Annotated in this window: 36 protein-coding genes, 2 tRNA genes and 1 riboswitch; of the genes, 31 read left to right on the top strand and 7 right to left on the bottom strand. The window is 35.4% G+C overall.

What is annotated here, in order from left to right; translation table 11 throughout:
* The 7 genes from FJ213_04765 to FJ213_04735 form a co-directional block, all read left to right on the top strand.
* On the top strand, window positions 1-982 hold a 982-nt coding region (locus FJ213_04765), incomplete at its 5' end, for a PDZ domain-containing protein (protein ID MBM4175470.1).
* 44 nt (window positions 983-1,026) lie between these two features.
* Entirely contained in the window at window positions 1,027-1,701 is a 675-nt protein-coding gene (locus FJ213_04760; GenBank protein MBM4175469.1) for an MBL fold metallo-hydrolase, read from the top strand.
* 84 nt (window positions 1,702-1,785) lie between these two features.
* Window positions 1,786-3,327: an acyl-CoA carboxylase subunit beta gene (locus FJ213_04755; protein MBM4175468.1), complete on the top strand. Its 1,542-nt coding sequence runs from the start codon at window positions 1,786-1,788 to the stop codon at window positions 3,325-3,327.
* A gap of 123 nt (window positions 3,328-3,450) precedes the next feature.
* Window positions 3,451-5,838, top strand: coding sequence for a LysM peptidoglycan-binding domain-containing protein (locus tag FJ213_04750; GenBank protein ID MBM4175467.1), 2,388 nt, complete (start codon window positions 3,451-3,453; stop codon window positions 5,836-5,838).
* Between the two features lie 8 nt (window positions 5,839-5,846).
* Window positions 5,847-5,940, top strand: a riboswitch (TPP riboswitch).
* 47 nt (window positions 5,941-5,987) lie between these two features.
* Window positions 5,988-8,489 (top strand): TonB-dependent receptor, encoded by a 2,502-nt coding sequence (locus tag FJ213_04745; GenBank protein MBM4175466.1) that lies wholly within the window; start codon window positions 5,988-5,990, stop codon window positions 8,487-8,489.
* A complete protein-coding gene (locus FJ213_04740; protein MBM4175465.1) occupies window positions 8,489-9,148 on the top strand; it encodes a thiamine diphosphokinase in 660 nt (219 codons plus the stop codon). The genes FJ213_04745 and FJ213_04740 overlap by 1 nt, the downstream gene beginning before the upstream one ends.
* 1 nt (window position 9,149) lies before the next feature.
* Entirely contained in the window at window positions 9,150-10,553 is a 1,404-nt protein-coding gene (locus FJ213_04735; GenBank protein ID MBM4175464.1) for a sodium:solute symporter family protein, read from the top strand.
* On the opposite strand, the gene FJ213_04730 is transcribed toward FJ213_04735, so the two are convergent.
* From FJ213_04730 to smpB, 3 genes are read right to left on the bottom strand one after another with little or no spacing between them, the layout of a single operon-like run.
* Window positions 10,519-11,064 (bottom strand): arginine decarboxylase, pyruvoyl-dependent, encoded by a 546-nt coding sequence (locus FJ213_04730; protein MBM4175463.1) that lies wholly within the window; start codon window positions 11,062-11,064, stop codon window positions 10,519-10,521. The genes FJ213_04735 and FJ213_04730 overlap by 35 nt on opposite strands.
* Before the next feature lie 13 nt (window positions 11,065-11,077).
* On the bottom strand, window positions 11,078-12,295 hold the full coding sequence (locus FJ213_04725; GenBank protein ID MBM4175462.1) for a tyrosine--tRNA ligase: 1,218 nt from the start codon (window positions 12,293-12,295) through the stop codon (window positions 11,078-11,080).
* Window positions 12,296-12,297: 2 nt separating this feature from the next.
* Window positions 12,298-12,759: an SsrA-binding protein SmpB gene (gene smpB, locus FJ213_04720; GenBank protein ID MBM4175461.1), complete on the bottom strand. Its 462-nt coding sequence runs from the start codon at window positions 12,757-12,759 to the stop codon at window positions 12,298-12,300.
* Window positions 12,760-12,878: 119 nt separating this feature from the next.
* On the opposite strand from smpB, the gene FJ213_04715 reads away from it, so the two are divergent.
* The 3 genes from FJ213_04715 to FJ213_04705 all read left to right on the top strand — a co-directional run bounded on the left by FJ213_04715 (window position 12,879) and on the right by FJ213_04705 (window position 18,026).
* On the top strand, window positions 12,879-14,906 hold the full coding sequence (locus tag FJ213_04715) for a hypothetical protein (GenBank protein ID MBM4175460.1): 2,028 nt from the start codon (window positions 12,879-12,881) through the stop codon (window positions 14,904-14,906).
* A 124-nt stretch (window positions 14,907-15,030) separates the two neighbouring features.
* Window positions 15,031-17,193 (top strand): extracellular solute-binding protein, encoded by a 2,163-nt coding sequence (locus FJ213_04710; GenBank protein ID MBM4175459.1) that lies wholly within the window; start codon window positions 15,031-15,033, stop codon window positions 17,191-17,193.
* 2 nt (window positions 17,194-17,195) lie between these two features.
* A complete protein-coding gene (locus FJ213_04705) occupies window positions 17,196-18,026 on the top strand; it encodes a sugar ABC transporter permease (protein ID MBM4175458.1) in 831 nt (276 codons plus the stop codon).
* A gap of 113 nt (window positions 18,027-18,139) precedes the next feature.
* On the opposite strand, the gene polA is transcribed toward FJ213_04705, so the two are convergent.
* Both polA and FJ213_04695 read right to left on the bottom strand, forming a co-directional pair.
* Window positions 18,140-20,884 carry a DNA polymerase I gene (polA, locus tag FJ213_04700; GenBank protein ID MBM4175457.1) on the bottom strand — a complete coding sequence of 915 codons (2,745 nt, stop codon included), beginning with the start codon at window positions 20,882-20,884 and terminating at the stop codon, window positions 18,140-18,142.
* A 4-nt stretch (window positions 20,885-20,888) separates the two neighbouring features.
* Window positions 20,889-22,307, bottom strand: coding sequence for an amino acid permease (locus FJ213_04695; protein ID MBM4175456.1), 1,419 nt, complete (start codon window positions 22,305-22,307; stop codon window positions 20,889-20,891).
* Window positions 22,308-22,565: 258 nt separating this feature from the next.
* On the opposite strand from FJ213_04695, the gene alr reads away from it, so the two are divergent.
* From alr to FJ213_04635, 12 genes are all read left to right on the top strand, one after another.
* Window positions 22,566-23,681: an alanine racemase gene (alr, locus tag FJ213_04690; GenBank protein ID MBM4175455.1), complete on the top strand. Its 1,116-nt coding sequence runs from the start codon at window positions 22,566-22,568 to the stop codon at window positions 23,679-23,681.
* A gap of 1 nt (window position 23,682) precedes the next feature.
* Window positions 23,683-24,993: a hypothetical protein gene (locus tag FJ213_04685; protein ID MBM4175454.1), complete on the top strand. Its 1,311-nt coding sequence runs from the start codon at window positions 23,683-23,685 to the stop codon at window positions 24,991-24,993.
* Window positions 24,994-26,061 carry a mannose-1-phosphate guanylyltransferase gene (locus FJ213_04680; GenBank protein MBM4175453.1) on the top strand — a complete coding sequence of 356 codons (1,068 nt, stop codon included), beginning with the start codon at window positions 24,994-24,996 and terminating at the stop codon, window positions 26,059-26,061.
* Window positions 26,058-26,687 (top strand): ribose 5-phosphate isomerase B, encoded by a 630-nt coding sequence (gene rpiB, locus FJ213_04675; protein ID MBM4175452.1) that lies wholly within the window; start codon window positions 26,058-26,060, stop codon window positions 26,685-26,687. The genes FJ213_04680 and rpiB overlap by 4 nt, the downstream gene beginning before the upstream one ends.
* Before the next feature lie 37 nt (window positions 26,688-26,724).
* Window positions 26,725-27,486 carry a dihydroorotate dehydrogenase electron transfer subunit gene (locus tag FJ213_04670; GenBank protein MBM4175451.1) on the top strand — a complete coding sequence of 254 codons (762 nt, stop codon included), beginning with the start codon at window positions 26,725-26,727 and terminating at the stop codon, window positions 27,484-27,486.
* A complete protein-coding gene (locus FJ213_04665; GenBank protein ID MBM4175450.1) occupies window positions 27,483-28,400 on the top strand; it encodes a dihydroorotate dehydrogenase in 918 nt (305 codons plus the stop codon). The genes FJ213_04670 and FJ213_04665 overlap by 4 nt, the downstream gene beginning before the upstream one ends.
* A gap of 6 nt (window positions 28,401-28,406) precedes the next feature.
* Window positions 28,407-29,696, top strand: a complete 1,290-nt coding sequence (locus tag FJ213_04660) for a bifunctional folylpolyglutamate synthase/dihydrofolate synthase (GenBank protein MBM4175449.1) — start codon at window positions 28,407-28,409, stop codon at window positions 29,694-29,696.
* Window positions 29,697-29,892: 196 nt separating this feature from the next.
* A complete protein-coding gene (locus tag FJ213_04655) occupies window positions 29,893-31,140 on the top strand; it encodes a transcription termination factor Rho (GenBank protein ID MBM4175448.1) in 1,248 nt (415 codons plus the stop codon).
* 25 nt (window positions 31,141-31,165) lie between these two features.
* Window positions 31,166-33,427, top strand: coding sequence for a T9SS type A sorting domain-containing protein (locus FJ213_04650; protein ID MBM4175447.1), 2,262 nt, complete (start codon window positions 31,166-31,168; stop codon window positions 33,425-33,427).
* The gene (locus FJ213_04645; protein ID MBM4175446.1) at window positions 33,424-34,584 is read left to right on the top strand and encodes a GWxTD domain-containing protein; all 1,161 of its coding nucleotides are present in this window, start codon (window positions 33,424-33,426) and stop codon (window positions 34,582-34,584) included. Before FJ213_04650 ends, FJ213_04645 begins: the two co-directional genes overlap by 4 nt.
* A 3-nt stretch (window positions 34,585-34,587) precedes the next feature.
* Window positions 34,588-35,532, top strand: a complete 945-nt coding sequence (gene pdxA, locus FJ213_04640) for a 4-hydroxythreonine-4-phosphate dehydrogenase PdxA (GenBank protein MBM4175445.1) — start codon at window positions 34,588-34,590, stop codon at window positions 35,530-35,532.
* On the top strand, window positions 35,529-36,200 hold the full coding sequence (locus FJ213_04635) for an ATP-binding cassette domain-containing protein (protein MBM4175444.1): 672 nt from the start codon (window positions 35,529-35,531) through the stop codon (window positions 36,198-36,200). Before pdxA ends, FJ213_04635 begins: the two co-directional genes overlap by 4 nt.
* Here FJ213_04635 and FJ213_04630 read toward each other — a convergent pair.
* The gene (locus tag FJ213_04630) at window positions 36,187-36,843 is read right to left on the bottom strand and encodes an adenylate kinase (GenBank protein MBM4175443.1); all 657 of its coding nucleotides are present in this window, start codon (window positions 36,841-36,843) and stop codon (window positions 36,187-36,189) included. The two genes, FJ213_04635 and FJ213_04630, sit on opposite strands and share 14 nt — an antisense overlap.
* 207 nt (window positions 36,844-37,050) lie before the next feature.
* Here FJ213_04630 and FJ213_04625 point away from each other — a divergent pair, with 207 nt between their 5' ends.
* From FJ213_04625 to FJ213_04605, 5 genes are read left to right on the top strand one after another with little or no spacing between them, the layout of a single operon-like run.
* Window positions 37,051-38,223 carry an aminopeptidase P family protein gene (locus FJ213_04625; protein MBM4175442.1) on the top strand — a complete coding sequence of 391 codons (1,173 nt, stop codon included), beginning with the start codon at window positions 37,051-37,053 and terminating at the stop codon, window positions 38,221-38,223.
* A gap of 56 nt (window positions 38,224-38,279) precedes the next feature.
* On the top strand, window positions 38,280-39,602 hold the full coding sequence (locus tag FJ213_04620; GenBank protein ID MBM4175441.1) for a peptide MFS transporter: 1,323 nt from the start codon (window positions 38,280-38,282) through the stop codon (window positions 39,600-39,602).
* An 18-nt stretch (window positions 39,603-39,620) separates the two neighbouring features.
* Window positions 39,621-41,225, top strand: coding sequence for a DUF814 domain-containing protein (locus FJ213_04615; GenBank protein MBM4175440.1), 1,605 nt, complete (start codon window positions 39,621-39,623; stop codon window positions 41,223-41,225).
* The gene (locus tag FJ213_04610) at window positions 41,218-41,790 is read left to right on the top strand and encodes a GNAT family N-acetyltransferase (GenBank protein ID MBM4175439.1); all 573 of its coding nucleotides are present in this window, start codon (window positions 41,218-41,220) and stop codon (window positions 41,788-41,790) included. Before FJ213_04615 ends, FJ213_04610 begins: the two co-directional genes overlap by 8 nt.
* 34 nt (window positions 41,791-41,824) lie before the next feature.
* Window positions 41,825-42,721, top strand: a complete 897-nt coding sequence (locus FJ213_04605; GenBank protein MBM4175438.1) for a hypothetical protein — start codon at window positions 41,825-41,827, stop codon at window positions 42,719-42,721.
* Between the two features lie 49 nt (window positions 42,722-42,770).
* Here FJ213_04605 and FJ213_04600 read toward each other — a convergent pair whose 3' ends face one another.
* Complete coding sequence (locus FJ213_04600; protein MBM4175437.1) at window positions 42,771-43,502, bottom strand: cytidylate kinase-like family protein; 732 nt, start codon at window positions 43,500-43,502, stop codon at window positions 42,771-42,773.
* Between the two features lie 399 nt (window positions 43,503-43,901).
* Here FJ213_04600 and FJ213_04595 point away from each other — a divergent pair.
* The 4 genes from FJ213_04595 to FJ213_04580 all read left to right on the top strand — a co-directional run bounded on the left by FJ213_04595 (window position 43,902) and on the right by FJ213_04580 (window position 45,301).
* Window positions 43,902-43,978: transfer RNA gene (locus FJ213_04595), tRNA-Arg, on the top strand.
* Window positions 43,979-44,084: 106 nt separating this feature from the next.
* Window positions 44,085-44,160, top strand: a tRNA-Arg gene (locus FJ213_04590).
* A 92-nt stretch (window positions 44,161-44,252) separates the two neighbouring features.
* Complete coding sequence (locus tag FJ213_04585) at window positions 44,253-44,834, top strand: hypothetical protein (protein MBM4175436.1); 582 nt, start codon at window positions 44,253-44,255, stop codon at window positions 44,832-44,834.
* Between the two features lie 29 nt (window positions 44,835-44,863).
* The gene (locus FJ213_04580; protein MBM4175435.1) at window positions 44,864-45,301 is read left to right on the top strand and encodes a nucleoside deaminase; all 438 of its coding nucleotides are present in this window, start codon (window positions 44,864-44,866) and stop codon (window positions 45,299-45,301) included.
* Window positions 45,302-45,418: the final 117 nt, after the last annotated feature.

The raw sequence follows: 45,418 nt of genomic DNA, 5'->3' as shown, positions 1-45,418 counted from the left end.
AAAAGATAAACTTCAAGTGGGACAATGGGTTTTAGCGATCGGAAATCCGCTTGGTCTAAATTATACTGTAACCGCAGGAATTGTTTCTGCAATGGGGCGAGGGGGATTACAGCTTATTCAAGATAGTTATGGAATTGAAGATTTTATCCAGACAGATGCAGCAATTAATCCTGGCAATTCTGGCGGCGCATTGGTTGATTTAAATGGAGCAGTAATCGGAATCAACTCTGCTATTGCATCCCGAACAGGATACTATCAAGGTTATGGTTTTGCGATACCAATCAATATTGCTAAAACAGTTGCGAAAGACTTAATCGAATTTGGTCGTGTAAAGCGCGGTTACATTGGAGTTCAAATTCGTGCTGTGGATGATGCAGTCGCAAAATCGGTCGGACTCGATAAAACAAGAGGAGTCATAGTTGAAACTCTCGTTGAAGATGGTGCAGCAAAGGACGCAGGCATTGAGATAGGTGATATTATTATTTCGATTGACGGACGTGAGGTGTATCAACCAAACGATCTCCAGGGGTACATTGCCAGTAAACATGCAGGGGATAAAGTCAATTTAAAACTTTGGAGAGATGGAAAAAACATTGACAAATCTATTACACTCAGGCCTCGCAAAGAGGATAAAGATTTAGCTTCAGTCGAGAAGAAAAAAGAAGATAGAAAAGTTGATACTGCACTTGAAACTAAGACTTATAAAGAGATTGGATTAACTGTAAAAAATCTTTCAAGCAATGATTTAAAAAATTATAAAGTCGAAAATGGAGTTTTAATTTCTGCCGTGGATAATTTCGGAAGTGCTTTTGATGCTGGACTCCGAAGCGGACTTGTAATTACTGAAATTAATAAAAAGAAAATCGATTCAGTGAAAGAATTCGATGAGCTTGTATCCGACAAAAAAGGTTCTGCTCTTCTTTTAAGAGTTCGCGATGGACAGGGAAATGCTCGATTCGTTGGACTTGAAATTCCAAAATGATTTTATAAGAACTAACTAATTTATGTCATTAGTGGCAGGCTAATTTGACTGCCACTTTTTTTATTCCAACTTTTTACACTATGCTAAACTTTAAGACTTTCATATTTAATCCATTTCAAGTTAATACTTATGTTATCCATGATACTGAAACTTCCGAAGGAATAATAGTTGATCCTGGAAATAGCCGGAATAAGGAAAATCGTAACTTATCGAGCTTTATCGAGGCTAATGACATTTCTATCACCAAGGTGGTAATCACTCATGGGCACATAGATCACGTTTTCGGTCTAAATTACGCAAGTGAAAATTTTACTACCGATATTTATTTTCCCTCACCTGATTATCCTTTACTTGAACATCTCGAGAAGCAATCTGAAATGGTTGGAATGACGATTAATAAAATTGAAAAACCAAAATTTGATTTGCACACATTTGAGGAATTAATTCTCGGGAATTATAAAATCGACATAAGAAAGGTTCCCGGGCATTCTCCAGGTGGAACGATTTTGGTTTTTCATTCAGAAAGAAAACTATTAACCGGTGATACAATATTTTTCGAAAGTGTCGGTCGTTCAGATTTGTACGGAGGAGATTTCCAAGAATTAAAAAACTCAATCAGCAGCCAAATTCTCTCTCTGCCAGATGATTACGAAATCCTGCCTGGGCATGGACCTCTTACGACTGTCGGACATGAAAAGCAGCACAATCCATTTTTATAATTTAAGCAGATTGATTATTCAAATCCCATTGTCTAATTTGTAAATAACATTGTTAATTGCATCCAAACACCACTGAGGTTTATGATGAAGGACAAAATAGAATTACTTAAACAGAATATCGAAAAAGCTGAACTAGGCGGAGGAACTCATAAAATTGAACAACAGCATAAACGAGGGAAACTTACAGCAAGGGAAAGACTGAACATTTTACTTGATGAAAACTCGTTTAACGAAATCGACAAATTTGTTGTTCATCAGTCAACTGATTTCGGTCTTGAGAAACAAAAATTTTACGGTGATGGTGTAATCACCGGGTTTGGGAAAATTGATGGCAGAGATGTTGCCATTTTCAGTCAGGACTTTACAGTATTTGGCGGCGCCTTATCAGAAATGCATGCGAGAAAGATTTGTAAGATCATGGACATGGCAATGAAACTCGGAATTCCTGTAATTGGATTAAATGATTCGGGTGGTGCGAGGATTCAGGAAGGAGTTTCAAGTCTTGGAGGTTATGCAGATATATTTCTAAGAAACACACTTGCTTCCGGTGTTGTACCACAAATTTCTTGTGTAATGGGTCCATGTGCTGGAGGTGCAGTTTATTCTCCTGCTATAACTGATTTTATTTTTATTGTGAGGAACACATCCTACATGTTTGTTACGGGTCCAAATGTTGTTAAAACTGTCACACATGAGGATGTAACATTTGAGGAACTCGGCGGAGCAGATACGCATGCAACAAAATCTGGAGTGGTTCATTTCACTGCTGAAAACGAAGCGGAGTGTTTACAGTCCGTCCGAAAATTATTTTCGTATATACCTCAGAATTGTGAAGACGATCCAATGCAATTTGAGTACATGGAAAATGAAACTGATCTCCCAGAACTTTTATCGATTGTACCAGAAAATCCAAACAAACCTTATGATATGAAAGAGATCATTACTAAAGTTTTGGACTATAATGATTTTTTTGAGGTTCACGAAGCTTATGCTCAAAATATTATTGTCGGTTTTGGGAGGATTCGGGGAAAATCTGTCGGCATAGTTGCAAATCAGCCTGCAATTCTTGCAGGAGTTCTCGATATCAATTCATCGATAAAAGGAGCTCGATTTGTTCGATTTTGTGATGCCTTTAACATTCCTCTTATTGTTTTTGAAGATGTTCCTGGATTTATGCCTGGCACGGATCAGGAATGGGGAGGAATCATTCGAAATGGAGCCAAACTTTTGTATGCATTCTGTGAAGCAACAGTTCCTAAAATAACCATCATAACTCGGAAAGCTTATGGCGGTGCATATGATGTAATGAATTCAAAGCACATCCGTGGAGATTTTAATTTTGCTTGGCCTTCAGCTGAGATTGCCGTAATGGGGCCGAAAGGTGCTGTGGAAATCATCTTCAAGAAAGAAATTCAAAAAGCAAACGATTCCGAAGCTGAGCTGCAGAAAAAATTGAGCGGCTACATTGAAAAGTTTGCGAATCCCTATATTGCTGCAGAGAAAGGATTCATTGATGAAGTGATATTCCCAAATGAAACAAGAAAAAAACTTATTTCTGCTCTAAACATTTCACGAACAAAAGTCGATAAAAATCCTAGGAAGAAACACGGAAATATTCCTCTTTGACTTTGTGTAATGTATTGTAATCGAATAAATTATTGGAATTATCTAATAATTTTCTTGACTTTATTGAAGTAGTGACTTAAATTCAAACGCCATAAGGATACGTAAAATTATAGAGAGTTGCTAATGAGCAAGTTATTTACTGCTTTTTTAATATTAATAACTTCCACTTCTGTGATATTATTTGCTTCGTGTTCAACGACCAAAGTTGAGAACATTGTTGTTGTTGATACTCCCAAAACAGAGGTGAAGACAGATGGAATTGTTGTCACACTACTTGAACGTGTTCGCCAGCATTATTTAACCGCTTTGAAGCATGAAGAAGAAGGGCAGTTACTTACCGCGCTAAAAGAATATGAAAGCGGAGTAGAACTACTTAATAACATAAGTTTTTATCCAGACATAGATAATATTTCCGATTTTGTTGAATTAGAAAGAAGTGTACTTGAAGATTATCAAAAACTAATAGATAAGATGGATGAACTTCCAACGGAAATCTCACTCTCAAGTTTGAATGAGTGGTTAAGCAGGAAGATAACGTCTTTCGAAAAATCCAAAGTTACCTTACCAGAAAAGATTACAATTGCTGAAGTACCTATTGAAGTTAATTCAAATGTTGAATCTTTCATAACCTTTTTCACAGGCAAAGGGAGAAATCACGTCGAAAAGTGGATAGCACGTTCTGGAAAATACTTCCCAATGATGAGAAAGATTTTTAAGGAAGAAAGTGTTCCTGAAGAATTAATATTTTTGAGTGTAATTGAGAGTGGATTGAATCCAACTGCAGTCTCCTGGGCTAAAGCTGTTGGACTTTGGCAGTTCATTCGTTCAACAGGAAAATTGTACGGACTTGAGGGAAATTTCTGGTATGATGAACGAAGAGATCCTGAAAAATCGACCCGTGCAGCAGCTCGGCATCTTAGAGATTTATATAACTCACTCGGGGACTGGTATCTTGCGTTAGCATCATACAATGCAGGGGAAGGAAGAATTCGTAAAGCGGTTGCCCGAACTGGTTCAAATAATTTTTGGGATATACTAAATAAAATCCCGCGAGAGACAAGAGGTTACGTACCCCAGTATATCGCAATAACTATTATTTTTAGCGATCTCGCTAAATATGGATTCACTAATATTAAGTATGAAGAACCTTACGATTATGAAACTTTCTTAGTGAACGATCCATTTGATCTATCAGTTTTAGCTTCAGCCGCAGGAATTCCTAGCGTAGTTTTAATTGATCTGAATCCTGAACTTATACAACAAAGTACACCGCCAAACCATCCAGGCGGTTATCCATTGAAACTCTTGAAAAACGTAAACGCAAAAGAAAACTTAGCGAAAAACTATTCTCAAATTCCTGAATCAGCAAAAAGGTCATTCGTTGTTCATAAAGTTGGAAGTGGAGAAACCCTTACTTCAATCGCTAATAAATACGGCGTTACTGCTGGAATGATTGCAGATGCGAATAATATCCCAAAGAAGATTCGGCTTAAAAGTAATTCACAATTAAAAATTCCGATCCCATACAGTGCCGAGAACTTAACATTTAATGTTGCCGAGCAAACTTCAGAAAATGCTGATGAACAATCTGAAGACATTGCCGAAGCTGGCGAGGAATCAACAAATGAGCTTGAGGTTAGTTCAAACACTGAAGAAGCAGTTGAAACAAATGAATCTCAAACCTCTTCACTTGCAAGCAAATCGAATTTAACATTTAATACAGAAGGAAAAATCCCAGTAAAATATTATGTAAGAAAGGGAGATTCACTTACAAAAATTGCTGAGACCTACGAATCTCGTATAACTGACATTCGAATTTGGAATGATATTCCATACAATAAACAAATTGCTGTGGGTGATGTTTTAACTATTTATGTTCCATCAGAGAAATATAACTATTTAAGTTCACTTCAAAATTATACACCATCTGAGCAGATTTCTGTAAAAAATGTATCTACAGTAACTCCAACAGTGAATGAATCAAAACAAAAACGATTAACCCACATTGTAAAACGAGGTGAAAATCTTTCGGGAATAGCAAAAAGGTATCGAGTATCGATCAGCGATTTAAAAGATTGGAACAACCTTCGATCTTCAGAAATTAGATATGGTCAGAAGTTAAGAATTTATTCTTCATCATCTCAGAATTATGCTTCAACTGTGAGAACGAAAGATACGCGCGCCGTTACCAATTATCGAGTTCGAAAAGGTGATTCTCTTTACGAAATTGCACAGAGATTCGGTGTGAATGTGGATGATTTAATGGAATGGAATAATCTCTCTAGCAGCAAGATTAATCCTGGTAAAAGACTTACAATAAAAGGTAAAGACTATTCCTATGCGAAGGGAGATAATTCAAGTAAAAAGCGAGCTTATCACACGATTCGAAATGGAGAAACTTTAGAATCTATTGCGAAAAGATACAATTTGAGTATCTCTGAATTAAAAAAATTGAATAAACTCCGAGGCAGCAGAATTGTTGCTGGAAAAAAACTGATTGTTTATAAATAATTAAATCTTAATCCCGTTGGGGGTGCTTGTTGTACAGGCTGAGATCAAACCCCTGAACCTGATCTGGATAATACCAGCGTAGGAAAACGGCAGCCTCTTTTGTTGGTATGCCGTTTTCGGAAACGGAAACAAAAATAAAGGAGGTAAAAATGCAACTCATAAAAATCATTTCTTTCGTTTTCATTTCTTCTGTTTTATCGTTCTCGCAATCGTTAACTGGCAAAATCATCGACTCGAGAACAAATGAACCGCTGCGTTCAGCTAATATTTTAATATTTACTGAAAAAATCGGAACTGCTTCAGATCGCAATGGCGAATTTTCCATCGACATTAGCGTGATTCCTGTGAATCAATTTGAAGTTAGATTTTCTTTTATCGGCTATGAATCGAAAATCTTGAAATTGAATAAATCAAACCTAAAGGATTTTTATTTTATCCGGCTCGATGAGGCAATACTATCGTCACAAACAGTTTTAGTAACATCGACAATAGGGAGAGAAGGGCTTTCACCCATAACGTTTAGTAATATGTCTAAAGAGGAAATAAAAAATCGTTATACAATTCAAGACTTTCCCCAATTCTTATCAGAATTTCCTTCCACGACATCATATTCCGAAAGTGGAAATGGAACCGGCTATAACTACATAAATATTCGCGGATTCGACCAAAGAAGAATTTCAGTAACCATAAACGGCATCCCCCAAAATGATCCTGAAGATCATAACATTTACTGGATAGATTTTCCCGATTTGATTGAAAGCTCTAGTCATATTCAACTTCAGAGAGGTGTCAGCAGTAACTTAATCGGTTCTCCAGCAATAGGTGGTTCGATCAATATCATTACATCAACCTTTTCAAAAGAAAAAGAAATTTTGTATAAAATTGGTTTTGGATCTTACAACACTAAAAAAATAATGGCTTCGTTTTCATCTGGACTCATCAATGATCAATATGCAGTGTATGGGAGGCTTTCGCAGCTTCAATCTGCCGGTTATCGTGAGAATGCATGGATCAATCTCTTTAGTTATTTTTTCAGTACAATCAGGTTTGATGATAATTTTACAAATCAGATTAACATTTTTGGCGGTCCGATTGAAGATGGATTGACTTACACAGGACTTCCAAAATTCGTCATTAAAAATGAAAATGAAAGGAAAAAGAATTATTCTGACTGGGGACAATCTGGAGATTCTTATTCATACATTGTTCCGCGCCGTCGAATTGAAACTGAGAACTTTTCACAGCCGCATATCGAATTACTAAGCGAATATAGATTTGATGAAAATTTGGTTCTCAATAGTGCACTCTTTGGCTATTGGGGAAAGGGATTTTTCGATTATGATGCTTCATGGGGAGATACAAGTTATTTTCGACTAACTCAGGCAAATGGTTTTGGTCCGACCACAAATTTGTCCAATGCTTTAGTTCGAGCTTACGTTGATAATAAACATTTTGGTTGGATTCCACGAATCTCCCTTAACACCGATTTTGGAAATTTCATTTTCGGATTTGAATTTAGAAAACATAATTCTCTTCATTGGGGAAGTGTATGGTTTGCAGAGGGAATTCCAGCAGGTGCAGATCAGAATTGGCGTTATTATGAATATAAAGGTGCAAAAGATATTTTAGGAGGTTTTGTATACTATAAAAAGGATGTGCTGGATCAACTAACATTAACATTGGAAAATCAAATTGTTTACAATCGCACAAAACTTTTTGATGAAAAATTTATCCACACAAATTTTGTCATTAGAAATGTTTTTGTTAATCCAAAAGTCAGCTTGATTTATAATTTATTTGGAAACCTTAGTTTTTACAGTTATTACGCTATCGTTTCAAGAGAACCAAGATTGAAAAACTATTATGATGCAGCAGAATCAAGTGGCGGAGCAACTCCACAATTTTATACTGATGCAGCAGGCAATTATGATTTTTCAAATCCTTTTGTCAGACCAGAAACTTTGAGGAATCTTGAATTCGGTGCTCATTATAATCTCGAACGTCTAAAGATAAACTTGAATTTGTACTTGATGAGCTTTAAAGATGAGATAATAAAAAAGGGACAATTGGATAGATTTGGTCAACCTGTAACCGGAAATGCTGAGAAAACTACACATTTTGGAGCCGAATTTACTCTCGATTATTATCTCTTACGAGATTTATCAATAACCACGAATTTTTCTCTAAGTCAAAATAAAATTAATGAGGGACAAACTTTTATTAAGTATAAAGATCCGGTATCCAAGAAAAAACTGATCAAAGAGATTGACCTTGCAGGTAATAAGATCTCAAATTTCCCGGATGTTATAGCTAACTTTCGGCTTAGCTATAAGACAGATAATATCTTTACAAGCATTTCAGGAAATTATGTTGGGAAGCAATTCACCGATAATTACGATAATAAACTGAATGAGCTATTAGCTCTCTATCCGAATTTTGTCGAGTATAATGATAACATCGTTCCAAGTTATTTTGTTGCAAGTTTTGATCTTAGATATACTTTTCGACAACTTGGTTTTATTAATGAGCTGACTATTTTTGGTCGGATTAACAATTTATTCAACAAATTATATGCAACCTATGGAATCGGGAAAGAATATTTCCCAGCAGCTGAGCGAAATTTGTTCGGAGGGATTGAGATAAGACTGTGATGAAAACTGTAGCAATTCTTTGTAACGGTATTCGTCCAAGAAAATCGATCTTAAATCAATTTGAAAAAAAATATGATTTCGATTTAATTTGTGCGGATGGAGGTGCAAATTCTGCTCGCAAACTCGGATTTCTTCCAAAAACTATAATTGGAGATTTAGATTCAATTAAAGAAGGAGTACTTGTATATTTCAAGCGAAGAAGTGTGACTATCAAGAAACTAACAGGTCAAAACGATACAGATCTAGAAAAAGCTTTAAAGTTCGTTATTGAAAATAAATATAACCAAGTTTTAGTATTTGGATTCTCCGGAAAGAGATTTGATCATACTCTAAGTAATATTTCAAATTCGATGAAATATTCTAAAAAATTGGAAGTGCTGTTAATCGATAATTATTCTGTGCTCCAATTCGTAAGAGGCAAAAAACAATTTGCATCCGTCAGGGGAGAGACTATTTCATTGATCTGTTTCGACCAAAAAACAAAAATCAAAACTTCCAATTTGTTGTTCTCTTTAAATAGTGAATCCCTTCAATTTGGACGAAGAGAAAGTACAAGTAATGTAGCTGCAAATGATAATTTTATTTTAGAAGTAAAAAATGGTGTTTGCTTGATGACGAGAGCATTGAAAAATTTCTTGCAGGTGAGCAACAGGTCTTAAATTGATAAATTTAGCAACGATCGATGTAGTTCTGATTTGCTGTTATGTAATCGTACTTCTATCCATTGGATTCTACAGCACAAAATTCTCAAAACAAACCGAAGCAGACTATTTTTTAGCTGATAGAAGTCTAACTCTCAAATTATTTGTCATGACAACTGTTGCGACTTGGTATGGAGGAATATTGGGAATAGGGGAATTCACATATCGTTATGGGATTAACAGCTGGATTATGCAAGGACTGCCGTACTATGTTTTTACAGTTGCCTTTGCATTTTTCTTTGCCAAAAAAATTCGAAGATCAAATCTTCTCACAATTCCTCAAAAACTTGAACAAACATTTAATCGAAAAGTCTCGATTACCGGAGCAATTCTTATATTTCTAATTGTGTCACCCGCACCTTATGTTTTGATGGTAGGAATTCTTCTAAGTCTATTGGTAAAAATACCGCTTTGGTTGGCGGTAGTGATGGCAATGCTCTTTGCCAGCATTTATCTTTACAACGCTGGATTCCGTTCAGATGTTTACACAGATGTAATGCAGTTTATTTTAATGTTTATTGGATTTGGAATAATTCTTGTGTTTAGTATTCAAGAACTCGGCACACTGGAATACTTACATTCCAAACTTCCAGAGAATTTTTTGATTCCGTTTTCAGACATACCGATAGAGTTTTTCTTAGTCTGGTTTTTAATTGGATTATGGACATTTGCTGATCCAGGTTTTCATCAAAGAAGCTATGCTGCAAAAAATGAAAAAGTAGCAGTGTATGGATTAGTAATTTCAGTTGGATTATGGATTGTATTCGATTTCTTAACCACATCGACTGGATTGTATGCAAAAGCTTTTCTATCAGAAGTTAATAATCCCCTCTTTTCATTTCCATTGTTTGCAGATAAAATTTTACCCCCAATATTTAAAGGATTATTTGTGGTTGCATTATTGTCTACGGTAATTTCAACTTTAAATAGTTTCACATTTTTGAGTTCACAAACGCTTGGCAAGGATATTTTACAACGGATGATAAAAACGAGTGGCAATAACAGCATTCATCTGACAAAAATAAGTATGGTGCTTACTTCAATCGTATCAATTATTCTCGCAGTTTCCATTCCTTCGGTTGTTGATCTGTGGTATTCAATTGGATCTGTTTTTATGCCTTCATTATTGTTCCCGATTATATCATCATATTATCCAAAAATTGCTTTGCCTTCAAAATCTACCTTTATCCAAATGATCACTGTACTCGTGATAACACTTGTTTACTTTATCATTTCAAAAAGTAAATTAATAGATGGATTTGAATTTGAGCCTATGATTTTTGGGATTCTATTTGGGATCCTATTTCAAATCATAGGCTTGATAAAAATTAGGGGAGTAAGATCGCTGCGGCAATCACGGTAGTCCATAAACCGTTTTTATCACCTTCAGCAGATTGGGTAACATTAAAAGTGCGAACAATTTTTCCGGACATTTTATAAAGATCTTCGCGTTCGCTCCAAGCAACCTCAGGATCGAAATCAATTCCAAGCGTGGTAGCCAGCATTGAAGCAGCAAGGTCTTCAGCATATTCACCAGCTTTATTTTCAGTCTCTCCATAAGGATGATGCTCAGACAAATATCCGTACTGACTTTCATCGGCAGGAACCGCAGCACCAATTGATGCGGCTATCAATCTGTTTGGTTCATTAGTTGCATTTCGTGCCATTACGCAAAAAGTGATTGCACCTGGTTCTAAAAACTTCAAACCCTCTGGCGGCGAGATTCGTTTACAACCTGGTGGAAAAATACTTGAGACTGTAACAAGATTAAATTTTTCAATACCAGCATTCCTCAAAGCAAGCTCAAAGGATTGTAAATATTCCTTATGTCTTCCTACGCCTTTGGTGAAAAATAATTTTGTTGGGACAAACAATTCATCATCTCCGTTATTTAATAATTAATTTATAAAATTTTCTTTTTCCAACTTTCAGAATTTCTTCATTCTTTAGGTTAAGAAGAACACTAGGATTAGTTAATTTTTCTCCTCCGACACGAATGCCGCCCTGTTCGATTAAACGGCGAGCGTCGCTATTGGTGGAGGCTGCTCCCACAAATCGCAGCAACTCTATCAAATTCATTGGTTTTGAAGTCGGGATTTTAATTTCACTGATATCTTCCGGTATTTCTTTTTTGATAAAGATTCTATCAAAATTTCCTTCTGCTTCTTTTGCATCAAGTTTTGTGTAATACATTTCAACAAGAGTCCGAGCCAATTTTCTTTTTAAATCTCGTGGATTAACTTCTTTACTTTCAAGCTCTTTCTTGATTTTACTTAATTCTTCTTTTGTAATATCTGTTAGTAACTCAAAATACTGGTAAATAAGTGAATCAGGAATGGACAAAGTTTTGCCATAAATTTCGGAAGGTGTTTCAGATATTCCGATGTAGTTATCAAGTGATTTGCTCATTTTATCAACGCCGTCAGTACCAGGAAGTATCGGGAGCGTGAGAATTACTTGCGGCATTTGGTTGAACTCGCGTTGAATATCACGTCCAACGAGTAAATTAAATTTTTGATCGGTTCCTCCCAACTCAACATCTGATTTAATTGCAACCGAATCCATAGCCTGAGCGAGGGGATAGAGTAATTCATGAATACTAATTGGTTCCCCTCCTTTATATCTCTTTTTAAAATCGTCACGTTCAAGCATTCTTGCAATTGTATACTTTGATGAAAGTCTAATGACATCTTCAAAATTCATTTTTGAGAGCCAATCGGAGTTATAAACAATTTTTGCTTCGCTTCCGTCAATCACTTTTGAAGCTTGTTCAAAATAGGATTTCCCAAATTCACGAGTTTCTTCCAACGACAACGAAGGTCTAGTTTTGCTTTTTCCTGATGGATCGCCGATCATTCCAGTAAAATCACCAACAATCAAAATTGCATTATGACCAAGCTGCTGAAACTGCCGAAGTTTTCTTAAAACTACGGTGTGGCCTAAGTGTAGATCAGGGCGGCTTGGATCACAGCCGAGTTTTATATTAAGCGGCGTACCTGTTTCTAATGATTTTTTTAATTTCTGTTCAAGTTCTTCTATTGGGATGATTTCATCAGTTCCTCTTTTAATCAGGTCGATCTGCTCCTGAACTGATGGGAATTTAATCTTCAATGTACTTTGATTTTCCTTTCAATTTCTCGTTTAGCATCTTTCTCGGCAATTGTAGCCCGTTTATCAAATGACTTCTTTCCGCGTGCTACTGCAACTTCAATTTTTATTTTACCTTTCACAAGGTATACTCTAACAGGGATTAATGTCAATCCTTTTTCTTTGACTTTCGACTTGAGTTTTCTGATTTCACTTTTATTTAGCAGGAGTTTTCTTTTTCTTTTTTCTTCGTGATTGAAAATGTTCCCGTGATCAAACTCGCTTATGTGCATATTAATCAAATAGGGCTCTCCATCAATGAAATCAACGTATGCATCGAGAAAATTTGCTTTAGACTGACGCAGTGACTTTACTTCAGTTCCTTGCAAAACTATTCCAGCCTCTATGGTATTGAGGATGAAGTATTCGTGTAATGCACGCTTATTACTTAAGAGAGTTTTTTCCTCCAATTCGTGACTCATTGCGTGGCTAACTTAAAAATATTGAGAAGTAAAATCAATAAATGAAGTAAATGAATTTTTCCTCCCATCTTGTCACAAAAAACTAAATATTTTTTCATCAAACATTTGTATATTAAAATATGAAACTTGTGCAGTGTTTTATTTTAATATTAGTTTCACTTATCAATGCTCAGCAAACAAATCTTTCCCCAATTCCAACTTCAGGAGGAACAAAGTTTTTTTATAAGCCCGATGCAGTATATAAAACTACAACAGTTTCTGTCGCAGGTTCTTTTAATAATTGGAGTAAATCCGCAAATGAAATGAATTTCGATTCTGCTAGGAATTTATTTACAGCAACTTTAAAACTTAAGCCGGGAATCGAATATCATTACAAATATGTGTTGAACGATTCTATATGGATTACCGATCCAAACGCACCAAATGTTACTGAAGATGAATGGAAAAATGGGATTATAATTCCTTATCAATTCGGTTCACCCTATGTGGTTAATTTCAATCCACCAAATAGTAAACGAGTTACGAAATTAGATGAAATAACCTGCAAATTAGTTGGAGTTGACACTTTGATCAATCCGAACTCCATTTCGGTTTTGATTGATAAAATAGTTTGCAAATATGTTTTTGCTCAAAAGTCAGGTGAATTAAAAATCATTCCATCTTCAAATTTAGAAGAAGGTGAGCATAATGTTTTGATTCAATTTTCCGATTTGAATGGGAATAGAAATGAAGGGTATCTTTCAAAATTCTTTTTAGATAGGTTCAAAGCAAAAATCAAAACACCACGCTTTTATGATAGTGCAGTAATGTATGAAGTCTATATACGTTCATTCCACGATTCAAATCAAGATGGGATTGGTGATTTTAACGGTTTGACTGCCAAATTAAATTATTTCAAAGAACTTGGTGTGAATACGCTCTGGTTAATGCCTTTCAATGAAAGCACGAAAGATCACGGTTATAATACCACTAACTATTTTTCAATTGAAAAAGATTATGGATCATTTAACGATTACTACCGATTTATTTCAGAGTGTAAGAATAATGAAATACGAGTAATAATGGATTTGGTAATCAATCACTCGGATTCTTCTCATAGATTTTTTAGAGATGCTGTAAATAGACCAAAATCAAGATTTTCAAATTGGTATCAATTCACTGACTCAATGAATACCACATGGAATCACTTCGGAATTGAAGCCGATATGCCAAAATTCAATTTCGAGAATGAGGAAATCCAAAAATATTTTATTGAAGTTATAAAGTATTGGATTGATCCGAATTTGGATGGTGATTTTTCTGATGGTGTCGACGGTTTTCGCTTTGATGCTGCAAAAGAAATTCCTCATCAATTTTGGAGCAAAGTTAGAAAGGAAGTTAAAAAGATACGAAACGATGTTTTACTGCTCGGAGAAGTTTGGGATGGCTCAAACTATATAATTCCTTTCTTTGAAGATGAAATGGATATGTGTTTCGATTATCCGTTTTACTATGAAGTGGAGAGAATTCTAAATAAAAAGGCGAAAAGTAAAATTGGAGATTTGATTGAACTTCAAAGAAAAGTCTATCCAGCAAATTTTCAAATGGTCAAGTTTTTGAGCAATCATGATAATCACCGCGCATTATCACTTTTTGTGAATGATACATTAAAATTGTATCAGGCACTTACAATGATTTTTACTTTGCCAGGTACTCCGATGGTTTACTATGGTGATGAAATTGGGATGGAAGGAATAACACCACCGGAAAATGTCAGAAAACCAATGGATTGGAGTTTAATAAATGATTCAGCTAAGAACGAGCTATTCGAATTTTATAAATCCATAATAAAACTTCGCAGACAGCATTCAACACTATCCAGAAGGCATGATGAGAAGGTGAGAAGTTTCAAATCTGTTGAAGCAAATGATGGGGATATCATCTCCTACTTAAGATTCAGTAAAAAAGATAAATACCTAATTTTGATTAATAATTCAGACTCAAAGAAGGAGAAACTTAAATTCGAGAATATAGAACTGTACAAAAAAGCAGTTAAGATTATTTTTTCGAAAGAGAGATTACTTTCAAAACAGCCTCAAGCTGTCATATCATTAAAAAATTTGATACTATTGCCGAGAGATTTTCTCGTAATTAAGTTAAAGGATTAATGGAACACAGATGACTCGGATTGAGCAGAACTTGCCTGACTACCGACAGGTTTTCACAGATTTAATAAGCATTAAGCATCGTGTATCAATTATAATTGCCATTCTCTTTCTTTGTTTGATTGCGATGGGCTGTGGGAAGAAATCCGATCCGAATGAAATTATTATTTGGCATCAGATGAGAGTCGATGAAAGAGAAGTACTTCAGCGGCATCTCGATAATTTTATGAAGTTGAATCATGAAATTAAAGTCACACAACTTTATAAAGAAACTGAGGAACTTCGATCTGGATTTATAATCGCTGCAATCGGTGGTCAAGGTCCTGAATTAGTTTACGGTCCTGAGGATCAAGTCGGTCCATTCGAAATAATGAAAATCATCAAGCCATTAGATGAAATTTTTTCTGAGGAGTACTTAAACAATTTTAACGAAAAAGCAAAAGTCTACAGCAATGGCAAACTTTGGATGCTGGCTGATAAACTTGGGAATCATTTAACTCTCGTCTACAATAAAGCTCTTTTAAAATCTCCACCAGAAACAGATAGGGAACTCATCGAGATTGGAAAAAAATTAACTCTTGATAAAAACAATGATGGAAAGACTGATCAATACGGACTTGTCTGGAACTACACAGAACCATTCTTCTTCATTCCATTCTTAACTGGATATGGCGGCTGGGTATTTGACGATAGTCTTAATCCAACTCTGAATTCGCAAGCGATGATAAGTGGGTTAAAATTTATCGCAGAGCTTAGGGATAAGCATAAAATTATTCCAAATGAAGCTGATTACGAAATCGCAGATGTACTTTTCAAGGAGGGAAGAGCCGCAATGCTGATCAACGGCGATTGGTCTTGGGCAAGTTACGGTAAATCAGGAATCGATTATGGTATTTCCCCATTACCTCTGATTGAGGAAACTGGACTGCGAGCTGCGCCAATGGTGTCAGCAAAAGGATTTTCAATCAACGCAAATGTGAAAGATGATAAGCTATCGATCATTAAAAAGCTTATGGAATTTTTATTGTCTCCCGAGAACCAACTTCAGACAGCAAAACAATTGAATACATTTCCAACACGAAAAGAAGTCTATCAAGATCCTTTCATCTTGAAGGACGAGATTCTTCAAAATTCACAAAAACAAATTGAATTCGGCAAACCAATGCCAATTGTGTCTGAGATGCGTGCAATTTGGGATGCAATGAGACCGAGTTATCAAGCTGTTCTTGGAGGAACAATCGGTCCAGAACAAGCTGCAATTCAGATGCAGAAGGATGCTGTTAAGAAAATTGCTGAACTGAAGGAAGATGTGACATCTGAATCGGCGGAGCAGATCTTTTTCATAATTGCTGGAATTGGGATTTTCATTTTGATTATTCTCTCGCGGAAGACATGCATCTCGTTCATACTGACATTTAAAGAGAATCGGTTTGCTTATTTCTTTTTATTACCCGCTCTTATTGTGATGGGGTTAGTAATCTTTTATCCATTCTTTTATAATGTAGTTTTATCCCTTTCCAATATGAACTTAAGGCATATAAGTGATTGGGGAATAATTGGTTTCGATCAATATGTTAAAGTTTTTTCAGAGCCGGTTTTTTATTCGGTATTTTTAAAGACGATCTTCTGGACTTTTTCAAACGTGTTCTTCCATGTTGTGCTTGGTGTTGCATTAGCACTATTGTTAAATCGTTCACTTCCAGGTAAAGGAATTTTCAGAACTCTATTGATTCTGCCTTGGGCAATTCCACAGTATATTGTTGCTCTGACATGGCGCGGAATGTTTAACTACGAGTATGGCTCAATTAACCTAATCTTTACTAAATATTTAATGCTCCCTGCTGTCGAATGGTTAAAAAGTCCAACAGAAGCTTTTCTTGCAGTTATTCTTACAAATGTTTGGCTTGGATTTCCTTTTATGATGATAATCTCATTGGGCGCTCTGCAGAGCATCCCACAAGAACTTTATGAAGCAGCTGATATTGAAGGTGCAAGGTGGTTTCACAAGCTTAAAAGTATTACAATCCCATTGATTAAGCCTGTGCTAATTCCGGCTATTACACTTGGGATAATATGGACGTTTAATAATTTGAATGTTGTTTGGCTTGTAAGTAATGCAGGTGAACCATCGGATCAAACACATATATTGGTTTCATATGTTTATAAAGCTGCATTTAACCTTTATCGCTATGGTTATGCGGCTGCATTCAGTATGGTTATATTTTTAATTTTATTACTAATGAGCATTTCTCTGATAAAGAAAACGAAAGCAACAGAATCGGTATATTAGAAATGAAAGAAAGTAAACTCGTTAACTTTTTTATCTATTTGTTTTTAATAGTATTCACGATAGGAACGCTCTACCCAGTTTTAAATGTCTTCAGTATTTCGCTGCGTCCTGGAGATAAACTACTTTCGACCTCACTTGAGATTATTCCCGATAATGCTACTTTCAAGTCATATGTTGAACTTTTTACCAATAGAGATTTTCTTCTTTGGATTTGGAATTCAACTTTCATTTCTCTCGTTGTGACAATTACTGGAGTCGTGCTTGCTTCAACGGCCGGATATGCATTATCGAGATTTAATTTTATCGGTAAACAATTGAGCATGACTGGTATCATAATAACGCAAATGTTTCCAGCAACAATGCTTCTTCTTCCAATGTATATCATGCTGATTGAACTCGGACTTTTGAACAGTTATTTTGGAATTATCATCGTTTACACTTCAACCGCTTTGCCATTCTGCGTCTGGCAAATGAAAGGATACTATGATACTATTCCATTCAGTCTTGAAGAAGCCGCACGAATAGACGGATGTACTCGGTTTCAAGCTTTTTATAAAATTATACTTCCGCTTGCGGCTCCTGCATTAGTAATAACCGCACTTTTTTCTTTTATGGCAGCGTGGTCTGAATATATTGTTGCAGCACAAATTCTGCAGGACACAAAACTTTATACGCTTCCGCTGGGACTTAAGTCATTCCAATCCAATCTCACAACAGAGTGGGGATTGTATGCCGCAGCTTCGTTGGTTGTGAGCATTCCAGTCGTAATTTTGTTTGTTGTGCTCAGTAAATGGTTAGTATCTGGATTAACACTTGGCAGTGTGAAAGGGTAGAAATATGTTGGTTTGTAACAATAATAGGAACGCTGATTTTTAAGATCGTTAAGATCTTTTATGATCTTAATAAATCATAATGATCATAAAAATCTATGTTCCAGTAAATAGCATTAATGAGCATCAAGCCAATTATCACCTTCACCGATGTCAACTTTCACTGGAACTTTTAATGAAATTGCATTAACCATTTCTGTTTGGACAAGTTGCCTGACTTTATCTAATTCAGATTTAGAGACTTCAAAAACTAATTCGTCATGAACTTGCATTATCATTTTCGACTTGAGAATTTCTTTATCAAACATCCGGTCGAGATTGTTCATTGCAATTTTGATCATGTCTGCAGCAGTTCCTTGAATCGGCATATTGATAGCAGCACGCTCCTCAAATGAACGAACTGCAAAATTCTTTGAATTGATATTCGGTAAATATCTTTTTCGTTTCATTAATGTTTCGACATAACCTTTCTTCTTCGCAAATTCAATGGTTGAGTCGAGATAGTCCTGCACACCAGGATACTTCTTAAAATATTTATCAATTATTTCTTTTGCTTCGGATTGTGAAATTCCTAATCTCACCTTGAGTCCAAAAGCTCCAATTCCATAAAGGATTCCGAAATTCACTTCCTTTGCTTTTCTGCGCATATCGTGCGCTACATCTTTAAGTTTGCAATTGTAGATCAGCGAAGCTGTATTCGAGTGGATATCAACATCATTCTCGAATGCAGCGATCATATTTTTATCTTCACAGATGTGAGCCATTATTCTTAGTTCGATTTGGGAATAATCTGCACTCATGATTATCCAATTATTATCTGGAGCAGTGAATGCTTTTCGTATTTCTCTTCCAAGCTCTGTCCTAATGGGAATATTTTGCAGGTTTGGGTCTGTGCTCGAAAGTCTCCCGGTTGCAGTAACAGTTTGATTATAGGAAGTATGTATTCTACCAGTTGTTGGATTTATCATTCTTGGAAGTGCTTCGATATATGTGCTTTTCAGTTTACTTAATTGCCTGTAACTTATTAAGTTTTCAATAATTGGGTGTGAATATCTTATCTGTTCAAGCGCTTGAATATCGGTTGAAAAACCTGTTTTTGTTTTTTTGACTGCTTCAAGTTTTAGTTTATTAAATAGAATTTCTTGAAGCTGCTTCGGGGAATTAATGTTGAACTTTTCCTTTGCGTGATTAAAAATTTCAGCTTCATTGATTTCGATCAGATGCTCGATTTGCTTCTTCTGTTCCGAAAGCTCCGAACTTTCTACATGAACACCATTTAACTCCATACGTGTGAGTGTTTTAACAAGTGGGAATTCTATAGTTTCACAAAGATCAGTTAATTCATTTTCTTTCAATTCCGATATTAGCTTCTCATAGAGTCGATATGTAATGTCAGCATCTTCACACGAATAATTTTTCAATTGCTCAAGATCAACATCCCACATCAATTCAGGATTTTTTTTCTCGCCGATTAAAGCCGAAAGTTTGATTGTTGAATAATTTAAATATCTCAATGCTAATTCATCGAGATTATTCGGAGCATTCGAATTTAACGCGTACGAAGCTACCATCGTGTCAAAGAGCGGTCCCGTTATTTCAATTCCATATTTATCAAGTACAGTCATATCATATTTAAGGTTTTGGCCAATCTTGAGAATTTTTTCGTCCTTAAAAATTGGTTTCAATAATTCGAGTAACTTGGACTTTATTGGGAGAGTGCTATGTTTATCAAATTTAATGAGATAGGCTTCATTCACTCGAAGACAAAATGATATAGCAACAAGTCTTGCATCAATCGCGTTTAGATTATCAGTTTCGGTATCAAACGTAAATTCATGCGCATTAATAATTTTTTCTATTAATCTTTTGACCTCTTCTTCAGTTCGAAGGATTTCATACTGTGTATCGGCAGGATTAAATTGCGCGTATGTGCTAAACTGTTCGGAAGGAGATTTCTTTTCATCAAAAAATAAATTTTGCTCCGGAATATCATAAAGCTCGTGAATGCGTTTTTTAAGTGATCGTATTTCAAGTTCAGTTAATATTTGATCCAAAGCTTTCAAGTTTGGCTTCTTCAGACTGAAGTCATCAAGCTTAAATTGGATGGGCGTATGCAAATTTATTGTAACTAATTCCCTCGAAAGATACGCCGAATCTTTCTGCTCCGATAGTTTTTGTTTTACACTGGCTTTTGAGATTGAGGAGATGTTTTTATAAATGTTATCAAGAGAATTGAATTCTTTCAAAAGTGTTAACGCCGTTTTTTCACCAATGCCCTTAACACCTGGAATATTGTCTGAACTATCACCTGTCAAAGCTAAAAAATCTATTATCTGCGATGGGCTTAGTTCCATTTTTTCAAACAATTTAACTTCGTCAATTAATTCAGCTTCGTCTATACTTTTTGCCGGTTTATAGATTATGGTTGAATCGTTAATTAATTGAAAATAATCTTTATCCGGTGTTACTAAATAAAGTTTGAGTTTTTGTTCTTTGAGTGAATGAACCAGCGTTCCGATTATATCATCAGCTTCATATCCAGGGATAGAAAGCATTGAGACATCCATCGCTTCGAGAATTTGCTTGATATAATCAATTTGATAAATCATTTCCTCGGGCATTTCCTGGCGGTTTGCCTTGTACTCTGGAAATTTTTTATGACGGAATGTTTTCTCTTTGAGATCAAAAGCCACAGCCAGATAATCAGGTTTTTCTTTCTCGAGGATCCGCAGCAAAGAGGCAAAGAAACCATAGACAGCACTTGTGTTTTGCCCTTTACTATTTCGTAATGGTCTATTAATGAATGCAAAGTAAGCCTTGTAAGCCATTGCCATCGCATCGATTAAGAATATTTTCTTCATAAAATTATTGGTTTCTTTTTTTGCCTATATACTTCCAATAAATATAAAATGGAACTCCGAGAGATACCAAAATTAAACCCATCATCGCATTGCTTGTATCGGAGATGATTGTATTCCCAACAAATAGCACTGAGAAGATAACAAAGATTGCTGGAAGAACAGGATATCCAATCACTTTGTAAGGACGCGGAGTATCGGGCATTTTTTTTCTTAGTACGAAAACTCCATATGCTCCCAATCCATAAAACATCCATGATGCAAAAATGACATAGTCTGTAATCGTATCAAATGTTCCTGTTAAAGTCAGAATACTAGACCAAATTCCCTGGACGATTAAAGAAACTCCCGGTGTCATAAATTTTGGATGAGACTCACCAAGCTTTTTGAAAAACATATTATCGCGGGCCATTGCAAAATGAACTCTTGCAGTTGCTAATATACTTCCATTGACCGCACCGAAGGTTGAAATCACTATTGCTATGGATATTATTGCACTTCCAATTGGTCCGAAAATTATTTCTGCAACTGTTGCACCGACTAATGGTGATTTAGCGATCTTTTCAACTGGAATCACATAAATGTATGCAAGATTTATAATTACATAGACAATCATCACCGTCAATGTACCGAGAAATAAAGCTCTCGGTACGTTTCGTTTTGGATCTTTGACCTCACCCGCAACGAAAGTAACATTGTTCCATCCGTCGTAGGCCCAGAATGCACCTGCGAGAGCAAGACCAAACATTGCAATCATATTCATATCGCCGCTGTGCTGTGTTGTAAATCCTGAATAAAGATTCGCGACATCTCCGCTCCCAAAACCGAATGCCAATGCTGCGAGGATAAGAATTGAGGCGATCTTCACAAAAGTAATAACTGTCTGAACACCACCGCCGAAGACCACTCCAACATAATTAACACCTGTAAGAAACAAGAGACACAATATGGCAACTGCTTTTGTGCCAAAATCTTGAAGCGGATAAATATTTCCAACGAGTGGAACGTATATTGAAAATTTCTGAATCTCTTCTGAAAATTGCGGATACTTAAAAAAGTAGCCAAGATATTCTGAAAAAACTACGGCTATAGAAGCTTGACTTCCGGTTTGAATTACAGCAAGAATAGACCAACCGTATATAAATGCGATGAAATCGCCGAACATGGTGCGAAAGTATTTATACTGTCCTCCGGTTGCATCGATCATTCCAGCTATTTCTGCATTTGTCAATGCACCAATGAGAGTAAAAATACCGGCAACAATCCATGCAAGAATCATTAATTCTGGAGACATTAATTGTTCTGCCATGCTTGCTGGTTTTCGGAAAACTCCAGAGCCGATCATAGAACCCACAACGAGCATCGTTGCTGCAGTGACTGTTAATCCTCGTATCAATCCTTCATTGGTTCTTTCGTGCTGTTTCATCTCGAACTTTCAATTGTTTCAGAATGGTTTGAAATTATAAAATCAGATAAGAAATTCAAAATTGGAAATGATGAAGAAGTAGTAAATGACCAATACTAATATTCAAATTCCAAGAGCTCATTGGAATATTGAATAATGAATGAATATTGATTGATGGTTTATGAAGAATGAAACTCTGCAATTAACAAATAACGATTAACAATTAACCTCTCTATCAACTCCTTAGAATAACAAAATCAGATTCGTATATTTGTATCGATGAGACCGACGTATGCTGAAATCAACTTGTCGAACCTTAGGCATAACTATCTTTCAATAGCTAAAAAAGTGGGTAAAAATGTTCATGTTATGCCAGTAGTCAAAGCAAATTCCTATGGACATGGTATGATAGAGTGTGTAAAAGCTTTACGAAAATTAAATCCAAAACCTGAATACTTTGGTGTTGCATTGCTCGAAGAAGCGATTGAGTTTCGGAATGTGTTCAAGAGTGAGAAACTATTGGTATTCGGAAAGATCGATCCGGAATATTTTAAGTTTATCATTAACCAAAATATCACACCGACTTTTTATGAATTAGATCAAATAGAGGACTTCTCGAAAGTATGCAATCAAATAAGAAAAATTGGAAAATTTCATTTGAAAGTTGATACAGGCATGGGGCGTGTAGGAGTAAATCATCTCGAAGCAGAAGATTATATCAATTGGATAAAAAAGCAAAAAAACATATTTTTAGAAGGAATTTATACACACTTTGCAACTTCGGATGCAAGAAATAAAAATTTTGCATTCGATCAATTGGAAAAATTTAAGAAAGTTAGAGATATCGCAAAAAAAGAATATCCTAGAATTAAATACTTTCATACTTCGAATAGTGGTGCAATTTTAGATTTACCGGAATCATATTATGATATGGTTCGACCTGGAATTTCTCTATATGGATATTATCCTTCAGATGAAACTACCGAGAGTGTTAAACTCAAACCAGTCATGTCATTGAAAACAAGGATATCTTATACAAAATCTGTTGAAAAGGGAGCAAGCATCAGCTATGGAAGAATTTACACAACAGACAAACAAACAAACATTGCAACTCTTCCAATCGGTTATGCCGATGGATATAATCGCTTGCTCTCAAACATTGGTAAGGCAATAATTAAAAATAAAATTTATAATGTTGTTGGCCGTGTCTGCATGGATCAAATAATGATAGATTTGGGAGATGATAATATTAGCAATAAGGAAGAAGTAATACTCATCGGTTCAAATGGATCTCAGACATTTAATGCAACAGACATAAGCAGATTAATCAATACAATACCATACGAAGTTTGTACATCAATAACCAGCAGAGTACCAAGAATATATATTTATTGAATTGGATTTCGTTAAATTTTACATAGTCCAAGTTTTAAAAAGCTCAACATCACGCTTACGCTTAACTGATCGTGAAAAGGAAAAACTTTTATCTCGATTAATGACGCGTTTGGAAAATGCTGCGGATATTTTTCCCGAAATCAAAACTATGGAAAGAGTAAAAGGATTAGAGGAAACATCTCAGCGTATGCTGACAATTTATCGCAGATTAAATAAAGCTCATATAGATCTTGAAAGGGTAAGTTATCAATTCTGTGATGACCGCGATGCACTCACTTCAGCATTACGTAGATTTCTGCAAGGCAGATCAACTGCTGTATTGAATATTGACAAATCATCACGCCCAAAAATTGTATTCGACGATTCGACTTTTACTTTTTATGAGATCAAAGAACTGCCCGAAAAGCAGAATGAAGAAAAATCCCCGGAGGAAATTTCGGAAGAAGATAAATTGGAATTGCACGAATTTTTAGGAAAAGAAGTTGAACCATTGGTCGAAGTCGACGACGGTATAGGATTAATTGATGTTTCTGCGCATAAAGAAGTTAAAGAAATTTCAGAACACGAAGCAGTAAATGAAAGTATTATGCCTGTTTCAGATTTGGAAAAGGAAGAAACAGAAATAATTAACTTGGACAAAAAAGAACAAATTGATAACGGACAATTCCAACATGATAAGACGGAAGAACAAGAGCATGAGTTAAGTTTATTTGATGATGAAAATATTGAGACTGAAGCTTTTTCTCCAATAATTGCAGAATCTGAGAAAAACAGTGAATTTGAATTGGTCGATAATGATGCTGAAAGTGATGAAGAAACTATTGACGAGCCCACGACTCAGAAAGAATTTATTCTTAGAGAAGAATTAGGTGACAGAGAAGGAACTTTTCACCGTGAAAGCAGAAAAAGTTCGGACGAGCGCCCAAAAACAGACGAAGAAATTTTTTATGAGTTCGAAACAAGCTTAGTGGATAATATAAAGGAACTCGATGATTATCTTGGTAAGATAACAACATCAAGTTATGATGAAAACAGAGAAGAGGAATTGATCACACAGGCTTATAAGAGTCTTACAACTGCAGAATCTTTAGGGCATGAAGTAATTGCCAAAATGATAAAAACATATTGGGCTGCCTTGCTTGCAATGCGAGACAAAAAACTTCCCGCTACGAAAAACGAAGCAGAACTTATTCGAAGTACATTAATTATAATTGTAGCACTAATCAAGGATAAAGACATAGAACTTGAATCCTATTGGGAAAATCATAATTACTTAGTTAAAAAACTTACTGATCTTTCATATGAGGTATAAATGGAACTTTATGCAGTAATAATGGCAGGCGGTGTCGGTTCAAGATTTTGGCCGCGAAGCCGAGAAAAAATGCCAAAACAACTATTGAAAATTTTTGGAGAACACACAATGATCCAAGATACGGTTCGGCGGATCTCCAAAATTGTTAAACCAGAAAATATTTACATCGTTACGAATAAAGTACAGAAGACCGAAATTCATAACCAACTGAATCAAATTCCTCAGAATAACATAATTGTCGAACCGTTTGGGAGAAACACAGCAGCTTGCATCGGATTGGCTTCAGTACTTATTGATAATTTTAATAAAGACGCAGTAACTCTTATTCTTCCCGCCGATCACATCATCCGCGATGAAGATGCTTTTCTTGATATTATGAAAAAGGCAGCGAAGTTTGCTTACAAAAAAAACGGTCTCGTCACAATAGGAATTCAACCTACAAGACCTGAAACCGGTTATGGTTACATTCAGAGAGAAGATCAAGAGATCGAAGAAAATATTTTTAAGGTAAAAACATTTGCTGAAAAACCAAATTATCAAACTGCTGAGAAATTTTTGGAAAGCGGCGATTTTGTATGGAACAGCGGTATGTTTATTTGGAAAGTAGAATCTATTCTTAAAGAAATTGGGAAGCATATGCCTGATTTGATGGATGGATTAAATAAAATCCAAAAGTCTGTTGTTAAAGGTGACTACGAGAAAACGCTTGAAACCGTGTACCGCATGCTGAGAAGTATTTCAATTGACTACGGAATAATGGAAAAATCCGATAACGTCTTTGTAATCCGCAGTACTTTCGGGTGGAGCGACGTCGGAAGTTGGGAAGAAGTTTATCAATTAAGTCACCGTGATGAATTTGGGAACAGCTTACATGGTAATTTTTTCATTGAAGGAGTGCATAACTCTTTGATACATTCTGAAAGTAAATTTACCGCTTGCATCGGAATCGAAAATTTAATCGTGATCAATACTGATGATGCATTACTTGTGGCAAATCGTAACAATTCGCAGGATGTTAAGAAAGTTGTTGACTATTTGAAGAAGAAAAAAATTAACGACTTCCTATGAAAAAGCTTATAACAGAAGGAAAAATTTTACAAATCGTAAAAACCGGAAGTAAGGAAATTGAAATTCCTCATGGTGCGATTCTAACTCCTTCTGCAATCGATTTGATAAGCAAGCACAAACTTACCATTGTCGAAAAAAAATCTATTGCTGAGAAAATTGATTTAAAATCCGATTCGAAAATAAAAAAGATTGCAGTGGGATGTGATCACACTGGATATAGAGTTAAGGAAGAAGTGAAAAAATTTTTACTCGAAAAAGGTTATCAAGTCGAAGATGTTGGAACTTATTCAGAGGAACCATGCGATTATCCGGAATTCGCATATGCAGTTGCATTATCAGTTAAGAACTTGATTTCCGATCGTGGAATTATTTTCGATGCGACCGGAAATCCTTCTGCAATTTGTGCAAATAAAGTCAAAGGGATACGTGCAGCAATTGGTTACAATGAGTATGCTGTGAAAAGTTCACGCGAACATAACAATAGTAATGTGATTACATTCGCGGCACGAGTCAATAATACAGATTTCATTAAGTCACTTCTCCTCCTATGGCTTAAAACTGATTTCGAGGGGGGAAGACATCAAAAAAGACTTGATAAGATTGAAGATATTGAGAAGAAAAATTAATTTTCCATAAGTAGAAAAACTCACAAAGCAATTTAACTTGTATCAGATTATTAGCCCAATAGTAGATAGAAAAATAGTCTCGGATCAAATCCATTTACTGACTTTTAAATCGAAGGAAATTGCAAAAGATGCTAAACCTGGACAATTTGTAAATGTTCGAGTATCGAATGGATTGTATCCATACTTACGCCGACCCTTCAGTATCTGCGAAGTTAATTATGACACATTTAGTATCCTATTCAGTGTATTCGGTATGGGTACAAAAGTCTTGGCAGAAAAAAAAGCAGGAGGGTCGTTGGACGTGATCGGTCCTCTTGGTAAGGGCTTCTCTATTGATAAAGATTTTGAGAGTGCAATCATTGTTGCCGGCGGTCTTGGTTCAGCCCCCTTTCCATTTTTGATTTCGAGATTAAAACCGGATGTCAATATCAAATCATTTGTTGGTGCACGCACAAAAGAATTATTGATCTCATACAAGCTTGAAAACATTTCATTCGCCACCGATGATGGCTCATATGGGAAAAAAATGAACGTCGTTGAGTTGCTTTCAGATGAGTTTCAAAAAGGATCATTCGACTCAAAAGTAAAACTATATGGCTGCGGACCTACACTGATGTTAAAAGCCCTTTCAAAGTTTGCACTTGAAAATAATTTCGATTGTGAAATTTCAACTGAAGCGGCAATGGCTTGTGGCTTTGGAATTTGTCAGGGCTGCCCGATGGAATCCTCGAATGGTGAAAAGTATTTTCTGGTTTGTAAAGATGGACCTGTGTTCAACGTCAGAGATGTGAAACTGTGAGCAAGCCTGACTTAAAAGTTAAAATTGGTTCTCTTGAATTTAATAATCCAATCTTTGTTGCAAGCGGCACTTTTGGTTATGGACTTGAATCAAGTGATTTTGTAGATATCAATAAACTTGGTGCAATAGTTACGAAATCACTTTCGCTCAAGCCTCGTAAGGGGAATCCGCCGCCAAGAATCGTTGAAACTCCTTCTGGCATGCTTAACGCAATTGGTCTAGCAAATATTGGCGTGGAAAGATTTTTAAAAGAGAAATTGCCATTGTTGAACCAATTTGACACTAAGATCATTGCCAATGTTGCTGCAAGTTCTGTCGAGGAATATGTTGAATGTGTGCGGTTAATGACTAATGAAAAAATTGATGCTTTCGAGATAAATGTTTCCTGCCCAAATGTTCATGATGGTGGACTCGAATTTGGAACGAATTGTTTAAAAGTTGGTGAGATTACACAAAAAACTGTCGCAGTATCAACAAAGCCTATCATAATAAAATTGACTCCAAACGTAACCCGGATCGCAGAATTTGCTCAAGTGGCAAAAGAGAATGGAGCTGCAGCAGTATCCGCAATAAATACATTTATCGGAATGGTGATTGACATTACAAAGAGAAAACCGAAATTATCCCATAATACAGGTGGGTTGTCCGGGCCCGCAATTAAACCGCTGGCTGTTGCAAAAGTTTTTCAAATTTATAAGGAAGTTGATATTCCAATAATTGGTATTGGTGGAATATCAAATTATTCTGATGTAATTGAATTTCTCTTGGCAGGCGCAACGGCAGTTCAAATTGGTACTCATAATTTTGTTGAACCTGATTGCACGGAAAAAATAATTTCGGATTTAGTTAAATACCTCATTAACAATAATGTAAAATCGGTCAAAGAATTAATCGGTAAACTTCAACTTTTTTAATCTACATTGAGTTATAAAGAAACTCTCAACTTTTTATATTCGCTTCAGAAGTATGGAATTAAGTTTGGATTGGACAATACACACAAACTGCTCAGTTATCTTGATAATCCTCAATCAAAGTTTAAATCGATTCACATCGCTGGAACAAATGGAAAAGGTTCAACTGCAACGTTGATAGCATCAATTTTAAGGGAGATGAATTATAGAGTTGGATTGTACACTTCACCTCATCTTGTAAAATTCAATGAAAGGATTCAAGTTAACGGAACGATGATATCAGATGATGAATTGGTGGAATACACACAGTTATTGAAACATCAAGTTGAATCTATCAAACCAACGTTCTTTGAGGTTACTACGTCAATCGCCTTTAAATATTTTGCTGACCAAAAAGTCGATTTCGCTGTGATAGAAACCGGACTTGGCGGAAGACTAGACTCTACTAATGTAATCGTGCCGGAATTGAGTGTGATAACTTCGATTGGTTTCGATCACACGGATATGCTTGGCGATACTTTGGAAAAAATCGCTTTCGAAAAAGGAGGAATAATTAAGCAAAATGTTCCTGTTATAGTTGGATTCAATCATGATCCAGTAAAACAGATTTTATTTAAAACCTGTTTAGAGAAAAACGCAAGTTGTACAGATGTTCAGTTTCTGTACGATCTCGAAGCTCTGGAGAAATCCTTTCCGAGTATGCAGCTCAAAATTAACTCTCAAAAAACTGGAAAAGTATATAATTTAGTTTCACTGCTTTATGGTGAATTTCAAATAAATAATCTTATTACTAGTATAGCATCAGTCGAAACTTTGTCTTTGAATGAAACAAACTTCATAACGAAAGTAGAGAATGGAATTAAAAACCTTCATAGAAATTTTTTATTTCAAGGAAGATTTCAGCGCATTTCACAACAACCGTTAATTATTATTGATACATCCCACAATTCTTCTGCATTCGAAAGTTTCATATATGAGGTAAATGACCTTAAAGTCAATAATAGAATTGCAGTTTTTGGAGTTATGAAGGATAAGGAAATTAGTGACTCGCTGAATTTGATATGTGGGACATTTGATGAAATTTTCACCTGCTGCGCTAAAACTATGAGAGCGATTACCTCATCTGAGCTGGCATCAAAATTTAATAATCCAGTAAAAGTTTTCGATGGAAAAAGCGTGGCTAATGCCATTGAGCTTGCGTTAACCAGCTGTGAAAAAGATTCCGCAGTTTTCATATTCGGTTCAAATTATGTAGTTGGCGAAGCTTTGGAACATCTTGAATCAAAAAAATTGGAATAAGAAAAATTTTCACAATTGAGAAATAATTCTTGACATTAATTGACAAATGCGTAAATTTGTAACCAGTTATTCCACATTTCCCACAACGTTTAATAATGGATTACAAAAACGTTCTACTTATTTGAGAAAAAATATTTCCTCAATGCTTGAAAAATGCAAATAATCACAATCATTTTTAATTGTAAAGGATAGGTTAATGGATATTGCCGAATTAAAAAGCAAGAAGATAGTTGAATTGAACAAAATAGCGGAAGAACTCGAGATAGATGGTTTTGCCGATCTCAGAAAGCAAGATTTGATTTATAAAATATTGGAGACTAAAGCCGTCAAGGATGGAGTTTCCTTTAGTGCTGGTGTGTTGGAAGTCTTACCTGATGGATATGGATTCTTGAGATCATCCGATTACAATTATCTCCCATCACCGGACGATATTTATGTCTCACCGTCTCAAATTAAGAAATTTAATCTTAGAACTGGGGATTCAGTGAGCGGAGAGGTTCGTCCTCCAAAAAATGGTGAAAGATTTTTTGCACTGTTGAAAGTTACATCAGTAAATAACGGTGAACCAGAAAAAATTATGGGCCGCCGGCTTTTTGATAATTTAACTCCACTCTATCCTGAAAAGAAAATCCAGCTTGAGACCGCTCCTGGTGAGTACTCAGCCCGAATAGTCGATCTGCTTGCACCAATCGGAAAAGGGCAAAGAGGATTAATTGTTTCGCCGCCAAAGTCTGGTAAGACAATTCTTCTGCAGAAAATAGCTAACTCCATCACACGTAATCATCCGGAAATTAAAATGATTGTACTGCTTATCGACGAACGTCCGGAAGAAGTAACAGATATGAAACGTTCAGTTCAAGCTGAAGTTATTTCTTCAACTTTTGATGAGCCTGCAGAACGTCACGTACAAGTTGCTGAAATTGTGATCGAGAAAGCAAAGCGTTTAGTCGAATCTGGTCATGATGTAGTAATTTTATTGGATAGCATTACTCGATTAGCCCGAGCTCACAATACGGTTATACCGCACAGCGGTAAGATTCTCTCTGGCGGTGTTGACGCAAATGCGTTACACAAACCAAAAAGATTTTTTGGCGCTGCGCGAAATACCGAAGAAGGAGGCAGTTTAACGATTATTGCGACTGCATTAATCGACACTGGCAGCAGAATGGACGAAGTTATATTTGAAGAATTCAAAGGAACTGGAAACCTTGAAATCGTACTGGATCGAAATTTAAGTGATAGAAGAATTTTCCCTGCGATCGACGTTAATAGAAGTGGAACCCGTCGCGAAGAACTTTTAATCAAAGAAGAAACATTGAACCGTATTTGGATTCTTCGCAAGATAATTAGCGATCTTTCCGCAGTCGAAGCTATGGAATTCCTACTCGGAAAAATGAGAGGAACAAAAAATAATAAAGAATTTTTAAACTCCATGAATAGCTAATAAAGAATATTAACGACAAAAAATATTGAAACAGCTTACACTCATAATCCTTTCAATTATTTTTAATTCAGCAATCCTCCATGCACAAGATACAACAAAGTATCCCTGGCCTTTAAGTCCTGTAAACCAATCCCGTACAATTAGCGGTACATTTTGTGAATATCGGAGCACCTCAACATCTGGGCACTATCATAATGGGGTTGATATACCCGCACCGGCAGGAACTCCAGTATTAGCTGTTCTGCCAGGTACAGTTACAGTCGCTTACACTTCAGATCCGACAGGTTATGATAATTACATTCGTGTACGAACTGTGATTGATGGAAAGAATAAAGATTTAACTTACTATCATACGAATCCTGTCAGAACGGTTGGTCAAGTTGTTAGTCAGGGCGAAACTATTTCAACAATTGCAATCGACCACGTTCATTTGATTGAGTATTATCTTGGCAATACATCTTTGGAAATAAATGCCATCAGACCTGATGGCGGTTTGTTAAACTTAGTCGACATCTGGAAGCCAAACATTCGAACTGTTCGTTTTTTCGTTGATGAATCGACACTCCAATTACCTGCGACCAATATTGGAGGAAAAGTTGATATAATTGTTCATATCCAGGAAGTAAATGGCAGCGGCTCAAGCAGCGGTTCTAATAATGGCAGCTATGGCATAGGATATAAAATTTTATCAGCCGATACGCAGACTGTCATTTATAATCCACCGAGTAATTCACTTCGTTATCAATATTATTCGAAACCTTTGAACGATTATGTGAATTACAATTACTACCGTCCAGAAGCATCTACTTCAAACCATGTGTATATATTAACCAATGGTAAAGGTGCCAGTGATGTCGCTGCAACTCGGATTGTTACGAATAATTATTGGGATGCTGGTTCACTTCCAAATGGAAACTATGTTGTAATGATTTATACTTACGATACGAGAAGAAATGCGGACACAGTTTATGTTCCAATCACAAAGACAGACCTGGATTTAATTCCTCCTTCACAAACTAATTTATATTCTGTCACCTCAGAATCAACAAATTCCGTATCAATTAAGTGGGAGCAAAATTCTACGCCTGATTTGAAGGGGCATAGATTATTTTTTTCGTTTGATAATTCGGGCTGGAGTTTAAGAGATAATGAAAATGTTCTAACTTCCACTGTTACTTCGAAATCTTATGATTATACCTTTGATAAAGAAATATTTTTCAGAATTACTGCCGTCGATACAGCTCCTTCAGCGAATCTCAGTGTTCAGAGTGATGTGTATGGTGTGAGAATAAACAAAGGGATACCTAAGACCTTGATAGTGGACGGATTTACGCGAACCTCAGGAAGTTACAAACAAGTATATCATGATTTTGTTGCTTACTATGCTAAAAGCTTCAGTACGGATTTTCAATCAACCTCTAATTCTGCAATAATTGCAGGCCATATTAATTTGACCAATTATGACTTGGTGATTTGGTTTTTAGGGGATGAATCCACATCAGATGAAGCATTTAGCTCTCTTGAGCAGGAAATTGTAAAACAGTATTTGCGGCAAGGCGGGAAATTATTTGTGACTGGTTCGGAAATTGGATATGATCTTTTCAGTAATGGAACATCACAGGATAAATTATTTTTTAATAATTTTTTGAAATCCGGTTATTTGATGGATAATTCAGGCAGTCTCACGATTAATGGCGAGGCTGGTACCCTATTTCAAAGTTTAAATTTCAATTATGGATTAGTTTCAGCAGGTTCTCCATACAACGAAGATTATCCTGATGCACTTGACACAATTGGAGGAAGTCAAGTGCTTTTGCGTTATGCAAATTCTCGAATTGCAGCTGTGGGTTTCAAAGGTTTATTTGAAGGTGGAAGCAAAAATGGTGGAGTGATGGTGATGGGATTTCCATTCGAGACAATTATTGGCCAATTATCAAGAACCGCATTGATGAATTCAATCTTCAGCTACTTTGATCTTTCTACTTCGATTAATGATGGAAATGAAAAAAGATTGCCAAGAAATTTTGTCTTGCATCAAAATTACCCTAATCCATTCAATCCATCCACGATTATTAAATATCAAATCCCCATAACTTCGCATGTTAAGATCAAGGTTTATGATCTGATTGGAAGAGAAGTAGTTTCACTGGTGGATGAAGTTAAACCTGCTGGCGATTATTCAATTGAATTGAATTCATCTTACTTCAATTTATCAAGTGGAGTTTATTTTTACGAACTCAGAACAGATTCATTTATCAATTTGAAAAAGATGGTAATTATTAAATGAAAATCCTTTTTAGCTTCCTATTTTTTTTGACACAGATTAGCTTCTTATACTCCCAAATTGATGGGAATAAATTCCAACATTCCATCTGGATTAATCCACCTCAAGTGAAAGAGAATTTTGTTCTTAATTTTAATATTAGGCACGATCTATTAATCTTCAACAAGACAGTATCAGATACATTCAAAGCCAATGTTCAAGTTCAATTAGAGATATTAGATGAGAAAGATTTTGTAATTGATAGGCAGATTATAGAAGTTAATCTAAGTTGTGCAGCTTATGAACAGACTATTTCTAAAGAACTATTTTATTCGAATAAATTCTTATTATCTCTTCCCAAGGAAATGTTGAAAGCGAAATTGTCATTAAATGATGTAAATAGAAATGTTGAGTTGAGATTACCCCCATTCAATTTTTCATTAACATCCGAGCCGAAAATGATGCCTATCTTTATCAGTGAGAAAGATGTAAGAATCATTTTTTCAGATTCGATTCTTACGAAGTTTTCAAATGTATACTCATTTGATGCGACGAAAAACCTTCTTGTACTTCCATATAAGCCAACTGAACAAAAGATTATTGTTGAATTCGAAAATAGTATCTTTGAAGTTGAACGAGTAAATGGTTACTCATCTGATTTATCGCTTTACAACTTCGAAAAGTTAAAACTATTGGAAGGTAATTACTTCTTAAAATTTAATTCAAATACTAAAGAAAAAATCCCATTCAAAGTTGTTTGGTTTAATAAGCCGGAATACTTAAAAAATATATCTGCATCGGTTAGACTGGCTGAATTTATTTTTGAAAAAGATTTTACAAAAGAGATCACATCATATTCAGATGAAGCGAAGTACATTGAACTTTTTCAAGCATGGAAAAAATTTGATCCTACCCCAAACACCCCCTTTAATGAATTAATGGCAGAATTCTATCATCGTGCAGATTTTGCGACTGTAACATTCAAAAGTCTTCAAATTCAAGATGGAGCATTGAGCGATCGTGGAAAAATTTACTTGCTGTATGGTACACCAAAAACCAATGAGCGCAGTTTTAGTCAAGATGGAAAAGCCATCGAAATTTGGAAGTACGAAGGGCAGATAAATCACCAATTTATTTTTGTTGATGATGATCGAAGCGGAAACTTTAAAATAAAGAAATAACACATGTTGAAAATTGGCATAACGTGTGGAGATATTAATGGAATTGGTCCCGAGATTGCGATTAAGTCAATCAAGCAATTAAAGAAAGATTACAAGTATTATTTAATTGGGCCAAAAAATGTTTTCCTAAATCAAATCTCAAGAAATAAACTCAGCGATTATTCAAACTGTGAATTTGTTGATCTCGGTAAATCTACTATATCATATGGCGCTCCGAGTCAAAGTTCAGGGAATATTGCTCTAACTTCGATTTCCGAGTCAATAAAACTCTGGGATGAAAAAGTTATAGATGTCATAGTAACTTCACCGATATCTAAGGAAGCAATTTTGAAAGCCGGTTCGAAGTTTCCAGGACACACTGAAATTTTTGCAAATCGTTTTCGAACTGATAATTATGCTATGATGTTTCTCTCTAAAATAATGATAGCGGCTCTTGCAACAATTCACGAACCAATTAAGAAACTTTCTCGAATAATATCCCGTGATCTTCTCGAAAAAAAATTTTCCGTTATTAAAGATAGTTTAAAACAAGATTTCCGAAAGTTGTCTCCAACAATTGCTGTACTTGGATTAAATCCACATGCAGGTGAAAGTGGTCTAATCGGAACTGAAGAAAAAGAAATCGTCAGTCCTGTTATAAAGAAATTAAATTCCAAAAGAGTAATATATCGAGGTCCTTTTTCTGCAGACGGTTTTTATGGACAGAAGTGCTACAAAAAATTTGATTGTGTAGTTGGAATGTACCACGACCAAATCCTTGTTCCTTTCAAATTATTAAATTTTAATGAAGGAGTTAATTTTACTGCTGGTCTTCCTCTCATCCGGACTAGTCCAGATCATGGAACAGGATTTAACTTAGCAGGGAAAAATCTTGCGAATCCAAAAAGTATGATCGTAGCGATTAAGTGTGCAGAAAAAATTTACCAAAATCGGAGTTCATTTAAATGATACTCTCATTTGAAAAGGTCTATTTTGATTACGCTGGGCATTCAGTTCTGAATGGAATTAATTTTGTAATGGAATCCGGTGAATTGTTGTATATGATAGGTGCGAGCGGTTCCGGGAAAACGACAGTTCTAAAATTAATTTATATGGATTTGATTCCGAAATCGGGGATAGTTGCAGTCGGAGAATTTAACTCTCAATTTATGAAGGAAAAGTATGTCCCAATGCTTCGAAGAAAGCTTGGAATTATTTTTCAAGATTTTCGATTATTGAACGATCGGACGATAGAAGAGAATTTATCATTTGTTCTGCATTCTGTTACTTCACCTAAAAAAGAAATAAAGCGAAAAATTTTCAATGCGCTGTCTCTTGTTGGATTGAGTCACAGGCGTAACAGTTATCCACATCAATTATCTGGCGGTGAACAGCAAAGAGTTGTTATTGCGAGAGCAATAATTAATGATCCGATTTTAATACTTGCCGACGAACCGACCGGAAACCTTGATCCGGATACTTCTTCTCAAATTGTTGATATTTTAAAAGATATTAATGCTAGGGGGACAGCAGTATTAATTGCCACTCACAATTATGAAATTGTCAAAAAGAATCCGGCGAGAACATTAAAATTGCAAGATGAAAAACTTTATATGGTTAATATTATCTCTTCGTAAGCTTTTCGATTGAACTGGAAATTCTTTCAGTAATTTCATCAATCTCTCCAAAGCCATCGATTATGATCAAATGAGAATTCTGTTGGTAATATTTTTTTAGAGGGAACGTAAACTCTTTATAAACTACTAATCGTTTTCTGATCACCTCTTCCTTATCGTCATCTCGTTGGTAAATCGTGCCGTCTGAATTACACTTCGGACATTTACTGTTCAATGAATCACTCAGTAGATTAAAAAGTGCTCCACAGCTCTTGCAATTTCTTCGGTTGGAGAGGCGCCTGATAATTTCAGTCTCATCTAGGTCTAACAAAATTATAATTACATTAGTTATATTCATTTCTGAAAAAATATTGTCAAGTTCTTCAGCTTGTTCAATATTTCTTGGGAATCCGTCTAAGATGAAACCATTTTTGCATTTATCGGAGGCAAGCGTCTCATAGACTATTTTGAACATCAGATCATCGGGCACAAGCAAACCTTTCTCCATCAGTGCATTTGCTTTTACACCTAATTCTGTCTTATTGGTAAATGCTTCACGAAGCATGTCACCAGTTGAAATGTGCGGTATCTGGTACTTTCTTGAAAGAATTTTCGCTTGAGTCCCTTTACCAACGCCAGGTGGTCCGAAAAAAATAAAGTACATTAATTTACTCCGACAACGTAAGATCAATAGTGTTTTTTGGAGTTGCAATATAACAAAAATTACTTGTTGTTTATAAAATATTTATCCCAAGATCAGTTAAATCCTGAATTCTTCCTCGAACTAGATCATTACCTGTGTAAGTTGGTAATTTGAATGCTTATTTATAACTTTGACAAAAATGCATAAATCGAAAACATCGGAGAAGAGATGAATATCAAACAAATACAAGAGCAACTTAAGCGAAATAAGTTCGATGGCTGGTTGTTTTACGATTTTCATAATCGCGATCATCTTGCATATCGAATTTTAGGATTGGAAAATAAGCACACAACCAGGCGGTGGTTTTATTTTATTCCCGTCAAGGGAGAACCGAAAAAACTCGTTTCGGCTGTGGAATCAACAAAGCTCGATTCTCTGCCCGGTAAAAAAAGTATTTATTTGGCTTGGACAGAACAGCATCGCTTATTGAAGCAAATCCTTGGCAGCCCAAAAAAAATTGCAATGCAATATTCATCAAAAAATAATATTCCGTATGTATCGATCGTTGATGCTGGAACTATTGAACTGATAAAAAGTTTGGGACATAAGATCAGTTCTTCAGCAGATTTAATTTCCATATTCGAAGCTTTAATAGATGAACGAGGTTATCAACTTCACAAAGAGGCTCAACAGGATATTGATGAAATTCGAAAAGATGCCTTTAATCAAATCCGTGAATCTATAGACTCTGGCAAAAAACTGACTGAGTGGGAATTACAGCAGTACATAATGCAGCGATTCAGTGAAAACAATTTAATTACAAGTGCAGAACCGATTGTTGGAATTAATGACAATCCAGCCGATCCGCATTTTGAACCAAAGAAAGAAGGGGATTATTACTTTAAAGAAGGAGATACCGTCTTAATTGATCTTTGGGCAAAAAAGAATGTAGAGGGAGGGATTTATTACGATATTACCTGGGTCGGATACGTGGGTCATAATCCGCCTCAGAAGTATATAAACATTTTCGAAGCAGTAAAAGCAGCGCGTAATGCAGCTGTTGATTTTGTTAAAGAAAATTTTTCCAAAGGGAAAAAATGTTATGGCTGGCAAGTGGATGATGTGTGCCGAAACGTTGTGAAGAAAGCCGGATTTGGAAAATATTTTATTCATAGGACAGGACACTCAATAGGAGAAGAAACCCACGGTAATGGACCGAACATAGATAATCTCGAAACAAAGGATGAACGTATGCTCATGCCTGGTTGCATGTTCTCAATCGAACCTGGGATTTACATCAAAGGTGAAATGGCTGTCCGTACAGAAATAAATATGTTTATAAATCATAATGGTTCTGCTGAAGTAACTGGTGAGATTCAAGACGAAATCATTTTGATTTAATGTCACCTAATAGAAGACAAATCCACAAAAATTAATAATTATTATTCGGAGTTAACTTGAGATTAACAAATAGTATTCAAAAGATTCGAGGAGAGTTTCAACCGCAATTCTGGATTGCAAATTTCATGGAATTGTTTGAAAGATTAGCTTATTATGGACAAGCAACAATCCTCAGCATATTTCTTCGCGACCATTTAAAGTTTAACGAAGTTCAAGCCGGTCAATTGTCTTCAATTTTTGGCGGATTGATTTATCTTCTTCCGATATTTGCCGGAGCTTTGATAGATAAGTTTGGTTATAGAAAAGCGTTCTCGTTTGCTTTTTCTGTTTTAGCAATTGGATATTTTTTAATTGGTTCAACCGGAATGGAGTTGTTCTCTGGTTTTTACTCCAACTTTAATCTTTATTGGATACTGACTGTTATTTTAATTTTTACTGCTTTTGGAGGATCATTCATTAAGCCAAGTGTACTTGGTACAATTGCTCTAACTTCGACTCCTGAATCGAAATCTTTAGGATATGCAGTTTATTACTGGCTAGTAAACATGGGGGCAGCAATTGGTCCGCTATTGGCTTATTTAGTGCGAGATTCATTCGGGATTGAATTTGTGTATCTCGTTTCAGCAATTAGTTGTGCATTAATGTTTGTTACAACTCTCATCTTCTTTAAAGAACCACCGGCGAAACTCGAAGAAAAACGTGAAAATTTGCGAACCGTGATGAAAAATATGATTTTTGTTTTGAAGAATTTCAAGTTCATGGCATTCTTACTTATATTTTCTTTGTATTGGATAATTTTTTGGCAATTCTTTATCGTAATTCCATTCTACATTTCCGATTTTATTTCACCAGAAGCGCCAATTGAATTAATTCTATCAACCGGAGCTTGGACGATTATTCTTTTTCAAATTCCAATAAATAGACTGACCAAAAATATTTCAACACAAAGAGCAATTCAAATTGGCTTTCTGCTCGGAGCAATTGGCTGGTTAATGATGTACTTTGTGCTGCCAGCTACAGAAAGTGTATTTTTTTCTTTCATCAAAGAGAGCAATATCTTATTTAGTTTTGCATTGAGTATTCCAATAGTTGTAGCAGGATTATTTCTATTTTCAATCGGCGAGCAAACTCAAGCCCCAAGATACTATGAATATATTGCTGATCTTGCACCAAAAGGGCAAGCGGCACTTTTTCAAGGCTTTGCTTTTTTACCCATCGCAATCGCGTGGGGTTTTGGCGGTGCATTCGGCGGTTGGATTTATACTGTTTTCGTAAAAGAGATGAACCGACCAGACTTAATTTTCTTGGTGATCTTTGGTATTGGTCTATTGGCAACTATTTTAATTTATTTGTATGACAGTTTGATAAAATCAAAATAATCTGTTTCCGTAATTGGAATGTTTGATAATTACTTTTTTCTTCAAAGAGTCACTCATGAATTAAGGCGTGAATTTCAGCATTATTCATTTGTAGAATCTTTCTCCCAATCAAAGAATGAATTAGTTGTAAAGCTTGAAAAAGATTCATTTGCGAAATTTCTTGTATTTAGTTTCTATTCACTTCCACCTTTTATTTATTCTCGTGATAATTTTGCCAAAGCAAAAAAAAATGTTGCTCAACATTTCAGTTCTCTTGAGGGAAAACAGGTAATTCGGCTTTCAATAGACCAATATGAAAGAAATATCCGATTTGAATTTGAGAGTGATCACCTTGTATTTGTAATTAGAGGGAATCAATCAAATTGCTGTTTGGTGTCTGATGATCAAATTGTATCGTCATTAAAAAAAAAGAAAGAATATGAAAATCGAAAGTTCAGTACGGTTTATTCTGCCTCGAATATAGATTTTTCTGTTTTCAAGGATAAGTTTAAGTTTAATGAATGCATCAATTCATTCCTAAATGGGGAGAAAAGCATTTTGCATCAAATTATCGGGAAAGAGATTTTAACCGAAATTATCTCAAGAGAAAAAGAGGGAAAAGAGGTTTCACACTTTGAGGCATTTTCGGAAATTCTGGAGGCATTTAATAGTGCAAATCTAGTAGAATACGATGATGGAACATTTTCGGTTGGAAGATTTTTTAGCAAAGGAGCGATTATCCGAGAACACGGTGATTTTTTTTCATCCTTGCAGAAGATTTTCTACACTAGGAAGATATCGCTGAACAAAGAAAAGCTAAAGGAAAATCTTTCAAAGATTGTCTATCATCAAATAGAAAAAATGGAAAGGAAGTTAATCAAGCTTAAATCTGAAGAAAGTCTGTCGGATAATAGTACCGAATATCGTTTGAAAGGCAATTTGATAATATCAAATCTTAATAAAATAGAAAAGGGGAGCAAAAGGATTTCTATCGAAAGTCCATCAGGAGAATTGATCAACATAAAATTAGATCCGAGTAAAACTTTTCATGATAATGCTGAAATGTATTTTTCCAAAGCAAAGGAAGAAAAAAAACGGCTTGAGTCAGTTCAAGAATTAATACACTCAACCGAGATTAAGCTAAATCAGAATAGAGAACAATTAGAAAAAATAAATTCAATTGAAGATTCTTATATTTTAGAAAAAATGAATAATGAATTATCAGCTTTGAAAAAAGTAAGCGAAGGTCCGCAAAAGGTTGAAACTAAGTTTAGACACTTTGTTGTCGCTGGTGGTTACAATGTATTTGTGGGAAAAGACAGTAAATCGAACGACTTACTTACCACAAAATTTGCAAAGCCAAATGATTTATGGTTCCATGTACGCGGTGCCAGCGGTTCACACACAATTCTGCGGAAAAAAGAAAAAGTAAAAGATTTTCCTAAGGAAACCATCTTAGCTGCTGCATCGATAGCAGCATACTATAGCAAAGCAAAACATTCGAAATTTGTGCCGGTTGCTTATGCTGAAAAAAAGTATGTAACTAAAAAAAAGAATCTTCCATCCGGAACAGTTTTTATGACAAGAGTAAAAGTTGTGATGGTAGAACCAAAATTACCTGAGATGAAAGGAGAGAATGCTTGATATGGAGTTAATAAAATTTTCTGAGGGGAAGAAAATCTACTTGCGTCCATTTGAACCCGAAGATTTGAAGTTAGTTTACTTTGGAAAAAATAATGTATCAGTCAGAGAAACTTTATATCTATACTCGCCTATGACTGTTGATCAAGTGGATGAAGAACTTCAAAACTGGATAAATAACAGAGAAACTGTGTTATTCACTATTTGTCAACAATCAGATAATCAATCAGTCGGGCAGACTGCATTTGTCAGGATTGATCAGGTCAGTAGAACTGCAATATTTTATATTGCAATCTACGATCCCAACTTTTGGTCGAAGGGCTATGCAACGGAATCCACTCAATTGATGATTGAATATGGTTTCGAAATCTTGAATTTAAATCGCATTCAACTTCATGTAAGCTGTGAAAATGACCATGCGATCAAAGCTTATAAAAAAGTTGGTTTTTTGATTGAAGGAACATTACGTCAAGCGATGTACCATAATAATAGATATTCTGATTTCTATGTGATGGCACTTTTGAGAGAAGACTTTTACAAATGGAGAAATAGTGAAACTATTTTATGAAGCTCTCGAATAAAAAGAAAAATTTGGAGACAATATGAAAAAGTATCTATACCTTCTGCTGGTTCCTATGCTAATAATTTCTTTTAGTACTCTTTTACACGCTCAACAAGAAGACTCCCTGGAGGTCGAGGAGGAATTTGAAGAGTTTGATGATGATTTCGACACCGATTTTGATGTATCAGTTGACATCGGAATTTTTGAGCATCCGTATATTGGTTTGAATTACGGAATGACTCAACTGAAAAGTTCTCTTTCAAATCAAAACTTTCAAGAAATAGGAAGAGTCTCACTCAAACTTGGGTATTACACGCAAGAAAATTATGATTCAGATTATTTAATTAAGCATAAGAACAAATACATTTACCTCAACAATTTTTCAGAGGATTTATATAAAGCGAAAATCGTACAGCCAGTCCAAATCTCAGCATGGCAATTTGGATTCGGAAATGAAAAAGGTTATGGCTATAAATTCGGACCCGCAGCTATTATTCCATATGTAGTCTCTGATTACAGTTGGACACAGATCAAGTATGATCTTTCGAAAACCGGCCCTGATAGCGTTCTATTAGGTCTCTATTATGATTTCTTCAGATTTGGACAAACAGCGGGTTCAGGAATTCAACTTCAGATTTTTCCTCTAATTTCACTTGATGCTAACTATTCATTTGGTTTAGTATTTCCGCGTCATTTATTTTGGAAGCATCTCGGGAGTTTAGTTGTTGAAGAAATCGCAAGCAGTTCACTCGATTGGTTTATAAAGAAGATCATTAAGTTTACTCCGGAAGCCGCACCAATTGTAAATTTTGTACTTAAAAGTGGATTATCCTACGCTTTCTTTGAACTTAGAAAAGACAAGATGAATTGGCCATTCAATACCGCGAGTCCGTTAACCAATGAATCCTTTAATCTTGGAATGAAATTTAATTTTTAAGCTAAGGAGCAGTCATTATAGTTAATGACTGCTTTTTTTAAAGTGGTCTCTAACTGATACTGATAAATTGATCTGGAAATTTTTTTAAAATCTGAGAACCTATCATCTCAGCTGTTTCAGTAATTGAAATTAATCCCGTGTTAATTACTAGATGATATTGATCAAATCTATTTAAATCGGCATTAAAATATTTCTTAACATAACCTACTCTCGCATGATCTTCTTTTTTAACGAAGTTATCAGCTTCTGTTTCGCTTAAGTCATAATACTTCATAACACGTTGAATACGATTTCTGATTGGCGCCACAAGACGGACGTTGTACACATTTTCAAGTGATGAAGTAATCAAATTTGCTGCACGTCCAATTATTATTACATTTCCCATTCGAGCCAAGTTTAATATTGTCTGTGATGTTTTATGAACTAAGTTTAAAATTGATGGATGGATCCCAAAAATTTCATTCATCATGGATCTTAATGAAGATGTTTTTTGTTCTGAAAGATAATCTGCCACACTCTTTGGAAGATTATGATCTTCAAGAATTTTTTCAATTAAATTTTTATCGAATACGCCCCAACTCGGATTCGATGATTTTGATTTGAGTTTCAAAAAGTCAATTAAATTCTCGGCGACTTCTCCGGCGCCAGCGCCGGTTTCCCTAGATATATTTATACAAGGACCCGGTTGGAATATTTTTCTTTCTGAAATGTGAGCTGAATAATCCCGTGTGTGGCTATCGAGATATTGCTTTGCTTTTTCGTATGCTCCTGTTACTAACATTTGGTCACTCCAGATTTTCTGTTTTAATTTTCTGACTTAACTTCAAATTATCTAATGATCTGACTAAAACAATGCCAATTCAAATTCATTGAAAGTAATTGCCGTAAAAATTATATTGCAATAAGTTTTTCAAAATACATTGTTCTATTGAATTAGTAATCAATGCATTCGTAGTTAGCCTACGGCAGGTAAACTCAATCCGCCTTAGACGGAGAGCATCTGATCCCGATGAAATCGGGAGATTAGAAGGTTTGGAATTCTACCGAATGCAAGAGTTTGAAAGAGTTCTATGAAAAAATTGATTGATAATTCAGAATGAGGAATTGAGAATTAGAATGATTGTCTGGCACTCGAAAATTTTTAATTCTCAATTTACAATTCTCACTTACTAATTATTATGCACCCGTAGCTCAATTGGATAGAGCATCTGACTACGGATCAGAAGGTTTGGGGTTCGAATCCCTACGGGTGTACAAAGCTCATTGAAAAGTCGAGATTGAAAAATATAAAATGTTTTATAACAAACTTAGCAGAGCTGAGAATCACATTATGTAATTCACATTTTTCAATTTGCAATTGATTGCGTCCGTAGCTCAATGGATAGAGCATTGGTCTTCGGAACCAAGGGTTGGGGGTTCGACTCCCTCCGGGCGTACGAATTTAAGTTAAAATACAAAAATTAAAATGTAAAATTGTTTTGATCATCAATTTTTACTCCAGTAAAAACTTTCTATTGTTAATGGAATGAGTATGAGAATTTTAGGTATCGTATTTTTATTTTCATTTCTTTTCAATTCGTGCTCAATTATTGATTACCTTCTCGAATCTCCCCCAAAAAGCGATGAAGAAAAATTATCCGAATCGATTTCAAATTTCACAACAAGCACTCTATTTAGCATTGAATATTCTCTGCTCAAATCTGAACCACGCTCTTTCAGAAACGAAAACATTCGTGTCTTCGGTACAGTACTCGAGGAATTCAAAGGTGAATTTATTCTTTTCACAGATCCATTTGAGGATAATGAGTATGGATTTTATCGAGTATATTTTGACAATCCTTTACCCAAGCAGTTCGATATTCCGCGACCATTCAAATTCATTTCACGAGGAAGTAAAATTAGCGTCTTCGGTAAATTTATAGGGCTGACGGATGTTAAACTCAGTGAATTGGAAAGTATAAATTCTCAATCTGTGAATCAAAATATAGATTATTCGCGATTAAGAAGAATACCTACATTCAATGCCATGTTGATTTACGATCATGAAGATTTCCAATTTAAACGGCCATTATGGATATCGTCTAAGTTTGTTGATGAAGTCCTAGAAAGATAAACTTGCTTTCCAACAAAGATATCGCCTTCATGAAACAAGCAATCCGCGAAGCAGAGCGAGCGTTTGAGATAGAAGAGGTTCCAGTTGGTGCTGTGATTGTTTATGAAGGCAAAATTATCGGCAAAGGGCATAATCAAATTTTCAAATTAAATGATCCAACTGCGCATGCGGAAATGATTGCCTTGACTTCTGCTGCTAATTATTTAAATAGTTCGAGATTAGACAAGTGTACCATTTACGTTACACTTGAACCATGCGCGATGTGTGCCGGCGCGTTAGTATCAGCAAAAGTAAATACACTTTTTTTCGGTGCCTTTGATCCAAAAGCTGGTGCATGCGGTACTTTGTTCAATATAACCCAGAGTGCAACTTTAAATCATCAGGTAAAAACGATAGAAGGGGTCCTTGAAGATGAATGCAAATTCCTACTTCAAAGTTTTTTTGAAAAACGCCGTCTGGTTAATTAGTCTTTCCATATTTATTTACTCATGTTCTACATTCAAATCAACAAATAAAACCGAAGCTTTACTTCCAGGAAGATATGCAGACTACACACTTCTCCCTAACGGATGGCGATTAACTCC

The organism is Ignavibacteria bacterium, from assembly GCA_016873845.1.
GTDB lineage: Bacteria > Bacteroidota > Ignavibacteria > Ch128b > Ch128b > JAHJVF01.
Note: the sequence above shows the minus strand (reverse complement) of the source record. Positions and strands in the feature narration are given on the sequence as shown.

Bases quoted from the DNA above. Each gene is read 5' to 3' on its own strand.
- FJ213_04635 (MBM4175444.1), top strand. From the start codon at position 35,529: ATGATACTCTCATTTGAAAAGGTCTATTTTGATTACGCTGGGCATTCA.
- polA (MBM4175457.1), bottom strand. From the start codon at position 20,884: ATGAAGAAAATATTCTTAATCGATGCGATGGCAATGGCTTACAAGGCT.
- FJ213_04710 (MBM4175459.1), top strand. From the start codon at position 15,031: ATGGGCTGTGGGAAGAAATCCGATCCGAATGAAATTATTATTTGGCAT.
- FJ213_04580 (MBM4175435.1), top strand. From the start codon at position 44,864: ATGAAACAAGCAATCCGCGAAGCAGAGCGAGCGTTTGAGATAGAAGAG.
- alr (MBM4175455.1), top strand. From the start codon at position 22,566: ATGAGACCGACGTATGCTGAAATCAACTTGTCGAACCTTAGGCATAAC.
- FJ213_04630 (MBM4175443.1), bottom strand. From the start codon at position 36,843: ATGTACTTTATTTTTTTCGGACCACCTGGCGTTGGTAAAGGGACTCAA.
- FJ213_04605 (MBM4175438.1), top strand. From the start codon at position 41,825: ATGAAAAAGTATCTATACCTTCTGCTGGTTCCTATGCTAATAATTTCT.
- FJ213_04645 (MBM4175446.1), top strand. From the start codon at position 33,424: ATGAAAATCCTTTTTAGCTTCCTATTTTTTTTGACACAGATTAGCTTC.
- FJ213_04600 (MBM4175437.1), bottom strand. From the start codon at position 43,502: ATGTTAGTAACAGGAGCATACGAAAAAGCAAAGCAATATCTCGATAGC.
- FJ213_04615 (MBM4175440.1), top strand. From the start codon at position 39,621: ATGTTTGATAATTACTTTTTTCTTCAAAGAGTCACTCATGAATTAAGG.
- FJ213_04610 (MBM4175439.1), top strand. From the start codon at position 41,218: ATGCTTGATATGGAGTTAATAAAATTTTCTGAGGGGAAGAAAATCTAC.
- FJ213_04695 (MBM4175456.1), bottom strand. From the start codon at position 22,307: ATGAAACAGCACGAAAGAACCAATGAAGGATTGATACGAGGATTAACA.
- FJ213_04655 (MBM4175448.1), top strand. From the start codon at position 29,893: ATGGATATTGCCGAATTAAAAAGCAAGAAGATAGTTGAATTGAACAAA.
- FJ213_04745 (MBM4175466.1), top strand. From the start codon at position 5,988: ATGCAACTCATAAAAATCATTTCTTTCGTTTTCATTTCTTCTGTTTTA.
- FJ213_04680 (MBM4175453.1), top strand. From the start codon at position 24,994: ATGGAACTTTATGCAGTAATAATGGCAGGCGGTGTCGGTTCAAGATTT.
- FJ213_04625 (MBM4175442.1), top strand. From the start codon at position 37,051: ATGAATATCAAACAAATACAAGAGCAACTTAAGCGAAATAAGTTCGAT.
- FJ213_04750 (MBM4175467.1), top strand. From the start codon at position 3,451: ATGAGCAAGTTATTTACTGCTTTTTTAATATTAATAACTTCCACTTCT.
- pdxA (MBM4175445.1), top strand. From the start codon at position 34,588: ATGTTGAAAATTGGCATAACGTGTGGAGATATTAATGGAATTGGTCCC.
- FJ213_04585 (MBM4175436.1), top strand. From the start codon at position 44,253: ATGAGAATTTTAGGTATCGTATTTTTATTTTCATTTCTTTTCAATTCG.
- FJ213_04755 (MBM4175468.1), top strand. From the start codon at position 1,786: ATGAAGGACAAAATAGAATTACTTAAACAGAATATCGAAAAAGCTGAA.
- rpiB (MBM4175452.1), top strand. From the start codon at position 26,058: ATGAAAAAGCTTATAACAGAAGGAAAAATTTTACAAATCGTAAAAACC.
- FJ213_04740 (MBM4175465.1), top strand. From the start codon at position 8,489: ATGAAAACTGTAGCAATTCTTTGTAACGGTATTCGTCCAAGAAAATCG.
- smpB (MBM4175461.1), bottom strand. From the start codon at position 12,759: ATGAGTCACGAATTGGAGGAAAAAACTCTCTTAAGTAATAAGCGTGCA.
- FJ213_04715 (MBM4175460.1), top strand. From the start codon at position 12,879: ATGAAACTTGTGCAGTGTTTTATTTTAATATTAGTTTCACTTATCAAT.
- FJ213_04705 (MBM4175458.1), top strand. From the start codon at position 17,196: ATGAAAGAAAGTAAACTCGTTAACTTTTTTATCTATTTGTTTTTAATA.